The sequence below is a fragment of the Methanoculleus sp. genome (genome assembly GCF_030019085.1).
Lineage (GTDB): Archaea > Halobacteriota > Methanomicrobia > Methanomicrobiales > Methanoculleaceae > Methanoculleus.
Map to the genome: position 1 here is coordinate 108342 of NZ_JASEFJ010000001.1, position 55994 is coordinate 164335.

At 57.3% G+C, this 55994-nt stretch carries 60 protein-coding genes and 4 tRNA genes (2 of these 64 cut by a window edge); 41 read left to right on the top strand and 23 right to left on the bottom strand.

What is annotated here, in order from left to right; all coding sequences use genetic code 11:
• A protein-coding gene (locus tag QMC91_RS00640; protein ID WP_300233876.1) for a phosphoadenosine phosphosulfate reductase family protein crosses the window boundary here: on the bottom strand, nt 1-754 show its 5' portion. The gene continues 656 nt to the left of window position 1, outside the view; 754 of the gene's 1410 nt are visible here — the first part of the coding sequence; the start codon lies at nt 752-754; its stop codon lies off the left edge, out of view.
• Nucleotides 755-1073: 319 nt separating this feature from the next.
• Between QMC91_RS00640 and QMC91_RS00645 the strand changes: the two genes are divergently transcribed.
• Nucleotides 1074-1385 (top strand): hypothetical protein, encoded by a 312-nt coding sequence (locus tag QMC91_RS00645; protein WP_300233878.1) that lies wholly within the window; start codon nt 1074-1076, stop codon nt 1383-1385.
• 422 nt (nt 1386-1807) lie between these two features.
• Here QMC91_RS00645 and QMC91_RS00650 read toward each other — a convergent pair whose 3' ends face one another.
• From QMC91_RS00650 to QMC91_RS00665, 4 genes are all read right to left on the bottom strand, one after another.
• Entirely contained in the window at nt 1808-2692 is an 885-nt protein-coding gene (locus QMC91_RS00650; protein ID WP_300233881.1) for an HAD-IC family P-type ATPase, read from the bottom strand.
• On the bottom strand, nt 2658-3173 hold the full coding sequence (locus QMC91_RS00655) for a hypothetical protein (RefSeq protein WP_300233885.1): 516 nt from the start codon (nt 3171-3173) through the stop codon (nt 2658-2660). Before QMC91_RS00655 ends, QMC91_RS00650 begins: the two co-directional genes overlap by 35 nt.
• A 177-nt stretch (nt 3174-3350) precedes the next feature.
• Nucleotides 3351-3497 (bottom strand): hypothetical protein, encoded by a 147-nt coding sequence (locus tag QMC91_RS00660; protein WP_300233888.1) that lies wholly within the window; start codon nt 3495-3497, stop codon nt 3351-3353.
• 281 nt (nt 3498-3778) lie between these two features.
• Nucleotides 3779-3863: transfer RNA gene (locus QMC91_RS00665), tRNA-Leu, on the bottom strand.
• Between the two features lie 347 nt (nt 3864-4210).
• On the opposite strand from QMC91_RS00665, the gene QMC91_RS00670 reads away from it, so the two are divergent.
• Genes QMC91_RS00670 through QMC91_RS00760 form a run of 19 tightly spaced genes read left to right on the top strand, consistent with a single transcriptional unit; the run spans nt 4211 to nt 15201 of the window.
• Nucleotides 4211-4696: a hypothetical protein gene (locus tag QMC91_RS00670; protein ID WP_300233891.1), complete on the top strand. Its 486-nt coding sequence runs from the start codon at nt 4211-4213 to the stop codon at nt 4694-4696.
• Nucleotides 4693-4932: a DUF2109 family protein gene (locus QMC91_RS00675; protein WP_300233894.1), complete on the top strand. Its 240-nt coding sequence runs from the start codon at nt 4693-4695 to the stop codon at nt 4930-4932. Before QMC91_RS00670 ends, QMC91_RS00675 begins: the two co-directional genes overlap by 4 nt.
• Entirely contained in the window at nt 4929-5159 is a 231-nt protein-coding gene (locus QMC91_RS00680; RefSeq protein WP_300233897.1) for a DUF2108 domain-containing protein, read from the top strand. The genes QMC91_RS00675 and QMC91_RS00680 overlap by 4 nt, the downstream gene beginning before the upstream one ends.
• Entirely contained in the window at nt 5159-5398 is a 240-nt protein-coding gene (locus QMC91_RS00685) for a DUF2107 family protein (protein WP_300234119.1), read from the top strand. Before QMC91_RS00680 ends, QMC91_RS00685 begins: the two co-directional genes overlap by 1 nt.
• A gap of 11 nt (nt 5399-5409) precedes the next feature.
• Entirely contained in the window at nt 5410-5847 is a 438-nt protein-coding gene (locus QMC91_RS00690; protein ID WP_366944346.1) for a DUF2106 family protein, read from the top strand.
• Nucleotides 5844-6443 (top strand): EhaG family protein, encoded by a 600-nt coding sequence (locus QMC91_RS00695; protein ID WP_300233900.1) that lies wholly within the window; start codon nt 5844-5846, stop codon nt 6441-6443. Before QMC91_RS00690 ends, QMC91_RS00695 begins: the two co-directional genes overlap by 4 nt.
• Nucleotides 6436-7089 (top strand): hypothetical protein, encoded by a 654-nt coding sequence (locus tag QMC91_RS00700; RefSeq protein ID WP_300233902.1) that lies wholly within the window; start codon nt 6436-6438, stop codon nt 7087-7089. Before QMC91_RS00695 ends, QMC91_RS00700 begins: the two co-directional genes overlap by 8 nt.
• 5 nt (nt 7090-7094) lie before the next feature.
• Nucleotides 7095-7298, top strand: coding sequence for a hypothetical protein (locus QMC91_RS00705; protein WP_300233905.1), 204 nt, complete (start codon nt 7095-7097; stop codon nt 7296-7298).
• A gap of 1 nt (nt 7299) precedes the next feature.
• Nucleotides 7300-8145, top strand: a complete 846-nt coding sequence (locus tag QMC91_RS00710) for an NADH-quinone oxidoreductase subunit H (RefSeq protein ID WP_300233908.1) — start codon at nt 7300-7302, stop codon at nt 8143-8145.
• A complete protein-coding gene (locus tag QMC91_RS00715; protein WP_300233911.1) occupies nt 8142-8384 on the top strand; it encodes a hypothetical protein in 243 nt (80 codons plus the stop codon). The genes QMC91_RS00710 and QMC91_RS00715 overlap by 4 nt, the downstream gene beginning before the upstream one ends.
• The gene (locus QMC91_RS00720; RefSeq protein ID WP_300233914.1) at nt 8381-8770 is read left to right on the top strand and encodes a DUF1959 family protein; all 390 of its coding nucleotides are present in this window, start codon (nt 8381-8383) and stop codon (nt 8768-8770) included. The genes QMC91_RS00715 and QMC91_RS00720 overlap by 4 nt, the downstream gene beginning before the upstream one ends.
• Nucleotides 8767-9222 (top strand): hypothetical protein, encoded by a 456-nt coding sequence (locus QMC91_RS00725; RefSeq protein ID WP_300233917.1) that lies wholly within the window; start codon nt 8767-8769, stop codon nt 9220-9222. Before QMC91_RS00720 ends, QMC91_RS00725 begins: the two co-directional genes overlap by 4 nt.
• Entirely contained in the window at nt 9219-10307 is a 1089-nt protein-coding gene (locus QMC91_RS00730) for a nickel-dependent hydrogenase large subunit (protein ID WP_300233920.1), read from the top strand. Before QMC91_RS00725 ends, QMC91_RS00730 begins: the two co-directional genes overlap by 4 nt.
• A 4-nt stretch (nt 10308-10311) precedes the next feature.
• Nucleotides 10312-10923 (top strand): 4Fe-4S dicluster domain-containing protein, encoded by a 612-nt coding sequence (locus QMC91_RS00735; protein ID WP_300233923.1) that lies wholly within the window; start codon nt 10312-10314, stop codon nt 10921-10923.
• The gene (locus tag QMC91_RS00740; RefSeq protein ID WP_300233926.1) at nt 10920-11309 is read left to right on the top strand and encodes a molybdopterin dinucleotide binding domain-containing protein; all 390 of its coding nucleotides are present in this window, start codon (nt 10920-10922) and stop codon (nt 11307-11309) included. Before QMC91_RS00735 ends, QMC91_RS00740 begins: the two co-directional genes overlap by 4 nt.
• On the top strand, nt 11299-12588 hold the full coding sequence (locus tag QMC91_RS00745) for a formylmethanofuran dehydrogenase subunit B (RefSeq protein WP_300233929.1): 1290 nt from the start codon (nt 11299-11301) through the stop codon (nt 12586-12588). Before QMC91_RS00740 ends, QMC91_RS00745 begins: the two co-directional genes overlap by 11 nt.
• A complete protein-coding gene (locus QMC91_RS00750; RefSeq protein WP_300233932.1) occupies nt 12585-14285 on the top strand; it encodes a formylmethanofuran dehydrogenase subunit A in 1701 nt (566 codons plus the stop codon). The genes QMC91_RS00745 and QMC91_RS00750 overlap by 4 nt, the downstream gene beginning before the upstream one ends.
• Complete coding sequence (locus tag QMC91_RS00755) at nt 14282-15052, top strand: formylmethanofuran dehydrogenase subunit C (RefSeq protein WP_366944343.1); 771 nt, start codon at nt 14282-14284, stop codon at nt 15050-15052. The genes QMC91_RS00750 and QMC91_RS00755 overlap by 4 nt, the downstream gene beginning before the upstream one ends.
• Entirely contained in the window at nt 15052-15201 is a 150-nt protein-coding gene (locus QMC91_RS00760) for a DNA helicase PriA (protein WP_300233935.1), read from the top strand. Before QMC91_RS00755 ends, QMC91_RS00760 begins: the two co-directional genes overlap by 1 nt.
• A gap of 8 nt (nt 15202-15209) precedes the next feature.
• On the opposite strand, the gene QMC91_RS00765 is transcribed toward QMC91_RS00760, so the two are convergent.
• Nucleotides 15210-15476 carry a DUF1922 domain-containing protein gene (locus tag QMC91_RS00765; protein ID WP_300233938.1) on the bottom strand — a complete coding sequence of 89 codons (267 nt, stop codon included), beginning with the start codon at nt 15474-15476 and terminating at the stop codon, nt 15210-15212.
• Nucleotides 15477-15908: 432 nt separating this feature from the next.
• On the opposite strand from QMC91_RS00765, the gene QMC91_RS00770 reads away from it, so the two are divergent.
• Nucleotides 15909-16661, top strand: coding sequence for a coenzyme F420-0:L-glutamate ligase (locus QMC91_RS00770; RefSeq protein ID WP_300234126.1), 753 nt, complete (start codon nt 15909-15911; stop codon nt 16659-16661).
• Here QMC91_RS00770 and QMC91_RS00775 read toward each other — a convergent pair.
• Entirely contained in the window at nt 16658-16816 is a 159-nt protein-coding gene (locus QMC91_RS00775) for a preprotein translocase subunit Sec61beta (RefSeq protein WP_300233941.1), read from the bottom strand. The genes QMC91_RS00770 and QMC91_RS00775 overlap by 4 nt on opposite strands.
• Before the next feature lie 46 nt (nt 16817-16862).
• On the opposite strand from QMC91_RS00775, the gene QMC91_RS00780 reads away from it, so the two are divergent.
• The 9 genes from QMC91_RS00780 to QMC91_RS00820 all read left to right on the top strand — a co-directional run bounded on the left by QMC91_RS00780 (nt 16863) and on the right by QMC91_RS00820 (nt 25187).
• Nucleotides 16863-17909: an amidohydrolase family protein gene (locus tag QMC91_RS00780; RefSeq protein WP_300233943.1), complete on the top strand. Its 1047-nt coding sequence runs from the start codon at nt 16863-16865 to the stop codon at nt 17907-17909.
• Nucleotides 17910-17945: 36 nt separating this feature from the next.
• Complete coding sequence (locus tag QMC91_RS00785) at nt 17946-18374, top strand: universal stress protein (protein ID WP_300233946.1); 429 nt, start codon at nt 17946-17948, stop codon at nt 18372-18374.
• A gap of 14 nt (nt 18375-18388) precedes the next feature.
• The gene (locus QMC91_RS00790; RefSeq protein WP_300233949.1) at nt 18389-19249 is read left to right on the top strand and encodes a CBS domain-containing protein; all 861 of its coding nucleotides are present in this window, start codon (nt 18389-18391) and stop codon (nt 19247-19249) included.
• Nucleotides 19250-19396: 147 nt separating this feature from the next.
• Nucleotides 19397-20041 (top strand): archaeal proteasome endopeptidase complex subunit beta, encoded by a 645-nt coding sequence (gene psmB, locus QMC91_RS00795; protein WP_300233952.1) that lies wholly within the window; start codon nt 19397-19399, stop codon nt 20039-20041.
• A gap of 20 nt (nt 20042-20061) precedes the next feature.
• Nucleotides 20062-21954 (top strand): beta-CASP ribonuclease aCPSF1, encoded by a 1893-nt coding sequence (locus QMC91_RS00800; protein ID WP_300233955.1) that lies wholly within the window; start codon nt 20062-20064, stop codon nt 21952-21954.
• A gap of 1 nt (nt 21955) precedes the next feature.
• Nucleotides 21956-23023, top strand: a complete 1068-nt coding sequence (locus QMC91_RS00805; protein ID WP_300233958.1) for an MFS transporter — start codon at nt 21956-21958, stop codon at nt 23021-23023.
• Between the two features lie 40 nt (nt 23024-23063).
• A complete protein-coding gene (locus QMC91_RS00810) occupies nt 23064-24491 on the top strand; it encodes an aldehyde dehydrogenase family protein (RefSeq protein WP_300233961.1) in 1428 nt (475 codons plus the stop codon).
• Nucleotides 24492-24603: 112 nt separating this feature from the next.
• On the top strand, nt 24604-24840 hold the full coding sequence (locus tag QMC91_RS00815; RefSeq protein WP_300233964.1) for an LSM domain-containing protein: 237 nt from the start codon (nt 24604-24606) through the stop codon (nt 24838-24840).
• A 5-nt stretch (nt 24841-24845) separates the two neighbouring features.
• The gene (locus tag QMC91_RS00820) at nt 24846-25187 is read left to right on the top strand and encodes an Lrp/AsnC family transcriptional regulator (RefSeq protein ID WP_300233967.1); all 342 of its coding nucleotides are present in this window, start codon (nt 24846-24848) and stop codon (nt 25185-25187) included.
• Nucleotides 25188-25252: 65 nt separating this feature from the next.
• Here QMC91_RS00820 and QMC91_RS00825 read toward each other — a convergent pair whose 3' ends face one another.
• From QMC91_RS00825 to QMC91_RS00840, 4 genes are read right to left on the bottom strand one after another with little or no spacing between them, the layout of a single operon-like run.
• Entirely contained in the window at nt 25253-25648 is a 396-nt protein-coding gene (locus QMC91_RS00825; RefSeq protein ID WP_300233972.1) for a hypothetical protein, read from the bottom strand.
• 13 nt (nt 25649-25661) lie between these two features.
• Complete coding sequence (locus QMC91_RS00830; RefSeq protein WP_300233974.1) at nt 25662-26279, bottom strand: ArsR family transcriptional regulator; 618 nt, start codon at nt 26277-26279, stop codon at nt 25662-25664.
• A 37-nt stretch (nt 26280-26316) separates the two neighbouring features.
• Nucleotides 26317-27783: an IMP dehydrogenase gene (gene guaB / locus QMC91_RS00835; protein WP_300233975.1), complete on the bottom strand. Its 1467-nt coding sequence runs from the start codon at nt 27781-27783 to the stop codon at nt 26317-26319.
• Nucleotides 27784-27786: 3 nt separating this feature from the next.
• Nucleotides 27787-28476, bottom strand: a complete 690-nt coding sequence (locus QMC91_RS00840) for a (5-formylfuran-3-yl)methyl phosphate synthase (RefSeq protein ID WP_300233978.1) — start codon at nt 28474-28476, stop codon at nt 27787-27789.
• Nucleotides 28477-28520: 44 nt separating this feature from the next.
• Here QMC91_RS00840 and QMC91_RS00845 point away from each other — a divergent pair, with 44 nt between their 5' ends.
• Both QMC91_RS00845 and tmk read left to right on the top strand, forming a co-directional pair.
• Entirely contained in the window at nt 28521-29201 is a 681-nt protein-coding gene (locus tag QMC91_RS00845) for a HisA/HisF-related TIM barrel protein (protein ID WP_300233981.1), read from the top strand.
• Complete coding sequence (tmk, locus tag QMC91_RS00850; RefSeq protein ID WP_300234128.1) at nt 29195-29812, top strand: dTMP kinase; 618 nt, start codon at nt 29195-29197, stop codon at nt 29810-29812. Before QMC91_RS00845 ends, tmk begins: the two co-directional genes overlap by 7 nt.
• Here tmk and QMC91_RS00855 read toward each other — a convergent pair.
• Nucleotides 29769-32366: a valine--tRNA ligase gene (locus QMC91_RS00855; protein WP_300233983.1), complete on the bottom strand. Its 2598-nt coding sequence runs from the start codon at nt 32364-32366 to the stop codon at nt 29769-29771. The genes tmk and QMC91_RS00855 overlap by 44 nt on opposite strands.
• Before the next feature lie 163 nt (nt 32367-32529).
• Between QMC91_RS00855 and QMC91_RS00860 the strand changes: the two genes are divergently transcribed.
• Together QMC91_RS00860 and QMC91_RS00865 are read left to right on the top strand one after the other, a co-directional pair.
• A complete protein-coding gene (locus QMC91_RS00860; RefSeq protein ID WP_300233985.1) occupies nt 32530-33726 on the top strand; it encodes a DUF92 domain-containing protein in 1197 nt (398 codons plus the stop codon).
• A 1343-nt stretch (nt 33727-35069) separates the two neighbouring features.
• Entirely contained in the window at nt 35070-36050 is a 981-nt protein-coding gene (locus QMC91_RS00865) for a DNA adenine methylase (protein WP_300233987.1), read from the top strand.
• 109 nt (nt 36051-36159) lie between these two features.
• Here the strand turns inward: QMC91_RS00865 and QMC91_RS00870 are convergent, their stop codons facing one another.
• The 6 genes from QMC91_RS00870 to QMC91_RS00895 form a co-directional block, all read right to left on the bottom strand.
• On the bottom strand, nt 36160-37929 hold the full coding sequence (locus tag QMC91_RS00870) for a ribosome biogenesis/translation initiation ATPase RLI (RefSeq protein WP_300233989.1): 1770 nt from the start codon (nt 37927-37929) through the stop codon (nt 36160-36162).
• 6 nt (nt 37930-37935) lie between these two features.
• On the bottom strand, nt 37936-38301 hold the full coding sequence (locus QMC91_RS00875; RefSeq protein WP_300233992.1) for a hypothetical protein: 366 nt from the start codon (nt 38299-38301) through the stop codon (nt 37936-37938).
• Nucleotides 38302-38494: 193 nt separating this feature from the next.
• Complete coding sequence (locus QMC91_RS00880) at nt 38495-39523, bottom strand: mRNA surveillance protein pelota (RefSeq protein ID WP_300233995.1); 1029 nt, start codon at nt 39521-39523, stop codon at nt 38495-38497.
• Nucleotides 39520-41418: a ribosome rescue protein RqcH gene (rqcH, locus tag QMC91_RS00885; RefSeq protein ID WP_300233997.1), complete on the bottom strand. Its 1899-nt coding sequence runs from the start codon at nt 41416-41418 to the stop codon at nt 39520-39522. The genes QMC91_RS00880 and rqcH overlap by 4 nt, the downstream gene beginning before the upstream one ends.
• Before the next feature lie 756 nt (nt 41419-42174).
• Nucleotides 42175-42246: transfer RNA gene (locus QMC91_RS00890), tRNA-Ala, on the bottom strand.
• Between the two features lie 58 nt (nt 42247-42304).
• Nucleotides 42305-43432: a nicotinate phosphoribosyltransferase gene (locus QMC91_RS00895; protein WP_300234000.1), complete on the bottom strand. Its 1128-nt coding sequence runs from the start codon at nt 43430-43432 to the stop codon at nt 42305-42307.
• Between the two features lie 158 nt (nt 43433-43590).
• Between QMC91_RS00895 and QMC91_RS00900 the strand changes: the two genes are divergently transcribed.
• Nucleotides 43591-44262 (top strand): MTAP family purine nucleoside phosphorylase, encoded by a 672-nt coding sequence (locus QMC91_RS00900; RefSeq protein WP_300234002.1) that lies wholly within the window; start codon nt 43591-43593, stop codon nt 44260-44262.
• Nucleotides 44259-45569 carry an amidohydrolase gene (locus tag QMC91_RS00905; RefSeq protein ID WP_300234004.1) on the top strand — a complete coding sequence of 437 codons (1311 nt, stop codon included), beginning with the start codon at nt 44259-44261 and terminating at the stop codon, nt 45567-45569. Before QMC91_RS00900 ends, QMC91_RS00905 begins: the two co-directional genes overlap by 4 nt.
• Nucleotides 45570-45745: 176 nt before the next feature.
• Here the strand turns inward: QMC91_RS00905 and QMC91_RS00910 are convergent, their stop codons facing one another.
• The gene (locus tag QMC91_RS00910; protein ID WP_300234006.1) at nt 45746-46594 is read right to left on the bottom strand and encodes a 4Fe-4S ferredoxin; all 849 of its coding nucleotides are present in this window, start codon (nt 46592-46594) and stop codon (nt 45746-45748) included.
• 23 nt (nt 46595-46617) lie between these two features.
• A complete protein-coding gene (locus QMC91_RS00915) occupies nt 46618-48318 on the bottom strand; it encodes an AMP-binding protein (RefSeq protein ID WP_300234008.1) in 1701 nt (566 codons plus the stop codon).
• A 95-nt stretch (nt 48319-48413) separates the two neighbouring features.
• On the opposite strand from QMC91_RS00915, the gene QMC91_RS00920 reads away from it, so the two are divergent.
• The 4 genes from QMC91_RS00920 to nth all read left to right on the top strand — a co-directional run bounded on the left by QMC91_RS00920 (nt 48414) and on the right by nth (nt 51026).
• Nucleotides 48414-48567 (top strand) — tRNA-Trp (locus QMC91_RS00920).
• Nucleotides 48568-48889: 322 nt separating this feature from the next.
• Complete coding sequence (locus QMC91_RS00925; RefSeq protein WP_300234010.1) at nt 48890-50071, top strand: bifunctional 5,6,7,8-tetrahydromethanopterin hydro-lyase/3-hexulose-6-phosphate synthase; 1182 nt, start codon at nt 48890-48892, stop codon at nt 50069-50071.
• A 173-nt stretch (nt 50072-50244) separates the two neighbouring features.
• Nucleotides 50245-50319 (top strand) — tRNA-Pro (locus QMC91_RS00930).
• 8 nt (nt 50320-50327) lie between these two features.
• Entirely contained in the window at nt 50328-51026 is a 699-nt protein-coding gene (gene nth, locus QMC91_RS00935) for an endonuclease III (protein ID WP_300234013.1), read from the top strand.
• Nucleotides 51027-51028: 2 nt separating this feature from the next.
• Here the strand turns inward: nth and QMC91_RS00940 are convergent, their stop codons facing one another.
• From QMC91_RS00940 to QMC91_RS00950, 3 genes are all read right to left on the bottom strand, one after another.
• On the bottom strand, nt 51029-52213 hold the full coding sequence (locus QMC91_RS00940; protein ID WP_300234016.1) for an inorganic phosphate transporter: 1185 nt from the start codon (nt 52211-52213) through the stop codon (nt 51029-51031).
• A 5-nt stretch (nt 52214-52218) separates the two neighbouring features.
• On the bottom strand, nt 52219-52857 hold the full coding sequence (locus QMC91_RS00945; protein WP_300234131.1) for a DUF47 family protein: 639 nt from the start codon (nt 52855-52857) through the stop codon (nt 52219-52221).
• Between the two features lie 337 nt (nt 52858-53194).
• Nucleotides 53195-53566 carry a DUF1894 domain-containing protein gene (locus QMC91_RS00950; protein WP_300234019.1) on the bottom strand — a complete coding sequence of 124 codons (372 nt, stop codon included), beginning with the start codon at nt 53564-53566 and terminating at the stop codon, nt 53195-53197.
• A gap of 117 nt (nt 53567-53683) precedes the next feature.
• Here QMC91_RS00950 and QMC91_RS00955 point away from each other — a divergent pair, with 117 nt between their 5' ends.
• Nucleotides 53684-55994: the 5' portion of an aminotransferase class V-fold PLP-dependent enzyme gene (locus QMC91_RS00955; RefSeq protein WP_300234022.1), read on the top strand. 347 nt of this gene lie beyond the right edge of the window; the window shows 2311 of its 2658 coding nt (coding positions 1-2311); it begins with the start codon at nt 53684-53686; the stop codon falls past the right edge of the window.

Consider the following 55994-nt stretch of genomic DNA (forward strand, 5'->3'; position numbering starts at 1 on the left):
GACTGTCTTTCCCGCCTGAGTATGAGACCGTGGGGGTGCGATGGTCTTCTTCTGTAACCTCCCTAACGAACCGGATACTTGCGGCCTCGTAATTGGCGAGAACGAGTTCGTTTGCTCTGACGGCCTCCTCCCAGGTCGCCTCACCCGGGATTGGGGTCGCCTCCAGGTTCCTGCGTGTCCGGACTACGACACCCCGCTCCATCGCGTCGGCGGTGGTCGCATCAACCTTTGCCCGCCCAACACCGACGCACTCGCCGCTCGCAGTCAGTATGAAGACCTCGTCGCCCGCGGCAACGGCAGGGTCTATCGAGATAAGGCCGGGTGCAAGGACACTTGCTCCTTCATCACGGATGGACGGGACTGCGCCGTCGTCGACGATGACATAGCGACGGCTCGGTCGCATGTATGCCGCAGCGGCCCGGCGTGGGAGGGGTTCCCAGTGTCTCTCTCCTGGCAGGTAGCGGATCGCACCCACGACGGCGCCGCCAAGGACTATCTCGTCCATCCTGTCGTCCGCGGGGACCTTGTTCAGGAGCGCGATATGCCCTTCCGGTATCAGCCGCGCCCCGAAGTGATCGCTGAATATCCTGTTGATCCGATCGATGTCATCGGGGAATGCGGGGCGTGCGTCGCCGGGTGGGGTGACGGCTACCGGGCGGGTCGGACCACCGCAGTTGCAGACCCCGGATAGCACGGGAACGTGGCAGGAGTCGCACCAGTGAAGCGGGATATCGCCGAGGTAGATGCGTGGCATTCTCATACCCGTTGGAGTGAAATGGATAAAAATATTGGTGATAATCCTACATCCTTTCGCGGACAATCTTCTTGAAGGCCTCTTTTCCAGATCTTCTCGGTTGGTTGCGGTTCAGGTGGACAGGATTAAATACATCCTGGTTGCCATAGTATTATAATGTTTAATCATGTTGAATTGTATCTACAGGAACTTCGCCGGAATATCAACAACTCTAAATTGCTAAATGGGCAGTTCGGGATCTGTCCGTACCTCATATTCTTGGCAGGCGATGGTTGCACCACCTCCTGGATGGAGGGGGCGGGGTGAGATTATGTATGACATGGGGAGTGCAGAAATGGCATCGATGCGGCTTACGCGAAAACCCCTGCGAAGGATCGAGATTCTTGGGCTGATAATATTCATCCTGATGGTTGTGGTCATGCTCGCGGTAGGTGCTCTGCTCTTCTGCGACTGGCTTGATGCACCGGGTTCGGCGCCTGCAGGTAGCCCGGTCGATCCAGGTCCTGTATCGACAGGGTTAAGCATAGCCGGTGCAATCCCCCTCATTCCATTTGTGGTGGGCGTTGAGGTAGCGGGAGCCCTCTCCCTCGCCCTGCTATATCTGGTCTCCGCTCTCGGGCGGAGGAGGTAGCGCTCCCCCACCCCCCGTGCTCAGGGGGTTGGAAAAAAACGACCAATTTTTTCCGGAATTTAACGTTACGCTGTCGAGGGGTGGTAAATTTTATATCCCACCCGGTATACATCACGTATATCCCTCCTTGGGGAAGGGGGTGTATCATGTCAAAGGATAAGCGGCCACAGGATAAGAAGATGGAAGAAAAGAAGGCAGAGAAGGGGCAGGACAAGGCCAAGAAGAACTAAAGACTCTCCATCTATCTCACCACCTCTTTTTTTCGTATGAAGGGGGCAACCCCGGGCCTTCAACACCTGTGAGGAACCATCCTCCGCTCCGTTATGGTGCTGCCGGACTTTGAGCATCAGCGTTGCAGACAGGCAGAGGAGAGGGGGCGGATGTGAGGTCAGAGGTGCCTCCGAGACCAGGTACCTTCGGGCTCAGTTCAGTCTCAGTAACCGCGCATTGATCGCCACGATGATGGTGCTGAGGCTCATCAAAACCGCCCCGACCGCAGGTGTCAGCACGATACCGTAAGAGACTGCCACCCCTGCCGCGAGCGGGATTGCAAACGTGTTGTAGCCTGTGGCCCAGAGCAGGTTCTGTAACATCTTGGTGTATGTCTTCCTGGAGAGAAGGACGATATCGACCACGTCCCGTGGGTTGCTCCGGACGAGAACGTTATCTGCGCTCTCCACGGCGACGTCCGTCCCGGCACCGATCGCGATCTCCACGTCCGCCTGAACAAGCGCAGGAGCGTCGTTTATACCGTCGCCGACCATCGCCACACGGTACTGCTGCTGGATCTCCTCGATCTTCTTTGACTTTTCGTGGGAAAGGACCTCCGCGAAATAATCATCAAGCCCGAATTCGCCGGCTACCCATCCAGCCACATAGCGGTTGTCCCCTGTGAGCATCATGCATCGGAGCCCCATCTCCTTCAGTCGGGCGATTGCGTCACGGGACTCGTCCCGGATAATATCCGCAAGAGCCAGTGCCCCGAGAAGTTTCTGGTCTTCCAGGAGAAAGACCCCTGTCTTTCCCTGTGATTCCGCCGTCGCCACCCGTTCATCGCCCACCGGTATGCCCGCCTCGCTGAGATACCCGGGGCTTACCACCAGGCTCGGTGTGCCGGCTATCCTTGCTTCCACACCTTTTCCTGGAATGGCCCTGAAATCTTCCAGCGGCAGGAGTTCAATCCCTCTCTCCTCCGCGCTCTGCACTATTCCCCGTGCAATCGGGTGCTCGGAGTTCGCCTCAACAGAAGCGGCACGCCGGATGATCTCCTCCTCACTCACCGTGCCCCGGGCGAATACGTCGGTCACGCCGAATACCCCATTGTGAGCGTCCCGGTCTTATCAAAGACGATCGCCTGCAGGTCGCGTGCCCTCTCAAACGCCTTTCGTTCACGAGTTCTTCCAGCGCCCGCGAAGCGCCCATACCCGAGCGCATCTCCACCCAGTGGCCGAGAAGCATGATATCGATATGGGTGGCCAGTTCCCAGAAGAACAGTGCACCGCTGGCCACACCCAGCACCACAATGGCGCTGAAGATGTAGGCGACGGTGATCGCAACAGCGATCAAGGTCATCATCCCGGACAACCGTGCCCGAATCTCCTGCACGATTCCTTTCAGGAATGGATACCCGCCGTAGGCGTAAACCGCCGTGGAAAGGGTGAGGAGAATGAGGGCCGACCCCGGAAAAGAGTATTCAACGCCGAAGAATGCCTGGAAACCCGGGGACAGGATCAGGATTGGCACCGTTAGTATCAGGGAGACGATGAACCGTTGCCGGAAGTCCGTCATCGCATGGGCGTGATCACCCCCAGGTGCTCTGCATGCGCTCCGTCTGCGCCTGTCCAGTGGTCAGTGTGGCTCTCCTGCTTCCGCTCCATCCGATCTATGCCTCCCGGGTACCAGAGTGGTGGCAGCACGTATGCCTCATAACGTTCACCAGCTATATCGTAGGAGCCGGGTGATGGGCTAGATCTCGGGTCTCGTCTCGACCATCGTCCCGCCGTAATACGGCAACTGTTGTCGGACACCGGATCCAATCACAGCCCGCAGAGAGGGGGGCTCACCGTCGAGGTACCTGTCCAGCCTCTCCACTTCAGTGGCGGTTGCGTTCATTGAGTGATCTCGGGGCTCTGCATCGGTCCATACCCTGCTCTCCACTGATGCGCAATCGGGGTGATCCCCGGCCCCGGGGAGGACCCCGGAGTTCGTCTCCTGGCATTACCCCAGGAGGGGGTGTTACGGGAGAGGCATTAATCTTGGGTAGCCTCCCTCAACTGAAGTTTGAACCCTATTGGCAGGCGCCAGGAGTGGCCTGATCAGGATCCGTGATATGGTTCTCGACAGCAGTGTCGCGATCGTCCATCCGGGGGAAGGGATCCTGGAGAATGAGTGTATGCGAGGGAAGGGATTCGAACCCTTGAACTCCTTCGAGACTGGACCCTAAATCCAGCGCCTTTGACCTGGCTTGGCAACCCTCGCGGTCTGGTGCGTGACACGGGTCAGGGGAACGTTATCCTGTTTGAAACCACAAATCCTGGCGGACTTTTACCCGCTAAGGCGACCCCTATCCTCATATGTATCGCTGCCCTAAACCTTATAATTGTTCCCGGGCATTTGTTATGCCCGAGCGGGTCCGCTCCTCACCTCAGTCGAGCGATCAGGGTATTTGCCCTGGAAACTTACCATTATACAGTATAAGCCCCCATTCGGTCCGGTCATGCAAAAAGTACTCCGGAAGTGTGTTTCTGGCAAATCACGCTTGAAATGTTAACAACAAAACCTTTATTGAATTGACTGACTGTATTTTTCCTGTAGTTGAAGGAACAATGCTGGGCGAACTCCTCTACATCCTGGCGGCGGCGATCATCACCTGGCTTCTCTTTGTGAGCGTCGATATCTTCTTCCGGTTGCCGGAAAAGGGGGGCGTCAGTGGAGCGTCAGCTGTTGCGCGGGATATCCAGGCCGCCGGTGGCGATATTGCCGGGGGCAACATGATGGGAAACATCGTCTGCTCACCTGACGCCTCGGCAGGAACGCTCCTTGCCGCCTGCGGTGTCTACGTCGCCGGTATCCCCGGTGGACTTATCGCGGCTGCGCTCGTCTTCATCGGTAACCGCATCTGCCATGACCCCGGCTACGCAGGGACCACCGGCGCGTTACTGGCGACGTTCGTCGTATACGGGTTCACTCAGGTAGGGTTCACCGCAACGAACTTCATTGCAGGCACGGTGATCGCCATCCTCTCCATCCAGGGCATCTCCCACGTCCACGCGAGCAGGCTACTTGCACGGCTCTGGAGGGTCAGGCAGTGATCGCGCTCCCCCTGGTTGCTGTGGTTGCGGTAGTTGCCGCGCTCCGGGCTACATTCGAGAGGAATACCGCCAGGAAACTCCCTTACGTGAACGTCCTGAACTTCGCCATCGCCGCCTCTATCGTCCTGCTGCTCGACCACCCGCTTTCACTGGTGGCGGCCGCCGCCTACTTTGTCGGGTCGACGCTTGAGGCCAATGCGATCGCGAGCACCTATGCAGGAGCGAGGAACCAATGATCCCGGCGCTCGAGATAATGTTCGGGTTTATCGCGCTCGTGGGCGGGGTCTCTGCCGCCCTCATCCTGGACTACTATGGCAAACTGATCTCGCTCGGGATCCTTGTAGCCGGAGTCATACCGTTCATCGTGGACCGCGGTTATCTGGACGTCGCCATCACGGTCTCTCTGATAGCCCCGATAGCCACAATATTTGTTCTCAGGGTCGTGAGGAGGGCTGATGCGTGATGGAGGCTACCTTCATCCTCGGGCTCGCGATCCTTCTGATCGGTGTTCTTGCGGTTGCTTTCGTGCGGCCGAAGACCTACGTTGCCCGGTTGATCAACCTCGAGATACCGGGCTGGGGCCTCCTGCTCGTTATGCTTGCATATGACGAAACCCTCGCCCTCCTGACGTTCATCGCGGTAACCGCCATCAGCACGTTTGTTATCGTGCGGCTGATGGAGTGGAGGGATGAATCCTGCTGATCATCTCCAGGATATCTCGATTCCTCTCTGATTTCCGGAATCTGGTAGCGATATTTGCCGGTGCATGCATCATCGTCGCCGTTGCCGGCATAATCTCCCTGCCGCTCGAGTTCGAGGAGAACCAGCTCTACCCAAAGACCCTCAACTCGGAATCCCCGCTCTACCCTTACGACCGGGGCGGGGTGCCCTTCGGCCCAACGGAAGTCGTCGCACAGTACCCGGAGAATTCTCCTTACTTGGGATATGTCACCACCTACCTGACACCCTTCTCACGTTACCTCGCAGACCATACGCACTACCTGGGCACGACGATCGTCGCCCACCCGGGTGGGATCATCGATGAGATCCTCTACAACACCCGTGGACTCGATACGGTCGTCGAGACAAGCATCCTCTTTGTAGCGTTTGCGATCGCCTCACACCTCTACCGGAGGACAAAAGAAGAATGATCCTGACATACTCGATAGGTCTCTTCGTGGCGTTCGCGGTGACAGGGATAGCCTTTTTTGCCCTGATGCGCGAGACCGATGGTCTCCACCGTCTCCTCCTCACCGATCTTGTCGAGGTAGTCACCCTCGCGTTCATTGCGCTGGTCGGCACCGACCTCGCCGAGGCGCTCATCCTCCCGGGGCTTGTGGTGGGCACCTCGGAGTTGATCGCGCTCTCCGAGATCTACCGGGTCAAAGAAGGTTTCAACCGACCACCGTCCGATGGTCTGCAGATCGAGGTGATGGAGACCGCTCCTCCCATACTTGCCGCACTCCTGGTCGGCTACGGTATCATCCTCTCCGGGTTCTCGGGTGGGGCTGTTGCCGGGCTCGGCGTGATCTTCTACTTCCTCAGCCGCGACCACCACGAGCGGTTTGAGGTGATCGAGACCGCGAGCGGCTACTCGTGGGTCATCTGGATCTTCGCGTTCTTCACCTTCATGATCTTCCCGGAGCGGTGGTTCTTTGCGGTCATGCTCGCGGGGTCGGCGATCCTTGTCAAGGTTATGGCCAAGATGTCGATCATCGGCACCATGCGGGGTGGTCCAAATGTCTGATATCGGCGGGGTCGACCTCTTTGTGCTGGAGTTCGGGGATATCCTCCACTACTTCACTCCTTACTCCCTCACGCTATTCATCTTCGCGCTGATCTTCACAGTGCTTGTCATAGTTGCGAGGCCTGAGAGGCAGCTCGATATCGTGTTTGGGGGAGACGCCTACTACGCGAAGAAGACGCCCATCTCGGAGAGGCAGTTCCGGCGTTTCATGGCGATAGCCTGCGGTCTTGCGTCCATGGGGGCGATGGCGAGCGGTGACATCTTCAACTACACGCTCTTCGTCTCAATGGTCGGTATCACCAACGTCGGCATCGTTGCGGCGGTGAAAAGCCGCCACGTTCTCAACGCCGCATACGAGTATGGGATCGTCGCCATGGTCGGCACCCTGCCGCTTTTCGGGGGTGCCGCGCTGATCCTCGGGACCACCGGTACGCTCTCCATCCCGGCCCTTGCGACCGGGGGCTATGCGGTCCCGCTGGTGGCGAAGATCCTCCTCGCTCTCGGCGTTACCGGGGAGGGGATGGCGCCGTTCTACGCGGCAAAAGCCGAGATGTTCAGGGCGCCGGGCGCCCCCTACGTCATCATGTGCTCCCTCTCATCGCTGTTGATCTTCCTGCGCGTCGTGGAGATTGTCATAACCATCTGATAACCATGAAGAAAAAGACGTTTCCCTACGGATTTGCGGTATCGGCCATCGCCATCATCGTCGCATGGGCGGCGCTGGCAGCAGCCCTTATACCGCTCTGGGCGGCAGTTACAATATTCGTCATCGCCTTTCCGTTACTGGTGCTCTTCCTGACACTCTGGTGGCGGGCTCCTGGGGGAGAAGAGGATATACCGTTTATAGGATACTGATATGATCGAGTACCTGGTATTTGCAGCAGTCTTCGGGCTTCTTCTGCTGGGGCTTCACCGGAAAGTCATCGCACGTATACAGACAAGGCCGGGACCCCCCATCTGGCAGGAGATCCTCCACGCGCTGAAGTTCTCGTTCAAGAGTACCTGGGTGCCGAGAACTGCAAGCGCTACACTCTATGTAGGGATAGTTCTCATCGGCATTGGGATCTGGAGCGCAGCGTTTTTTGTCGTCTTTGCCGGTGAGAGCATCCTGATCCTCTTTGCGATCTACATGCTCCACAAGGTGGTGGAGCATGGGTTTGGGCTCTCATCAGGGTCGCCCTACGGAAAGTTCGGTGGTGTTCGGTCAGTCATATCGGCGGCCTCCGAGATCCCGCTCTTCGTCACGATCGCCGCGATCTACCTCCTCACGGGATCGCTCATCCTGCGCGACATCACCGCCTACCAGGGAGTCCACGGCCCGCTCCTCTTTATCGCGCCTCCCTTTGCCATTGCTATGTTCCTCGTGATCCTCTCAAAGATGCCCTACGGCCCCTTCTCGATCGTGGAGAGCAAAGAACTCGTGAGTGGCTACAAGACGGAGCACTTTGGGGTCTGGCGGGCTGGTCTGGCCGTGACCGAGGGGCTCAAGACGTTCGTGCTCCTCTACGCCTTTGTGGCGATCTTCATCGGGGCTGTTCCGTTCTGGGCGGCTCTTGTCATCATGACCGTGGTGCTCATATCTCTCTCGTTTGTCTGTGCGATAACCCCGATGCTATCGCCGTATGACAGTGTCACCATCCAGGGCCTTATCACCGGGCTGATGCTGGTCTACACAGGATATCTCTGGTGGGTGATCCCATGATTCGTGAACTGGTGCTCCTTGGAGGGGTGTTCTACATTGTTATAGCGCTGGTGCAGTGGGTACAGAATCAGACAGTTCAGGTCGAGGCGGCGCTGGTTGCCGGGATCCTGGTAGTGCTCCCGCTCATCCATTACGCCCGGGACGAGGAGCGACTCAAGAAGATCGAGATGGCCGGACTCTGGCTGGCGATCGCCCTCTTTGTTGGTTACGCCCTTGCAAAGGCTGGGGGATACCTATGACCGGGCGCTGCCTCTACGAGAAAGACCTCCGGCCGCTGAAGTACAACATCCTGACCAGCACAAAACACGATGCGACCGTCAGGGCGATTGCGAACCGACTCGGCGTGAGCGACGCAAAACTGCGTAGACTTCTAATTCAGCGACTCGATATGTCGCTGCTGGAGAACATCGAGACCAGGTGGGAGATGGGGCTTCGGTATGCCGATGATGGCGATCCGCTGGCAAAGGAACTCGGGTGTGAACTCTTCAGCCGGTTCATACCTCTTCTGGATCAGGAGAGAATGAAAGAGATTTACGAAGAGACCAGAGCGCTGGCTCAGGAGATACCTTTTGAAGGGGCAATCGTGAGAGGGAAGGCACTGATCAGAGAGGCGATCCTCTCATGAGCATACTCCAGAGCATCAAGAACGCCGTTCGGTCGAGATCGATCCATGTCAGTTACATCGACGTTGGGTCGTGCAACGGCTGCGATATCGAGGTGCTGGCCTGCCTTGCTCCGCGCTACGATATCGAGCAGTACGGGATCTACGTTCACAACAACCCCCGTGAGGCTGACGTCCTCCTGGTGATAGGGTCGGTCACCCCGCAGTGGGAGGACAAACTCCGTAACATCTGGGAGAAGATCCCCGCCCCAAAGGCGGCCATAGCCATCGGGAACTGCCCGATATCGGGGTGTGTATATGCACGTAAGGGTTCTTTGACAACCCCTCCAGTCAAGAACTATATACCCATAGCCGCAGAGGTTCCGGGCTGCCCGCCAAGACCGACGGAGATACTCTCCGCCATACTCTCGGTTGCACCACTGATATTCAAAGATTACGAGGAAAAACAGTCATGAAGAAGACCGTCGACGTCTCCATTCCGCTCGGGCCGATGCACCCCTGCTGGAAAGAACCCGTTCGCCTCAAATGTGAGACGGCAGGCGAGCGGGTGCTCCATACTGAGGTCGAGCTCGGCTACATGAAGAAGGGGATCGAGCGGATCATGCGCGGCCGTCCCTGGCAGGAGGTTATGTTCCTTGCCGAACGGGTCTGCGGGATCTGCTCGGTCGTTCACAACATGGTCTTCATCGAGGCGATGGAACTGATAAGCGATATAGCGGTTCCGCCGCGAGCGGCCTACCTCCGGGTGGTTGCAAACGAACTTGATCGGGTTGCAAGTCACATCCTGGCAAACTTCTCCTACTGCTACACTATCGAGCACGAGACGCTTGCTATGTACCTCTTAAACACCCGGGAGAGGGTGCTTGACAACCTGGAACGGCTCACAGGGTCACGGATCAACACCGCCTACATGATACCTGGCGGCGTCCGGTTCGACCTCCTGCCGGAGGACGCTGCGACGATGCTTGCCGATCTCGCGAAGGTCGAGGAGGAGTTGAAACGCTACGTCCAGATCTTTGAGAGCGGCCCCCTGATCGGGCTACGGAGCCGGGGGATCGGCTACATGAGCCGCGAGGATGCAATCCGTGCTCACACAGTAGGCCCGACTGCACGGGCAAGCGGCGTCGAGGACTGCGACCTGCGCCTCCGTCACCCGACCTACCGGGCGCTGGGGTTCGAGCAGGTTACCCGAACCGAAGGCGACAACTTCGCCAGGGTAATGCTCCGGTTCCAGGAGGTCTTCCAGAGCATCGACCTGATCCGAAAATGCGTGGACACCCTCCCTGCAGGCCACATCCGGGGCGGCGGACTATGCAGGGCAGGAGAGGTCTCCTACAGCGGCGAGGCGCCCCGGGGCGAGCTGACCTACACCATAAAGACCGACGATTTCGGCAGGGTGCTCGATATCGCGATACGAACGCCATCGATCATGAATATCGAGGCCTGCGCCCACTACATGGTCGTGAACGCCACCTCCATCGCCGACGTGACCTCGACGTTTATCAGCAGTGACCCCTGTATCGCCTGCAACGAAAGGTGAAGTGATGCGATCGATCGTCTACTACGTGCGGGAGTTCCTCAGGCCCGAATGGCTCAAAAAGTTCTTCTTCGTAAAGACCGCGCCGCTCGTGACCCCACCGTACTTCAAGGGCTACCCTACCCTGACGGGGAAGGATTGTACGGGGTGTTTCACCTGCATGATGATCTGTCCGGCACCCGACGCGATCGCCGTCCTCCGCAGAAAGGAACAGTGGGAGCCAGAGGTCTACCCTGGCCATTGCATTCGATGCGGTCTCTGTGTTGAGGCGTGCCCGGAAGGTGTTCTCGCAAGCGGTCGGGTCACGGATCTCGCCAGGCGCGATGCCACGGCGTTCTGGCATTCGTTTCACCTGGAGGTCGACGAGAGTCTCTGTATGCGCTGCGGGAACTGCTGCGTCTCCTGCCCGATCAACCGGCAGATCGATCCTCAACTCGCCGGGACAGGGACATCCACAAGCGACGAGGTTATCATGCGGGTCAGCAGCGGGCGTGTGCGGATCCTCCACGAGGAGAAGTGCACGGGTTGTAAGACCTGCGAGACTCAGTGCCCGAGCGGCGCGATCCGGGTCGCCCGTATGGTGGAAGGGGTTCAGTTTCTGGACGGGGTGGAGTCATGAAGTTCCTGATGAACACCGGACGGACGGTCAACCAGGGCGTAACCGTTGAGAACAAGGGCTCTGTCGAGTACGCGAGGGAGGCCTCGACCTGTTTCATGCACGAGTTCGATATGCTCGAGCTCGGGGTCGATGACGGCGATCCAGTACTCGTGCGTGGCCCGGTTGGCGAGGTTGTGATGCGTGTGAAGGCGTCTGTTGAGGTTGAGATCGGGACTGTCTTTGTCCCCTACGGGCCTTACGCGAACCATATCGTGGCTGCAGATACCCATTCCACGGGAATGCCGGACTTCAAGTCGCACGAGGTGGAGATCGAGCCTACCGACGAAGAGCCGAAACTGGTTTACGAACTGATGGAAGACCTTGGAGGGCTGGCCTATGAACGTTAAAGACGCGGTCTGCCCGTTCTGTGGCTGTCTCTGCGACGATATCGAGGTTGAGATTGAGGGTGACCGGCTGGTCGGCGTCACAAACGCCTGTGAACTTGGGGCGACGAAGTTCCTGGGCGGCGAGAGGCTCAAGTCACCCATCCGGCGTGAAGGAAAGGCCTGGAAGGAGATCTCCTACGACGAGGCCATCCGTTACGCTGCTGACATGCTTCTTGACGCCGAACGCCCACTCCTCTACGGCTGGAGCGGCACACACGGCGAGGCACAGTGCGTCGGCGTTCATATGGCTGAACTCGTGCGCGGTGTGATCGACAACACCTCGTCGGTCTGTCACGGTCCATCTGTCCTGGCCATCCAGGAGGTGGGGCATCCAGGGTGCACGCTCGGGGTCGTGAAGAACCGGGCGGACCTCTTGATCTACTGGGGGTCAAACCCGATCGACGCCCACCCACGGCACCTCTCGCGCTACACCTGCTACGCTGAGGGATTCTTCCTTGAAAACGCCTTCCGCGACCGGAAGGTGGTGGTTGTAGATGTCAGGAAGACCCAGACCGCAAACATCGCCGACGAGTTCGTCAGGGTCAGGCCCGGCGGGGATTACGCAATCCTCTCGGCGCTACGGACGATCGTCAGGGGTAAGACCGATACCATCCCGCGGATGGTCGCCGGCGTCACACGAGATCAGCTGATCCGGGTGGCAGACCTCTGTCTGAACGCGAAGTTCGGGGCGGTCTACTTCGGTCTCGGTCTCACCATGATCCCGGGGAAGTACAAGAACATACGTAACGCCATCGAACTCGTCACGGAACTGAACCGGCACACGAAGTTTACCATATCGGCGATGCGTGGTCACTACAATGTCTACGGTTCAAACGAGGTCAACACCTGGATGACAGGCTATCCATTCGCGATCGACTTCTCCCGGGGTATCGCCTTCTACAACCCGGGGGAGACAACGGCAGTGGACGTCCTGGCCCGCAAAGAGTGTGATGCCGCACTGATCGTTGGGAGCGACCCGGCCGCTCACTTCCCGCGGAGGTGTATCGAGCACCTGGCCGAGATTCCGGTCGTCCAGCTCGACCCCTACCCTAATGCCACCACCGCGTTCTGCAAAGTCCAGATCCCGGTGGCGGTGACGGGGGTCGACGCCGAGGGAACAGCCTACCGGATGGACGGCGTACCGATCCGGACCAGAAAGGTTCTATCGAGCGATTACCTCTCCGATGAGGAGGTCCTATCCCGGATGTATGCGTTGATGCAGGAGGCACTGAAGCGATGACCGAACTCCTGGTGAAGAACGCCCATGTGATCGACCCTCTCAGCGGGATCAACGGCGAGACGATGGATATCGCCATCCGCGACGGAAAGATAGTTGAGGAGGTGAGCGCTGCGGCGGAGGTGATCGATGCCCGCGGAATGCTCACGATGCCAGGTGGGATCGACTCGCACACCCATATCTGCGGGACGAAGGTGAACTTCGGGCGCTACATGAGCCCGGAGGATATGCGGGCGGGGAGGACGCCCCGACGTGGGCCGATGCACGCCACCTCAGGCTACAGCGTCCCGACCACCTATGGTAACAGTTACCGCTACAGCGTGATGGGCTACACCACCCTGCTTGAGGGGGCGATGGCGCCGCTTGAGGCCCGGCACACCCACGAGGAGTTCACCTACACCCCCCTCCAGGACACGATGGCAAACACCCTCTTTGACGGGAACTGGTCGATCATGGAGGCGATCCGGGATGGAGACGTGAAGAGGGTTGCCGCAATAATCGCCTGGACGCTCTCGGCGGTGAAGGGGTTCGGAGTAAAGCTCACAAACCCCGGCGGTACCGAGGCCTGGCAGTGGGGGAAGAACGTATCCTGTATCCGCGACCCGGTGCCGTACTTTGGGGTGACACCGGCAGAGATCATCCGATCGGTCATCGAGGCAAACGAACTCCTTCACCTCCCGCACTCTGTTCACCTCCATTGTAACAACCTTGGCACTCCAGGGAACTACACCTGCACACTGGGGTCGCTTGGCCTTGCCCCGGACCTGAACCCGAGACGCCAGACACTTTACGCCACCCACGTTCAGTTCCACGCCTACGGTGGGTCTGGGTGGAAGGACTTCTCTTCGAAGAGTGAGCCTATAGCAAACCTCGTCAACATGCGTCCTCAGGTGGTCATAGATATGGGCCAGATCCTCTTTGGCCGGACCACAACGATGACCGCGGATGGCCCAATGGAGTTCAACCTCTACCGCCTCCATCACGAGAAGTGGAGCAACCACGACGTGGAGTTAGAGACTGGTTCAGGGATCATCCCGGTCATCTACCGGCGTAAGAACCTGGTTAACTCGGTCATGTGGGCGATCGGACTTGAACTTGCGCTACTCACGAAGAGTCCCTGGCAGTGCCTGCTCACGACGGATAACCCGAACGGTGCGCCGTTTGTTCGATACCCCGAGATCATAGGTCTCCTGATGAGCAGGAGGTACCGTGATGCTGAGTTTGCCACAATTCATCCCGATACCGGTTCGCGGGTGCCCCTGCCGGCGATCGATCGTGAGATGGACTGGTATGAGATCGCGGTGATGACCCGCGCAGGGCAGGCGCGGGCGCTCGGGATCCAGGATCTCGGGAAAGGCCATCTTGCTCCTGGTGCGGATGCGGACGTCGCGATCTACCCTATCCGGATCGATGAGGTCGACCCCTCGGCCGATTACCAGAAGGTGATCGATGGTTTTTCCCGGACAGAGTACACGATCAAGCGGGGCAGGGTCGTCGCCCGCCGGGGCGAGTGTGTGGTTCACGGGAGCAATTCCACCCTCTGGGTCAGGCCGAAGGTATCTGAGAACTATGATATGGGAAAGGACCCGGAGTTTGTCGAGAAGTTCGATCGGTACTATACCGTCAGGATGAGTAACTATCCGGTTCAGGAACAGTATCTGAACAGGAGTCGATGCATCGAGACGGAAACAGAACTATGATGAGAGTCAACCTTACGCTTAAACCGATGGGGAGCTGGTCAATCCCGATCGAGGCGGAGTCGATCATCCCTGCGAACTTTCTTTCAGGCACCGATCTCACGGTCTGGCGGGGGAACCGCGAGCTCGGTCTTGAGGAGGCTTTCTCGGTCTCGGTGGTGGGGGGTGCTGATCGGGCGGAGGATGTGGAGATCGTTCTCGCGGGGAAGACCGCCCGGTTGAAGAGGGTCGGCGAGTACATGGACGCAGGGAAGATCACCGTCCTCGGGGATATCGGGATGCACTGCGGCAACTTCATGACCGGCGGGACGATCGAGATCCAGGGTAACGCCGATGGCTGGCTCGGTCGGGAGATGGGGGGTGGATCAATCATCTGCCGGGGTAACGCCGCTGATTACTGCGCTTCGGGCTACCGCGGCGGCCGGAAGGGCATGACCGGGGGTCGCGTGGAGGTCTATGGTCGTGTCGGCGATTTCCTGGCAGAGAACCTTGCTGGTGGGACGGTCATTGTGCACGGCGATGCAGGAGATATGCCCGGCGCCGAGATGCGTGGCGGGACGCTCATCATCCACGGGGACTGCACGCGGCCGGCGGCTAACATGAAGGATGGCGCCTGCTACGTCTACGGGACGGCGCGGTGGATGCTCCCGACATTCAGGAACCTCGGCACGGTCAGGCACGAAGGGCGGACGCTAATCCAGTTTACTGGCGATGTGGCGAACCGCGGGAAAGGAAATCTTTTTGTCGGGAACTACGAATATCTGGACTGATGGTCAGGCACGAGTGTGGGTTTGATGCTCCGATCCACTGCAAGCGCTGCGGGAGACCGCTGGTCAGTAACGAGCGCCTTGGGCTATACTGCCCGCACTGTGGAAGAAGAGTGAGCATGATCTGTCCTGGTTGCGGTCGCCTCTGGTGAAGCAGCGGTCAGAGACGGTTCTTCACCCATCGGGCGTAATCCGCCCTCAACTTGCAGATCTCCTGATCGTTCAGATCCGCCTTCCCCGTCCGGTGGAGGTAAGACTCAAGCTGATCCACAACCTGTTCTGCATCCTGAAAGTCATCCACATCCAGATAGATCGGCACCCGCTCCACGTTGATAACCTCACCGCAGATGGGGCAGAGCCTCCAGCGCTGGTAGCGGTCCACGTAGTTGAAGGTCTTGCAGCCCGGACAGCGGATGACAAGGTACATGATCAATGGGTGTGTGCAGGTGGCTGGATTTATAATTATCCATCGTGATTTCGCCGGTGAGACAGGGGTTATGCTATCAAACCAGTACTGATGAACCTCCCCGGTGTCCGGTGCCAGGGATGGGATCACTTGTTATTTGGGAGACGGGGAGAAACCAACCCCGAAAGAGCCATTTTATTCGCACAGACTTCTCACACCGTTTTTGTGGTGCCAATCCTCATGCGCTGCACCCTCGATGAAGATCCCCGGTCGTGATGGCCCAGCGCTCGGGGGTAAACTCACCTGAGGGAGGGACAGTGTGTTCTCTCCCTGCAGGTGGCGTGCCCGCTCCCTCAAAACCCGGCGTGGAACAAACCCTGGAAACACGTCATTCAGTCGCACGAGACCGAGCCTTTTTCTGGAAGCAGCGACGATCACTGATCCGTGAATTCGATGGAGATCCAGGTATCCGCTGTTCGGGGTCTTCCCCTGATCCGGCAGGGCGACGATCTGCCAGGCATGATCTGTGAACGTGTCGCGTTCGAGGACGGTGACATCCTGACGGTTGCCTCGTCAGTCTATTCTAAAGCAAAAGGGTTCACACGTGATCTTGAATCCATCGTCCCCGGCGCGGATGCCGTGCGGATAGCCAGAAAGACAGGAGAGGACCCGCGCTTTGTGCAGGCGGTGCTGGACTCCTCCGCGTCAATACTGCTGGAAGAGCCGTTCATACTCTCCGAACTGCCATTCGGCCACATTGGTGTGAGGGCGGGTGTTGATCATAGCAACATAGAGGATGGTCGGCTGATCCTCCTCCCTCCCGATCCGATGGCCGCCGCCGCCGAGATGAGGGACGAGATCCATCGAATCAGCGGAAAAGATGTCCGCGTGATAATTACCGATACCTGTGGTCGGGCGTTCCGCCGCGGGCAGACCGGTATCGCCATCGGTTGGGCGGGGATGACGGCTATCGACGACTACCGGGGCGACACCGATCTCTTTGGCCATGTTCTCAAGATCACAGAAGAAGCGGTGGTTGACGAGATCGCCGCCTTCGCGAACTTTGTCATGGGAGAGAGCCACCAGGGCGTACCTGCAGTGGTCTTCAAAAACTGCCGCACCTGGAAGGGGCACGATCTCATATACTTCACCGCGGAGGAGGACATAATCAGGGCTGCGCTGCTGAAGGAGAAGAAAAAAGATTAGAAGAGGAGATTTAATATATAAACTGCCACACCGGTCGCAACGGCTATCGCGAGAACGACAGTCGGGCTGATATGGATGGCCCGGTGATCGTCGCTGTCGTAATAATTTACCAGGCCGGCAGAGGATACGAGTCTCCCGCCAGATTTCTTTGCCATACCAGATGGTTATCATTTGCAATATATAAAATCGAGGTTGGACACCATGCAACAGTCTTCAGAACGCGTCATCACCGGCCGGGCGCTTCTCGGTGAAGATCTCCAGGAAGAGGACGTCAGTATAACCGTCTCAGGTGGTATCATCACCTCGATAGAGCCCGTCTCACGGCCCTCTGGACTCTGGATTGTGCCGGCTTTCTTCAACGCCCATACACATCTTGGGGACACTGTTGCGATGGACATTCCTGCCCGTGGAAGCCTGGCCGACCTGGTCAAACCCCCCAACGGTTTGAAGCACCGGATCCTTGCAGAAACCCCGCGCGCCGACCTGGTCAGGGGGATGCGCGCAAGCATTAACGCCATGATAGCAACCGGGACGGCCGGGTTTGCCGACTTCAGGGAGGGCGGGGTTGATGGCGTTGCAGCGCTCCGTGAGGCGGCAGCGGGGCTTGACTGCCATCCGGTCATTCTGGGTCGCGATGGCGGCGAGATGGTGAGCGATGGGGCGGGAATCAGCAGTGTCCATGACATGAAAAATGCAGAAGAGGTCGTGAGAGGTGCGCGTGCCGCGGGAAAACTGGTCGCATTCCATGCCGGGGAGAAGAACCTGGATGATATTGACGATGCGCTCACTTTTGAGCCAGACCTGCTCGTCCACTGCACCCACGCAACGGAGGGGCAACTTCGGTGCATAGTAGATATGGGTATACCTATCGCCGTATGCCCCAGGTCAAACTGGGTGCTCGGTGTCACGGCATCGCCGGCATATCCGCCGATCGCGCGCATCCTCAAACTCGGCGGCACGCTTTACCTGGGGACTGACAACGTGATGTTTGTCCAGCCAGATCTGCTCCAGGAGATGGCGTTTACCTCGACAGTCTACCGTGTAACCCCCGAAGAGATCCTCCGCGCCGCGATCGCAGGCGCGAGGCTTGCCGGAATCTCCGGTTACCTGGAAGAGAGGCAAAGTGCACATTTCCTGGTAATAGATCCGTCGAGGGTCAACCTCTCCTTCAGCAGGGACATCCGTGCGACCATTGTAAAACGGCTGGATTCTTCATCGATCGGCCAAAATATTTTAACCCTGCAATAGAAATCAAATACGCAGTATCTGTTCTGTGTGGTGTGTATGTTCCGTAAGATACTTGTTGCTATAGATGGCTCAGAACAAGCGGACCGGGCTTTCGAGGCTGCTCTCGCTGAGGCTGGTGTCTGGAAAGCCGAGGCTCATGTCGTGTATGTGGTTGAATCGGGGCTTTTTTCATCTCTTCCGATGGACAGCACACTTGAGATAATATACAGTGTCCTGCAGAAAGAAGGCGAAGAGATCCTCGAAGCGGCCAGAAAGAAAGCAGATGCGGCAGGCATTCCGCTGACCACCCATATTCGCCAGGGGCACGTGGGGTCACAGATCGTCTCCATGGCAGAGGAACTTGGTGCCGATCTCATCATCCTTGGTTCATACGGGAAGAGCGGCGTCGATCGTCTCCTGCTCGGAAGCGCAACCGACTACGTGGTGCGAAACAGTCCCGTCACGACTATGGTGGTGAGATCATAACCTCGCCCGAGCAGATGCTTGTCCGGGACTTCATGGTGACCGACGTTGTCTGCGTCGAAATCCCCGGTAACCGGGATGATGTCCTGCGCATATTAAAACGCACAGGCATCAGTGGTGTCCCGGTCCTGAAAGAGGGTGAACTCGTCGGTATTATTACTCGCAAAGATCTCCTCCGTAAAGCGGAAGAGACCCAACTTGGCCTCCTGATGACGCCGGATCCGGTTGTTATCCGACCGGATGCTCCCATCTCAGAGGCGGCACAGTTGCTTGTACGGCACAACATAAGGAGGCTCCCGGTCATGGAGGATGGGGCGCTTGTCGGGATCCTCAGCGTCGCTGACCTTATCAATGCCATAGCACAGATGCGTATAACCATCCCCATCAAGGACAACTTCGTCAGCAGGACGTATGCACTCTGGGAAGAGACCCCCCTCACGCTTGTCGGGAGGATCATGGAGATCTCGGGCTACGACGCCATACCCATCTTGAAGGAGGACGGCACACTCAGCGGAATCATATCAGAGCGCGACCTGATTCGGCATTCACGCATCGAGGACGGTATAGAGGTAAGCGACTTCTCAAACGGCACAGACGACGACGAATGGACATGGGAGAGCATCCGGGACCTGCACACCATCAGTTACGGGATCTCCAGGATCCAGTTACTCCCGATTCCAGTGAAGAAGGCGATGGTCAGTAACGTTCTTGCCGTCCCCCTCAACGCCGAGGTCAGCGAATGCGCCCTCAAGATGAGGCGGGCAAGGGTTGACCAGCTCCCGGTGATCAACGGGAACAGGCGGCTTGTCGGGATGCTATTTGACCGTGAGTTGATCAGGGTCCTGCTGCCGGAGCGGCAGGACCTGCGAAAGAGTTAAAATATAACGTCCATATACCTTATGGATGCCTATCTCTGTCGCATCGGGTTTACGGTGCGACGATAAGTTTATGGTACAATCTATCTCTATACGCTTAACCGCTTTTAAGCGAGATAAAGCGTTTTAATGGTTTTAAGGGGTGTTTAAATGCCTGATATTTCCCACGAGATTATGAAAGGTACAACAACCGTAGGATTGATCTTCGACCGTGGCGTGGTACTTGCAACCGAGATGCGGGCGACGATGGGGAACATGATCGCAAGCAAGCGAGCCAAAAAGATCTATCAGATCACGCCAAGAATAGGTTTGACCACCGCAGGAGGTGTCGGCGATGCGCAGCAACTCGTCCGGATAATGCAGGTTGAGTGCAACCTCTTTGAGATGCGCCGCGGAAAGACCATGTCTGTTGGTGCGGCCTCGACGCTGCTCTCAAACTACTTAAACCAGAATCGCTACTACCCATACTACGTCCAGCTCCTGATGGGTGGGTTCGATGACGAGGGGCCGAGCATCTACTCTGTCGACGCGCTTGGCGGCGCAACCAGGGAGGAAGAGATCGTTGCCACCGGTTCGGGGTCTCCCTTCGCCTACGGTGTGCTCGAAGACCAGTATCGTTCGGACATGAAAGAGGATGAGGCAAAAGACCTGGCCGTTCGCGCCATTCGTTCGGCGATGCGCCGTGACTCTGCATCTGGCGAGGGTATCATGGTGGTTGTGATCACAAAGGAAAAATACGAAGAACACATCCTGAGCGGGCTGCATGAACCCTCTGTGGCCCGCACAGCAGCCTGACATTTTTCAGGACGGTCTTAATGGTTATTGAAGACAAACTCCAGGAGCTCAAGGAGCAGATTAACAAGATTGTTCCTGGTGGTATTACGGTCTCTGACGTCGAGTTCGAGGGTCCAGAGCTCGTCATATATACCGATGATCCGAAGCAGTTCGCCGATCAGGCGGACCTGATAAAGATACTGGCACGTGATCTCAGGAAACGTATCGTTGTGCGCCCGAATATCCTTGAAGACCCTGAGCGGGCCGCGCAGGAGATCCGGGCGGTTGTCCCGGAGAACGCAGGGATCACCGATCTCTTCTTTGACCCGGAGACCGGTGAGGTGCTGATCGAGGCTGAGAAGCCGGGTGTTGTCATCGGGAAGAACGGGGCAACCCTCCGGGAGATCACAAAACAGATCGGCTGGACACCCAAAGTTGTCCGGACACCGCCCATTGAGAGTTCGACGGTCAAGCAGATCCGTGCCTATCTCCGCTCGGTTAAAGATGAGCGGAAAGTGTTCCTCCGTAAGATCGGGCGCCGCATTCACCGGGAGGTCACGAGCAAGGATCAGTGGCTGCGGGTTACCACCCTCGGGTGCTGCCGTGAGGTCGGTCGCGCCGCGTTCGTGATCTCGACGCCGGAGAGCAAGGTCCTGATTGACTGCGGGGAGAAGCCTGGCAGCACTTCAAACGGGACACCCTACCTTTACGTGCCCGAGATATATCCACTTGATACGCTCGATGCTGTGGTGGTCACGCATGCCCACCTTGACCACTGTGCGCTTGTGCCCCTCCTCTACAAGTATGGCTACGATGGACCGGTCTACTCGACCCCGCCGACAAGGGACCTGGCGGCGATGCTTCAACTCGATTACATTGACGTTGTAAGGAAGGAGACGGACAGGGCCCCTTACTCTTCAAACGAGGTGAAGGCCTACATAAAACACTCCATAACCCTCAACTACGGCAGTGTTACCGATATTGCCCCCGACATAAAACTCACCTTCCACAACGCCGGGCATATCCTTGGTTCGGCGATCGCGCACTTCCATGTCGGTGACGGACTCTACAACATCGCGTTCACCGGTGACTTCAACTACCAGAAGACCAGGCTCTTCTCTCCAGCCGTCTCTTCATTCCCGCGTCTTGAGACGTTATTCATGGAGAGCACCTATGGTGGGTCGAACGATATCCAGCCCCAGAGGAAGGAGGCAGAAGAGAAACTCTATGAGACGGTCTCCGAGACTATAGGGCGCGGCGGTAAGGTGATCGTCCCTGCGTTCGCCGTCGGGCGGTCTCAGGAGGTCATGCTTGCCCTGGAGGAGGGGATCAGGCGGCAGAAACTCCCGCCGATGAAGATCTATCTTGACGGTATGATCAAGGAGGCGACGGCTATCCACACGACGTACCCGGAGTATCTCAACAGCGATCTTCGGAACCAGATCTTCCGGGAGGGGCTGAACCCCTTCCTTTCTGAGGCCTTTGTCCAGGTGGACTCCCCCGATCTACGAGAGCGGGTGATCACCGGCGATCCATGTGTCATCATCACAACGAGCGGCATGTTGAACGGCGGGCCGGTGATGGAGTACCTCAAGGCGCTTGGCCCTGATGAGCGCAACTCGCTAATATTTGTGGGTTATCAGGCGGAAGGAACGCTCGGGCGGAGAATCCAGAAGGGATGGCGCGAGATCCCGCTCGGCTGGCGCGATACGATACTGATAAACCTTGAGATAGTCACAGTCGACGGGTTCTCTGGCCACTCTGATCGCAAACAGCTGATGAACTACATCGCCCACCTCCAACCGCGGCCGGAGAAGATCTTCACCATCCACGGTGATGAGAACAAGACCCTCGATCTTGCAAGTTCTATCTACAAACGTTACCACATTGAGACTCATTCTCCATTGAACCTCGAGACTTACCGCATGATCTAGGATGTTGCAGCGACCCACCCTTCTGCTCGGGATATTTGTGGTGATGGCGCTTTCAAACGCCGTCGTCCCGGTTCTTCCCGATTTTGCTGTGGGGGCGGCACTTCAGGGTGCGGTCTACTCTGCCTACTTTCTTGGCGCTTTTATCTCTGTGCTCCCGGCTGGTTATGCAAGTGACCGTATAGGGAGCGTGCCGCTCATCCGTGCCGGACTCTTTCTGACGCTTGCGAGCGGCATCCTGATCCTGCTCTCTCCCTCCGGCCTGCCGCTCATCATCTTCCGGGTTATCGAGGGGATCGGCGGCGGAATCTTCATATCGGCGACACTTGCATGGACAAACTCGCGGCCCTCAGCCGCCCGCGAGAGCGGTTACGTTATGGCGGCCCTGAACCTGGGCCTGGTAGTCGGGCTACTTGCAGCTGGTTGGCTTGATTCGGCATTTGGGAACCATCTTGCCGGGATTGCGGTCTTTACAGCGCTTGCCGTCCCAGTAACCGCGATGAGCGTCACGGTCAGGGAGGGTGAACGTGCGGGTTTCGTGAGGGCGGATGTCACAGGGATCGTGCGGAACTACTTCTGGCTTTTTATCGCGGTGCTTGTTCTGGTGGGGTTGACCGGGGCGGTGGCTGCTATATATCCTGGCTACACCGGGAACGACTCAACCGTGCTTGCCCTGCAGCTTGCGACCATCAACATTGCAACCGTCGTTGCCGTTCTGGTTACACCACGCTTCAAATTCCGGCCGGTCACGGCCATCCGGGCATCCGCGCTATTGATGGCACCGGCGGTCGCTGCGGCATACGTCACGCCCTATGTCTTTCCGATCATCGGTGCTCTCTCCGGCGTGACCATTGTCGCGGTTCTTGCGTTCCTGGCGGAGACCGGAATCCAGCAGGGAGTGATGACCGGGCTCTTCAACACCGCCTCCTACGCAGGGTTCACCCTCCTCTCTGCCCTTGCAGGGGGATTCGCTGTATGGTTCGGGTTTTTAACGACGTTCCTCCTTCTGGCAGTAATAGTGGCGGCAGTGGCTATCCCCATCGGCAGGTGTCGTTGTGAATACCGTGGCTGACGCGGAGCGCATATTACAGTCACCGTCGATAGGATCAGGTATGAAGATGTTGATCAACGGCGAGTGGTGCGACTCGGCCTCCGGGAAGGTCTTTCCGGTGCATAACCCTGCCACGGGAGAGGTCGTTGACCAGGCACCGCTTGGCGTGGAGGACGATGTCAGGGCCGCGGTGGAGGCGGCCGGAGAGGTGTTTTCAGACTGGGCCGCAAAGGAACCCAGGGTCAGGGCAAAGATCCTATTCCTGGCAGCGGAGGAGGTTCGTAGAAAGAATACCGAACTCGGGGCTCTCCTGACCGCCGAACAGGGAAAACCCATCCGTGAGGCGGTTGACGAGATCAACGGGTTTGCCAACATCCTGGAATACTACAACGCACTCTCGGCAGATCTCCAGGGAGAGTTCATGGACCTCAGGGGATACGGTCGCACAACCGTCATCAGAAGGCCGCTCGGCATCTGCGGCGCGATCATCCCCTGGAACATGCCGGCGATCATCATGGGCTGGAAGATCGGTGCTGCGCTGACGGCAGGAAACACAATGGTCGTAAAACCCGCCAGCACTGCGCCGCTGACCTGCATGCGACTCGCGAAGATCCTGGAGGAGGCCGGTCTCCCGCCCGGGGTTTTGAACGTCGTCACGGGTTCCGGGGAGACGGTCGGCCGGGAGATCGCAAGAAATCCGGCAATCCGGAAGGTCTCGTTCACCGGCGCTGTTGAGACCGGGCGGCAGGTCGCGATGGATGCCGCCCCTGCAATGAAATATCTCACGCTGGAACTCGGGGGGAGCGACCCGATGATCGTCTGCGATGATGCCGATATCCCTGCAACCGTCGAGGGCGTCATCAGGGGACGGTTCTACAACTGTGGCCAGGTCTGCACCGCGGTAAAGAGGCTCTACATCTTTGAGTCAATCGCGGATGAGTTTATCCGCCGACTGAAGGCCCGGGTCGAGAAGATCGCTCTCGGAAACGGCATCGATCGGGGTGTCGATATGGGCCCGCTGAACAACCGCCAGGGTCTTGAGAGGATCACCGGTCTGGTGAATGCCGCCAGGGAAGGCGGGGGCGAAATTATCACAGGCGGTCGGTCGCCTGAGGCTGAGGCATTGAGGCACGGCAACTTCTACCTGCCGACACTTGTCACCGGTCTTCCACGCGACTCCGTCCTCTTCACCGAAGAGGTCTTCGGCCCGGTGCTGCCTATCGCCACCGTTCATGACCTGGATGAGGCGATTGAAGACGCAAACAGCAGCCGTTACGGTCTCGGTGCGTCGATATGGACGCGGAACCCTGAGGCGATCGTCAGGGCAACGGAGGAACTCGATGCTGGAATAGTCTGGGTCAACCAGCACCTCAGGATTCCACCAGAGGTTCCGTTTGGCGGGACGAAGGCAAGTGGCATCGGACGGGAGAACGGCAGCAGGGCACTCGAGGACTACACCGAGGGAAAGGCCGTGCTGGTGCGACTGTAGCACCTTTCAAACCCTGGCATCCCCACGTGCGACAAAGACGGACAGTTTTGAGGTCTCAGATTGGCGGGACTGAAGGAAAACTTAATGTTAGCAGATAACCATATAAGAGCAGATGGTTAATGGCATTGTACTCCCCGTAAAGAAGGTTTTTTCGCTTGTGGACTCTAAAATCGTCGTCGAGATAAAGGATGACGGCAGGAAACTCAAGGGAAGGCTTGTGGCGGTCGACGAGCACCTGAACCTGCACATGGATGAGACGACAGAGTACACCGGAGATCAGCGGGGTCGCGCCCTGGGTACGGTTGTCATACGCGGCAACAATATACTGACCATTGCGCCCCTGCTCTGATTACCATGTCCGACCTGGAGGAAGAAGCACTCGGCGTCATCCAGTCCCACCGCGAAGGGGTTCTCCAGAGCGATCTCTGGAAACTCCTTGATATTGACAGCAGAAAGTGCTCCCGGATTGTAAAGCGGTTGCTGGATGCTGGTTTGATCGAACGGATCGAGTTTCGTAGTGACGGGATCAAGACATATCTTCTGAGGGCGAAGAAACGTGCCGTCGATCCCGGTCTCATCCTTGCCGGTGGGGAGGTTCTCCCGTGCATCGGTTGTGACCGGGAGTGCGACCCGGCAGGGTGCACCCTTCTTTTAGACTGGATATACCAGCTCGCCCTTGAAGAGTATAAGGAGTGATCGCTCTTCGAAAAGCGTCATAGTGAAAAGTGGTCCTGGGGGATTTGCCCCCCCGTAAAATCGGTTCAGGACAGGGAGGTCTCTCCTGGTATGTTCTTCTTCCGGCAGACAACATCGATCACACCGTGCTGCACGTTATAGGAACTGTGCACCAGATCTATCTCCCAATTGAGGTCTACTATCATCTCCTTCGCACCCCCGGTGCAGAGGGTCACAGATTTTTTATGGAACGTGACGTAGGGTGCACCGTCCGCCAGGGCGTTTGCAACCGTTGTTATGTAGATGCAGTCATCTCCCTCGATAACCTCAACCTCGGGGTCATCATAGTTGTCGTCGGAAAAATAGGGATAAATACCCTCTCCGGTCGGCCCACTGATGATGGTGAACCCGATAATCTTCGGGTCGTAATCGGGTAGATCGCTCAGGATCCGCTCCATCAGTCGCTCTATCTTTCGAAACATCTCGTCGTAAGGGTTATCCGCCATGTGTAACACTTATCCGGTATCGGTCGTTAGTCTTCTCGACAATCCCCATCTGCAAGAGGTTGCCCAGTCTTTGTTTCAGCTCATCCGTGGGCAGGCCACAAGCTTCCCTGAGTTCCCCGAGATTCAGATCGGCATGCGCGAGGGCGAGGATGATCCTCGCCTCCCCCTCGTTTGTGAAGATCCCCTCGCGCATGAACTCGGTGAACCGTGACTCGATGTCACGCTCCAGTTGTTCGAGGTTTTCCAGGAGTTCGTCATGGGCCCTGACCATCCTCCTGAACAACATGAGATCTCTTGCGATCCGTGCCTGCTGGTTCTCCTCAACGGTGGAGAGGATAACCTCATCCTGCTTCTGCAGGTTTATGATGAGATTGATGTCATGCGAGAGGTAGTAATACTTTCGCCTCCGTTCATCCTGGTATGATCCAAGGATCTGCTCTCGCTCCATCAATTGCAGATGCTCAATTACCGCTTTCGGGCTAAGCAGCAGGCGCTCGGAGATCTCTGTCACGAAACACGGCTTTTGTCTTAACAACTCAATTATTCGTCGTCTATTCCGGTTTCCCAGGATATCCAGGAGTCTGGAAACCTCGCCCCTCTCAAGCATACTAACTTAATGTTAGTAATCACAATATAAAAATTTATCATTCAAAGAGACGGTAGTTAGGCGCCTCATCTGTGATCATGATGTTATGGGGATGGCTTTCGCCATATCCCGCAGGGGTTATCCTGATGAATTTACCGTTCCTCTTCAGATCTGCTATCGTCTTCGAACCCGTGTAGCCCATCCCCGACTTCAGACCGCCAACAAGCTGGTAGATGACATCAGAGACCCGGCCGACGTAAGGGGTGACGCCCTCTACGCCCTCCGGAACAAATTTGGTCCTTCCAAACTCCTTTTTCTGGAAGTAACGGTCGCTGGACTCGCCGCTGCTCATGACACCGAGGGATCCCATCCCGCGGTACTGTTTGTAGCGTCGGCCCTTGATCGTTGTAACCCTTCCAGGCGCCTCGTCCGTTCCGGCAAAGAGGCTGCCAGCCATGATACAGTCAGCACCCGCCGCGATTGCCTTTGCTATATCTCCAGAGTATCGGATGCCACCATCGGCGATGACCGGCACATCGGCCTCGCCCGCCACCTCTGCAACGTTTGCTATCGCCGAGATCTGCGGGACTCCCACACCAGCGACGATCCTGGTCGTGCAGATTGAGCCAGGTCCGATGCCTACCTTCAGTCCATCGACACTATCCAGAAGGGCCAGGGCCGCCTGTTTTGTTGCGATGTTCCCGGCAACCACATCCACGGTGACACTCCCCTTGATCTCGCCGACCGCCCTGACGACGTTCATGTTGTGGCCATGGGCACAGTCCACCACCAGTGTGTCGGCACCCGCATCGGCCAGCATCACAGCTCGATTGAAATCAAATGGCCCTACGGCGGCGGCGACACAGAGTTTACCGCTCGAATCGCGGGTTGCACGGGGGTACTGCCTCTTCTCCAGGATGTCTCGCATAGTTATGATCCCGACCAGACACCCATCCCCATCAACGACCGGGAGACGCTCGACCTTGTTTGCGTACATCGTCTCAAGGGCGTTATCCGCCGTGATGTCCTCTGTTGCGGTGATCAACTTCCTTGTCATGTAGTCGCGGATCTTCGCATCGCCGTATTTAGGGAGGATCGCCCTTATGTCCCTTCGACTGACGATACCGATCACTTTATCGTTCTCGATGACGGGGACGCCGCCGACACCGTACTGGCGCATGATCCGCTCCACCTCGGTGACTGTGGCTTCGGGACTGACCGCCACCACCTCGCGCTCGATAAGGTCCTCTGCCTGTTTGACTATTCTGACCTCAGCAACCTCGCTCTCGGGGGTCATGTTCCGGTGAATGACTCCGATACCTCCTTCCCGGGCGATGGCGATAGCCATCGCAGACTCGGTAACCGTATCCATGGCAGCGCTCACGAGAGGTATATTGAGGGGAATATTCCGCGAGAACCGCGACCTGACATCGGCCTCGTCGGGCTCGACCCACGACTCTGCGGGTTCGAGCAACACGTCATCGAATGTAAAGGTTGTTTCCATCTTCAGTTTCTCGATGTACATAAATCACCCAATCATCATCTTTGCTCTCTCAACCAGTTCCGCCCTGATTGTGCTCGACCGGTCCCCACCACAGACCATTCCCCGGACACCTATGATATCCGGGTTGATCCGTTTCAGGGCATCCAGGTCTTCAAATCTCAACGAACCGGCAAGGGCGGTCTGCAACCCGAGTTCACGGTTATGTTCTACAAAGAGGGTAAGTGTCTCCTCATCCATGAACGTAAATAGGCCCTTACCATCTTTAACTCCTGTGTCGATCATTGCCACGTCAGCCCCGGCATCCGCAACCAGCGGACTGATGGCGAGTGGCGAGATCGTGCCAAGCCTATTAAAATCAGCGTAAGCCGCGATTACAACGTATCTCTCGGGAAACTCTCGTTTCACCGCGGTGGTTACCGCCTTGATGACCTCACGGGCACGTTCAACGCCGTCGAACATCAGGCCGACCTTGACATAATCGGCGCCGGCGTGGGCGGCACCGAATGCAGAAAGGGCTGCGGTTCCAGGTTTATACTCATTGTCCCCGATTGCAGCACTGACAGGTTTACCGCCGGCGATCTCCTTGATCTCATGGATGATCCATGGAAAATTAGCGCCCAGAGAGCCTTCAGCAGGTCTTTTCACGTCAATGATGTCAGCGGAAAGCGAGGCTTTTGCCTCTTCGATACTGCTTGGGCTGACGAGTAATTGCATAGAAATTAATGATCCTTCACCCTAATAGTGATTACGTTGAGGACATGGAACTGATTCTTGCAGTAGATCTTGCCGGCGGAGTTGTGGTGCATGGTAAAGCAGGGAACCGTTCGACCTACCGGCCGCTGACATGGGGGCTGGCGCCATCGGCCGAACCTGAGGCCTACATATCCACCCTTTTGCCCCGGTACCTCTACATCGCAGACCTGGACAGTATCCAGGGCGGGAGACCACAGGACGACCTTGTCAGGCGCTGTGCTGCAATGGTTGAGCGGTGTTATCTGGACAGGGGTTGCCGGTCGCCTGCGGACTCCTCAGCGGTCGAGGGTGTGACGCCGGTCGTCGGTACCGAGACGGCGGCAGCGAGTATCGATGACCTTGCGGCCTACCCGGGTGGCTATCTCAGCATCGATATCAGGGGTGGTCGGGTGCTCCCCTGGGGGATAACTCCGGTGGAGATGTTACGTTTTGCATCGGAGTTCGCTTTCGAGGGCTGCATCATCCTGAATATCGGTGCTGTGGGGACGGAGAAGGGCCTCAACCGACCAGACCTGGAAGAGATGAGGGCATGCTACCCCGACCGCCTCCTGTATGGCGGGGGAGTAGCAGGGGTCGATGACATCCAACTCCTCACCGATATCGGGTTTGACGGTGCGATCGTCGCGACCGCCGTCCATCGCGGCACCTTGCCGCTTGAGTGGCTTCGGAGGGGGCAGCCCTGCTGATCACCATCGAGGGGATCGATGGCAGCGGGAAGACCACACTTCTTGCACGTCTCCACGATCTCCTTGTTGACCTTGACCCCCTCTTCACCCGCGAGCCCGGTGCAACCTGGGTCGGCGATGCGGTGCGACGGGCGGTCGCCGAGCGGCTCGACCCGATCACCGAGGCGCTGCTCTTCTGCGCTGACCATGCCGCGCACATCGACACCGTGATCCGGCCCGCGCTCCGTGCGGGGCGGACTGTCATCTCCGATCGTTACGCCGACTCAAGGTTTGCATACCAGCCTGTCGTCCTGGAAGGCGTGCTGCCCGATCCGCGGGAGTGGCTGCTCCGGATCCACGATGGATGGTCGATCCGGCCAGACCGGACGTTCCTGCTGGTTCTCCCGGTTGAAGATGCTATATCGAGGCTCGATCCAGAAAAGAAGAGAGAATACTTTGAGAACGCCGGGATCCTTGCACGTGTGCAGGAGAACTACCTGGAGATCGCCGCATCCGATCCTGCGCGGTTTGTCATCGTCGACGCGCTGCTCGAGGAAGAGGCGGTTGCCAGGTTCGTCGCAGACGAGATCAGGGCTTTTGCCCGATCGTCACGACGAGATCCCCGAGCGTGAGGACGTCCACATCCTCTCCCGCCACCCGGTAGGTGACCTTCGGAGTGAAGGCATCGGGGGGCACTGCAACCTCCTCGCCATCGACCATAATGGCTGCAGGCGGGTTTTTAAGAACCTCCGGTGGAAGAGTTTTAACGGCCTCCATGAACCCCCGGGCGCGACCACGGAGGGTCGGCCCGATGACTGCCATGTTGAACTCGACTCCTGTCACGACCTCCTCTAGTTGCGGCGTGCCGGTCACCCACTCCAGATTGGCGACGAGCGCCCGGCCGGCATCACCGGCATCTTCGAGCGGTTCTGGCGCGTAAGCGATCACGTGTCCGAGCGGGGCGTTCAGGGCCATGCCGCGGTCATGCTTGTACCGCCTGAGTTCTGCAACGGTCTTCACCAGAAGGTCGCCCTTACGCTGCGCATCCTCATCGGTGTACTCAAACTCCGGCCAGGTCTCTTTATGCACGCTCCTACCGGTGAGTGTATGGTAGCACTCTTCGGAGAAGTGCGGTATGATCGGGGCGAGGAGGCGGAGGAGAACATCCATGGTCGTCCTGAGCGCGTTGCAGGCGCTTGCTCTCCCCTTTTCATCATCCCCATACAGACGGCCTTTAACGATCTCGATGTAGTCGTCGGCAAGGGTGTTCCAGGTGAACTCCCGTATAGCCCGGAGCGCCCGATCGAACTGGTAGCCCTCCATTGCAGCGGTTACATCCGCTACCGTCCCGGAGAGACGGACGAGCAACCAGCGGTCGGAGAGTTCGCTCACCGGTGCAGCAGGGTCGGCGCCCTTTTCGAGGTGCCCCATGACAAACCGGAAGATGTTCCATAGTTTAGTCTGGAACCTGGATGCGGCGATGACGTCGTTCCAGTTGAACATGATGTCCGAACCTGTCGCTGCGCCCGCTGCTCCCCACTGCCTGAAGGCGTCTGCACCGTATTGCTCGATGACGATCTCAGGGGAGATGATGTTGTTGCGGCTCTTGCTCATCTTGAACCCGTCTTCGCCGAGCACCATTCCGTTTATCAGGATCTGCTCCCAGGGGTGGCTCCCTACCAGAGCCTTTGCCCGGAGGATGGTGTAAAATGCCCATGTCCTTATTATGTCGTGACCCTGGGGACGGATCTGGGCGGGGAAGAAGGGAGGTTTTTCTGCGGATCCGTCCCAGCCGGTGACGTGGAGCACAGATATCGATGAGTCCATCCAGGTATCGAGCACGTCCTTCTCGCCGACGAACTCGTTTCCGCCGCAGTTCGGACAGGGGTGTCGAGGTTTATCGATAGTTGGGTCGATCGGGAGCTCCTCTTCGGCTGGGAGAACAATCTCGCCGCAGGTGGTACAGAACCAGACGGGAATGGGAGTCGCGAATATCCGCTGTCTGGATATACACCAGTCCCACTCCATGGATCTGACCCAGTTCTCCATCCGCGTGAACATGTGCTCCGGGATCCAGGAGATCTTCCGTGCCGCTTCCAGGATCTCGTCATGGTGGACCCGGACAAACCACTGCCGTTCCGAGAGGATCTCGATCGGGGTCTTGCAGCGCCAGCATGTTCCGACGCGCTGTTCGATCTCTTCCTGCCGTTTCAGTATCCCGGTTCTCTCCATATCGGCAAGGATCGCCTCCCTGCAGGCCTCCGAGCTCATGCCTGCGTACGGCCCCGCGATCCCTGTCATGACCCCATTCCGGTCGATTGCTTTACGTAGTTCAAGGTTATGCTCTTTCCACCAGTAGACATCGGTCTTATCGCCGAATGTGCATACCATCACTGCCCCGCTGCCAAACGAGGGGTCGACGGCGGGATCTTCGATCACCGGGACCTCGTGGCCGAAGATCGGGACGCTGAGTTTCTTCCCCCGAAGCCCGGTGTAGCGTTCGTCTTCGGGGTGGACTGCCACCGCAACGCAGGCTGCGAGCAGTTCAGGTCGGGTGGTGGCTATCTCGATGCCATCGAAGTCAAAGTAGTTGAGTCTGGTGTTGCGGGGAACGTAGTTTACCTCGGCAAACGCGATGGCCGTTTCACAGCGGGTACAGAAGTTAACCGGATGCTCGCTCTGATAGATGTCGCCGGCTTTGAGCATCCGCAGGAACGACACCTGGGTCTTCCTGTAGTACTCGGGGAGCATGGTGATGTACTCGTGGCTCCAGTCGATAGAGAACCCGAGACGTCGCATTGTCGCCCGCATCTTCTCGATGTTCCCGATGGTGAGGTCGTGGCACATCTCCCGGAACTTCTCCCGTGATACGTCGTTTTTTGTTATCCCGTGTGTCTCTTCGACTTTCACCTCTGTGGGTAGGCCGTGACAGTCCCACCCCTGCGGGAACATTACATTGTAGCCGCGCATGCGTTTGTATCGGGCGATAAAGTCGATATAACACCAGTTTAACGCATTACCGATATGGAAGTTGCCGGTTGGGTATGGTGGGGGGGTGTCGATGATAAACCGGGGTGCGGGCGATGAAGTGTCGAAATAATTGTCTTCATCCCGCCAGATTGACTGCCAGCGCCTCTCCACTTCTTCGATATCGTAGTTTTTGGGTAGTTGATGTGACGGCGACATTTTCAGCTTATAGTCTCTCTCTTCTCTCGGAAATATAATGTTCGACGTTACTTTCATCCCGCCGCGCCCTGTGCTGTCACCATACGGATTGGTGGTAAAAGCGCGGGAGACTTTGAGTGTCAACCCTAAAGGCTTTGTTCCTGTAGTTTCAACCATGTTATGAATGACAAAGTGGCAGGGGCTGGTTCTTGCATCGGTGCTCACTCTGGTCTTTATAGGCCTTGCCCCTCTGCTCCAGCCACCCTGGTTGCTCACGTTGTTTCTCGTTTTATTCTCGCTACTTCTCCTGCTCATCAGGGATACTCGCTATATATCGCTGTCTATAATAGCACTTGCCGTGCTCTACTGTTTGGGCTGGCTCTCGACGTTTGTCTTCACCTGCACGCTTGGTATCGTCGTCTTTGGTGAGGTGGCGTTCCGCCTCACAGGCGGTGGGCATGCCTCTTATATTTACCACATGCTTGCTGCAATCGTTCTGTCGATCGCGGTGATGTTCTACCTCAATTACACCGTGGCCCTTGTTGCCCTGATGGGTGTGGTTGCTGCGGTCCTCCTCCGGGCAGTTCTCGGCGGGCGGGACGACGCGTTGATGGTCGAGGCGCTCGGCGTCGCGATGACCATGTTCCTCTTTGAGGAACTCAAGTATGAAGTCGATCTGAGCATTCTCATCGCGGCGGTAGTTATTGCATTTGGATTCGGATACACCTCCTACCACCTCAGAGTGGCCGATATCAGCGGCCTCTTCTCCGGAGCTATGATCGGGATCATACTGATAGTATTTGCGGACGTCCGCTGGTTCCTCATCATGCTCACCTTCTTCATAATCGGCGCAGGTGCAACCCGTTACCGCTACGCTGATAAGGAACGGTTCGGCGTCGCGCAGGAGCACGGGGGGGTGCGCGGATACTTTAACGTATTTGCAAACGGTCTTGTGGCAACAGGCGGCGCCATACTCTATGGTATATTCGGGAACCCGGCGTTTGTGGCACTATTCATGAGTAGCGTCGCCTCGGCCTCTGCCGATACCGCGGCAAGCGAGATAGGGGTGACTGGAAAGACGCCATACCTGATCACTACGTTCAAACCCGTGCCCAGGGGAACAAACGGTGGGGTGACCCTGCGCGGCGAGGTTGCGGCCATCCTGGCATCGGTCATCGTTGCTGCTGTTGCCTGGGCGATGGGCGTTGCCGACCCGAAACTTGCCCTGGTAACGCTCATTGCGGGGTTCATCGGCACCAATGTCGACAGTCTGGTAGGGGCAACGCTTGAAAACAGCGGCAGGATCGGCAACTCTGGCACAAACCTGACCGCCACGTTCTTCGGCGGGGTGGCGGGGATGCTGCTATATATGCTCTGGTAAGCCCGATCCCGGGAATCTCCCCCGCTAGATCCCGATTCTGGAGAGAGGATGAAAAATAGCCCCCTCCAGAACTAACTGGATCTTCAGCCTTCTTTTGCCGTAGATCTGCACTTCAAGGCTCAAAGATCGCTCCCCTTGCAAAAGTACACTTGTTCCATGACCAGATATTAGATCCTGGTAACTTAAAACCGGAAACACGTGGGAGACTCTGGAGAAGACCCCCTGCACAGCCTTCCAGGGCGGTGTGGATGGTCAGCGAAGGCGGTTCGACCTGAGATGCATGAGACAGAGGCGATTATCCATGGATACCGTGCCGGGAAGGGCGTCTCTCCAGATCGTCTCGCTCACGCTCCCTGTCCACGGCCATCCAGGTCTATCGCCGATCACTGCCCGCCCCTTGAGGGGGCGGGAGGAGGCCGCGATAGCGGCCTGGAGGTGGGGGGATGGTCAGCGAATACTGTTCGTCGACACACTGCCATGGAGGTATCTACTGGTCTCAACACAACCCCATCATAGAGATCCTGTTTCTGCCCCCATGGTATGGCCCTCCCTGGCAATCACCCTGCACTGCTCCCACCCCCATGGGGTGGAGAAAGATAACCTTCGCTTTATGTGGAGTTACTGAACCGTGGTGCTCCGGGAGCAGAATATCTGCCGCAATGCCCGGGTTGGTGAGGATAAGGTCTCGCAAAATAAGTTTGAACGGCATGTTTACGAGGATTGTGCTGGTGTTTCTGAATAATTGTAAAGATACCGCTGTTGTGAGTGTACTTCTGGTATGGGTGACAATTACAGCTTCCGTTAACCAGAAGACAATGACCCGGAAGGTGGCTGAATGGTGAAATCTGCAGCAGGAGAGCAGACCACGGAGACATCTTCATTGGGAACCATCTACTGAGCATCAGGGTCACAGGTTGTGGGGATGTTCTACTCCCGGTCCGGAAAGGCGTTCCCGGTGAGATGCCAGGACAGTAGGGGACGTGCCCGGGTGAGATCTCTTCTCACTCAGGTTCACAGTGAAAGCATCCTGAAACCCTGTCTCCGTCGCCGTGCACCACCGGGCCGCGAGGCTGTTCAGCGAGAAAAAAACCATCCTGTGACCATGCGTGAGAGAGGGGGGAACGTTTCCGCCACCCCGTCAACCACCACGTGACGATTCCATCAAGATACTGCGCCAGGAAGGTTACACACCTCCTCGGGGTCACTGTAAACCCCCTCAAAAGCCGTTTGCACCTGTTGTTCCTCCAACTTTCGTATCCTTTTTTACTCCTTGGCGCCGAAGATTATAGAGAAATGGGTCAGGCAGTGTCAATATTCGGCGTTGCCATGGGAGGTTGAACATTATGGGAGTCTGCGATCCAAGGCCTTTTTTGAAGTGGGCTGGTGGAAAAGGTCAGCTTTTGAGCGAGTTTGAGACCCGGTTTCCACAGGCTGTGAGAGAGGGTCGCGTTTCTACATACGTTGAACCTTTTGTGGGTGGAGGGGCCGTTTACTTCCACGTCACCAGTAAGTATGCCTTTGAAGATTGTCATATCTTTGATATCAACGAAGATCTCATCCTGGCCTACATGGTTGTCAGGAATGACGTTGACGATCTGATTGAGATGCTGGGGGATTTGGAGACCACGTACCTTAATCTGGACGCCAAAAAGCGACATGAATTCTATTACACAGTTCGCCGCGACTACAATGAGCAGAGACCATCAATTCAGCTGAACAACTACAGCAAAGCATGGATTCAGAGGGCAGCGGCCCTTATATTCCTCAACAGAACATGTTTTAACGGACTGTTCAGGGTCAACTCAGAAGGTTCTTTCAACGTCCCGTTTGGTCGGTACAGGAACCCAAAGATTCTGCGTGAGGAACTGCTGCGAAGCGATTCGGAACTCCTTGAAAACACAGTGATACATCATGGCGACTTCTCATCGTCTGCTCCCTATATCGATGATGACACCTTCGTCTACTTCGACCCGCCATACCGCCCGCTGAACCGGTCGTCGAGTTTCAACTCGTACTCAAGGGAGGGGTTTGGTGACGATGAACAGCGACGTCTTGCCGCGTTTTTCAGTGACATGGACGCCAGAGGAGCGAGGCTGATGCTCAGCAACTCCGACCCGAAAAACCAGGATCCCTCGGATAACTTCTTTGACGAACTTTACGCCGGTTATTGCATTGAGCGTGTTCCTGCCCGTCGTATGATCAACTCTAACGGTGACCGGCGGGGAGTGATTAACGAGATCATAATCACAAACTACAGGCCCGTTTCCACCGATCGTCTGGCCTCCACCTTCAATTTTGAACCTGCACCATCCCTTGAGCCCTAATCTCGTGGTTGCAACGCGCGATAGATCCGTTTGAGGATTGGTTATGCCTCAGAGTGGCCCTATCAGAGATGGGTCTCGCGGTACACTCCTGACCGCTCGCTCCCTCTCGCTACTTTGAGATCTCGGCGTAGTAATAATCACCGGCAGCGATCTGCTCGCGGTCAAGGAACGATCCTGGCTTGTTGATCCGCGGTCTCCCGCTCTTATCCCGGCGGAACGTGATCCCGAGCGCCTTGAGGAACCGGTTCATGCCCGCCGCCATATCAAACGGTCCGGCGGCCCTACCCTGCACCCCGGGTTCGCCCTCAAAGACCAGGATCCTGTCGCTGATCATATCGATGACGTAGATGTCGTGGTCGATCACGAGCGTGCTTGCCTCCCGGCTCTCAGCGTGTTTTCGGATCATTCTGGAGATCCTCACCCGCTGCTCCACATCCAGGTGGGCGCTCGGCTCGTCCAGGATGTAGAGGTCAGCGTCGCGCGAGAGGCAGATTGCTATCGCCACCCGCTGGAGTTCGCCACCGGAGAGAGTATTCACAGGCGCCTGGAGCATCTGGGAGAGGGAGAGAGGTTCCAGGATCTCGTGCTGGTAGTAGGAGGTATCAAACTTCGTCGTAGTCTGCCGGAGGATCTCCTCGACGGTTGCTTCAATATCTCCCTTGAGGTACTGCGGCTTGTAAGATATCCGCACCCTCCTGTCCATCGTTCCGGTATCGGGCTCGATCACACCAGCCAGGAGTCCTGCGAACGTGCTCTTTCCTATACCGTTTGCCCCGAGAACACCCAGAACCTCCCCCTTACGGATCTCTCCTCCTTCTACAGAGAGCATGAACCGGTCGAACCGTTTGGTCATCGCGGGGAACTCAAACAGAACCTCCCGGTTGGTCGCGGCGGTGTGCGCCCGGGTATCGAAAGCAACCGCATATGAGCGGAACCTGACGTTCTCCTCCGGCAGGAACCCTTCAAGGTACTGATTGATCCCCACCCGGACACCCTTTGGGTGTGTGATGACACCGAATACCGCCGGTTCACCGTAGGCAATATGCACCGTGTCGGCGAGCATGTCGAGTATGGCAAGATCGTGCTCGACTATCACAACCGGGCGCTCCATCGCGAGTTCCCTTACAAGGTTTGCGGCAGCCATCCGCTGGTAGACGTCGAGATAAGGTGTGATCTCGTCCAGGAAATAGAAATCGGCGTCCCGTGCGAAACTGGCGGCAAGCGCTACCCGCTGGAGTTCGCCACCGGAGAGTGTCCTGATCGGCCGGTCGAGGAGATTCGTGAGCGATAGCCGCTCGATATAGTATCCCAATCTGCCGCGTTCGTCGGTGGTTGCCAGGAGTTCACGAACCGACCCTGAGAAGACTTTCGGGATCTGGTCAATGTACTGCGGCTTCACGGCAACCTTCACACTCTTCTGTGAGAGTAGTTTGAGGTAATCGAAGAGTTCAGTCCCCTGATAGAGGTCAAGGACTTCGTCCCAGGTGACTTCTTCATCGCTCCTGCCGAGGTTTGGAACCAGCATCCCCGAGAGTATCTTGACCGATGTGCTCTTCCCGATACCGTTTGGTCCAAGGATGCCCGTGACCTTCCCCTCGACCGGGATCGGGAGACCGTAGAGGACGAACCCGTTCCTGCCGTAGCGGTGTATTGGCTGGTCGAGGTGCTCGGGGAGGTTGACTATATCGATGGCATCAAACGGGCATTTCTTCACGCAGATACCGCAACCGACACAGAGTTCCTCGGATATGACGGCTTTCTGGTCATCACCTATGATGACTGTCTCATCCCCCGTTCGGACGCGCGGACAGTAGAGTACACACTCTGTTCCGCACTTAACGGGATGACATCTATCCCGGTGTACAACGGCAATGCGCATGGGTGATCAGATAAGGACGGTGGTCGTAAGGAGGATCGTCCAGGTCATGAACCAGAGTGCAAACGTCATAAAACTCTGGTAGAACCAGTCCTTAGTGGATAGTTCCATGTAATCGACCCCGATGAACATGAAGACGTATTTCTGGAATACAACGCCCGCTGCGAGGAGGAGTATACCGATAATGGCGTTCTCCTGAAGACCTGTTGCTAGGTCGGGTGTGCCGGAGAGGTAGAATGATAGTCCCCCGACCAGGATACCCATGAAGCAGGCTACAAGCGTCCGTTTTATCCGATTCCTGTGTTCGACCTGTTTCTCGGCACGAGTCCGCGGCCGTGTCTTATCGGTATCTTCTTCTATCGGTTTCTCGCTCATCGTGACACCCGTCTTACGCCATTCCTGGAGATGAGACTCCCCCCGGGACGGCGACCCGGCGAGGGAAGAATTTCTTTCCCGGCCACTCTCCTGGATTGACAAATTACTACAGTACTGGGAGTTCTCCGGTTATAAAAGTAGGTAACACCATGACATAAGGGGCCCCCTCCTGACCGGGACTGTTCTCCAGGCATCACTCGATCTTGTAGCGCAGGAGCGCCGCCACACCACCGATCGCCTCCAGGCGCTCTCCAGGCTCGAACTCGGTGCTCATAACCACTACAGTGGTGTTGATCTGCTCGGCCTGCTCGATAAGTGTTGAGATATCCTCATCACGGAGCAGGATGTCGGTGACCAATACCGTATCTGCGGCGCCGTAGGTGACCGCTTTACGAACCTCATCTATACCGTAGGCTACGGCACCACCAGTGGCTATCCGGAGCAGGACCTCCTCCATAAGCGTGACCTCACGCCCAAGGTGGAGATCGCCGAGCAACCTCTCGATGACCCCCTGTCCGATGACCTCCTGCACAGCGCCCCGACCGACCCGGCGTGTCTCGACGGTGACCATACGCCCGGCCAGGTCGGGAGCGCGTGTCTTTACATAATCGACGAACTCGTCCTTCACGAACCCTGGCCCCGCGACGACGAGAGGCCCGGTGACCGCCGAGACCGCCTCGAGAGTCTTCTCAAAGAGCGCCGATCGGGTACTGCCTGTCTCGGCACCCTTGCTGCTGCCGAGTGTTATGGTGGTAACCCATTCAGGGCCGAACTGACGGAGACGGTAGACCTGGGCCTCACCCTCCTCGATGCTCACGACGTGGACAACACCGTATTCAGAGGCGGCGACGGCCCGTCGGATCCGCTCACAGTCGACGGCGCGCCAGTGTTTTATGACAGAGATCTCAAATCCGGTTTCGATATTCAGGGTATGGTGCGCGGATACGTCCACTCCGCTCTCGATGATGCCGGAGACCCTGAGGCGGTTTGTGTGCTGGTGGAACTCCACTCTCTCAACACGGATCCCGAGCCTGACCGGCCGTTTCTCAACCTTCTCTGGGCGGATCTTATCGGTTGCCGTCTCCACACCGCGGAAGGTCGTCGCAAAGACGAGATCCCCTGGCCGGATCAGGTGGGAGAGGTGCCAGAGGTCGTCGAGCGTCTCAGGGAATAGACGAATCTCGCCAAACTGTTTCTTCATCTCGCGGACTTCGGCCTTCATGACTCTACGAGATCTGATCCTCCAGGCGGGACAAACGCAGCAACCGCCTCGGTGTTCAGGGCGTTCTTGAGCCCTTTCCACTCGTCCTCCGGGAGTCTCTCCCTGAGCGCCCGTACAACCTTTTTTGCTGTGTCGTTTGGCTCAAACTGCCCCGGCCGGAGTTCAACCCACGCCCTTGCACGCCCGGAGACGGCAGTGGGCGGACCGCCGATAACGGCTACTTCCGGTGAGACCTGAAGACCGATTGCCACGGCCAGGGGGACGTTCCTGAAGTACTGACGTTCACCCCGGACGACGAAAGCGCCTCTTGCCACGTACTCCCCGGACTCGGCAGTCTTGCTCACCTGTTCGGGCCTGGCGGCATAGACGTCGGTGGTAAAGTGTCCGGCTTTCCATGCGTTGGAATAGGATGCGGCGAACTGTGCCACCTCGTCCATGCGTTCGGTCATGCCCTTCACGATGACCACGCTCCCACCATGGACATCGGCGTGGACAAAAAGGTCGCCGCCCTCCAAGTATTTCTTGACGAGTTCCTCGTTCTGAGAGGCGTCACGACCGCCGATGACAAGGACACCGTCGCTGGTGACGAACCAGCGGAACCGGTGGTACCACCGCTTCTTCTGGAGAGGGATATCCCGTTTTTGCCGGGTTTTCTCCGGGACAGCCCGTGCCATCGCCGCGACAGCACCTGCCTTCTTCTTCTTGAACTTCTTGATCTGGTCGTAGTAACGGCCGAGGTTCTGTTCGATAGTCTCGTGTACGTAGACCTTAACCCGCTCCCCCTCGAGGTCGAGTTCAACCGCTGCCTCGGCGGGATGCACCGCTCGGACCATCTTTGCTGCCGGGTTTTCGCGGTTTGACCTGAGTATTTGCTCGATCTCCTGCCAGGAGCGGGTTCTGCTGGCCTCACCGAGCGTTGCAAGGATCCCGGCAACTGTCTGGTAGTTCTCGTAGATCGCTTCAACGACCCGTTCGTAGCGCTCAATCTTCTTCTCAAATCCCCTGATCGCCTCGGCCTGGCGCTGCCGGATCACCTCTTCACGGGAGAGACGGGGTTTTTCGGGTGCAGCCTCTTTCCCCTCCCCCGTTACCGGCGGATAGAACTTATCCAGCGCCTCGCTGAAGGTCGAGAATCGCTTGAGAACCTCTTCGCCGGGGAGCACTATGGGCCAGCATCCCGTGGTTGTGATCACCGGTTGGCGGTGGCGTTCGGCATCGACCATGAGCCTTCCGAGTGCCTCCCTGACAGTGTCGGCATCAACCTCTGCGGCAGGGGCACTCTTATCCACCCCCGCCATCCGGCAGACCGCTTCGGCGTATGCGCCTCCGAGGAGACAGTCTACAGCGAGCGTCCGGACGATATCGCGCTCAGACGCCGCAACCATCGCCCGGAACTCGTCAGGGGAGAGGGTTGAGCAGTCAGGCCCCCCTGTGACATAGACCGCGCCCGGAACCACCTCCCGGTTCCTGAACCTGTGGTGCCAGAGGGGTTTGATGATGGTATATGTTTCATCGCAGAGGACCACGTTCCCCTCATCAAATAACTCAAAGATGAGGTGATAGGTCGTGTCCCTCTTCCCGATATCCAGGCATATCGCGCGTTCAAGCCCGAACTGATGTATGCAAAGCACCTTCCCGCCGTCCAGGTGCTTTCGAAGCAGCATCGCAAAGGCGGGAGGGTGTTTTGGGGGTGTCGGGAACTCTGCGGTGAAGTGAGCTCGTCTTCCGGCCTCCACGATCAGCAGGTATTTCGCCCGATCCTCCCCGTTCAACCTGATACCCAGGGTCTTTGTGTCAAACTGGTAGATCTTGCCGACCCAGAGTGGGAGGCGTTCGGAGGCCTCTGCAACGAGAGCCCGGAGGTCGATCCCGCTCATGCCCTGTTGTGTCGCCATTGATTCAGAATAGGTACGGCCCGCTACCTAAATAAGGACACGGCCGGGATGCACGGGTCAGGGTGGAGACCGTCAATCCAATGCCTTATGTCAGGCCCCCGTCAGATGAACCTTTCCAGGGGCGTCTGGGGATATGCAATCACCGTAGAAATAGAATTTCTGTTTCATGCAGGAGAGCCTGGTGAAGCTGCCTGGTGGTGCTGGTTTTCTGCAGGGTGTATAACTTTTAGGAGCATGTTGAGACATGGGATGGGGCGTTCCGCCCCCCACCGCCGGGGGGGGTGATACTCCGTCTATACGTCACCAGGGAGTTATCTCCTCTTACCCAGGTTCACGGTGAAATCCTCCTGGAAAATCCCGTTTCCGTTCCGTGCACGTATCCCCTTCGGGGCAATCGGCACGCGCTGCCCCCGTCCCTCACAGGGAGTGGTCGACGAAAGGCGTTCAACGCGAGCGGTTCGATGTAGGGGTGAACGCTAGGGGGTGTGGTTTGACGATCCCCTGACCCCCTTTCGCTGAGGCTTCGGATCTCCCGACAGACCTGATGCGGTGGCGCTGGCACATCTTGTAGGCCAGATAAGCGTAGGTAGCCCTGACTTAAGCGGTGAGGGCTTTTCCAAAAAGGCAACGGATTTAGCGACAGCCCTGAAGACGATAGTATGCCCACCGTATCGCATTCAAGGAACTCCTCGAATGGTAGTTGTCCCGTGCAAGAACCGCTGAGTATGACCCCCTGGTTAATTGGGGTTACGTAGATGGACCGAGCGGGATTTGAACCCGCGGCCTCTACCATGCCAAGGTAGCGATCTCCCCCTGATCTATCGGCCCGTCTTACTCTATAGCGTTGATCCCGATCACATAATAAGGGTTAGGGCAGATCGCCCCGCTATCTCCTCAAGGCAGGAGCCTGGAGGCGGGATAGCACCCGTTCCCGCGCATCTTCCATCTTCGGACGCACAACGGGCACACCATTCCTGACACACGGTATAAGGAGTGGCACCGCATCCTTCGGTGCAGGGGTCTGGGCAGGGAGTGTAAGGCGCTGGCCGTCGGTAAGTTCATAGACCTGTTTCACGCCGCTACGTTTTCCCCGCTTTGCAAACGGTCGGCCCTTGAGTTCCACAATATCCAGGGCAAAGTCGATTACAGGAGCGTTTGCAATCGCGCCGCCGATACCGAAGGCATCGACGATGTCGTGGTAGGCGGCGACATCCGCACGGGTTAGACCACCGGAGAGGAAGATCTTCACCCCCGGGTATCCGTGAATATCCAGCTCCCAGCGCACCTCCGCAACTATCACCCTCAGATCACCCCGTCGAGACCGCGGCGTGTCAAGCCGGACGGCCTCCGCCCCGCAGGCCGCCGCCCTGACGGCCTCATCTTTTTCATCGGAGAAGGTGTCTGCAAGCATCACCCGCGGCACATCGGGGCCCGCACCATGCGCAAACGCAAGCCAGGCATCCTCCGGCGTCGGGTAACACATCACAAATGCGTGTGGCATCGTCCCGGCAAGCGGGATTCCCTCCGGCGCAGCGGTGTTACTCACGCCGTCCACCCCGCCGATCCAGGCCGCCCGCTCGATCATCGCCGCGATCGCCGGGTGTTGCCGGCGCGAGCCAAACGAATATACCGGTCGCCCCGCTGCGGCCACCTTCATGTGGGCGGCAGCCGTCGCCACCCCTGACGCATGGCAGAGAAAACCCAGGATTGCGGTCTCGTAGACCGCAAAGTCCCTGTAGCGCCCGGAGATCCGGATGACCGGCTCGTTCGGATAGAAGATCGAACCCTCCGGCATCGCGTCCACATCCACCGGGAGACCTTCGAGAAGATTGATCGCATCGTCAAGACCGCAGAAGACCGCCCATGGATCCGGGAGCGACGCCGCAGTCACCTCCATCGTGACCTGCGGGTTGACACCGTCCTGCTCCATAACCTTCACAACACGCTGGAAGTAGACGTCTGTGCACTCACCGTTCCTTATCGCATCCTCTCCGACCACCTCAAACCGGCCCATGATCATTCCGGTTGGCGCAGGGGAAAGTAAATATTTACTAAACCTGACGCTCCGGTATCGTATGGTGAGCCTTTTTCAGCCAGGAGGTCCACCATTGTAGAGAGTATGTCTGATGAAGAAACGAGTGCTGCAACGCCATCCGATCTGGAGCAGGTCTGATGCTCGGGATTATCGGGGGCACCAGCCTGCTATTTGCTGATCTACCTGCGCTTGAGAAGAGAGACGTAGCCACCCCATACGGCAAGGCGGAGGTGCATACCGGAGAGTTTGCGCTGCTGATGCGCCACCAGCACAACCTTCCGCCGCATAGGATCAACTACCGCGCCTGCCTTGCTGCGCTTGCGGTTCTGGGGGTGGATGAGATCGTCGCGTTCGGTTCGTCAGGGTCTCTGAAACACGAGATCGAGCCCGGCTCGATCGTCATCCCGACAGACTATCTCAGCTTCGCCGAGATCCCCTCCGTCTACGAGTCCACCATCGAACACGTCCGACCTGAACTCGACGCAGACCTTGTCCAAACCCTCGGCGGCCTGGTGCCGGAGGCGAGGGTCGGCGGGGTCTACGCCCAGACGCGTGGGCCAAGGATAGAGACCGTCTCCGAGGTACGGGCTCTTGCAAGTGTGGCGGATCTCGTAGGGATGACCGTTGCAAGTGAGGCGACGCTCGCCCTTGAACTCGGGATGCGGTTTGCCGCCATCTGCACCGTGGATAATTACGCAAACGGTCTTGGGGGAGAGACCCTGACCTATGAACATATCCTCGCCACCTCCAGGGCGAACGCCCGAAGGACAGAGAGAATCCTTGAGAGGATTGTGGAGCAACTTGGATGAATGATACCTTTTCCACCACAGGATCGACCCTGATCGCCGGGGTCACCACCATCGATGGTTCGGCCGCTGATATAGGGATCGACGAGAGCGGCACCATCGTCGCGATCGGGAAGGACGCAAAAGGGGCGATCGACGCCGATATAATCATCGATGGTTCTGACAGGCTCGCAGTCCCGGGACTGGTAAACACCCATACTCACGCCGCGATGAGTCTTTTGCGGGGGTATGCGGACGATATGCTACTCCAGGACTGGCTCTCAGAGAAGATCTGGCCGCTTGAGGCCCACCTATCCGGCGACGACGTCTACGCGGGGACGCGACTTGCCTGCCTGGAGATGATCAGGAGCGGCACCGTCGCGTTCAACGATATGTACTTCTTCATGGACAGGGCCACAGCGGCGGTCGATGAGATGGGAATGAAGGCAACGCTCGCCTACGGGTTCATCGACCTTGGCATGGAGGAGAAACGCGAGGCCGAGATCAGGGCGACGGAGGCACTGGTCCGCCACATCGCCTCGCTCAACAACCCCCGAATTCAGGCGGCCGTCGGGCCGCACTCTGTGTACACCGTCTCCCCCGAGGGTCTAACCTGGTGTGCCGATTTTGCAAAAGAACAGAATATCGGCATCCATGTCCATCTCTCCGAGACCGAGAAGGAGGTCACCGACTGCCTGGCGCAGTATGGAAAACGCCCCGCGTATCTCCTCGACGAATGTGGTTGTCTCACCCCGCGGACGGTCGCCGCGCACTGCTGCTGGCTCGATGAGTCTGAGTGCCGTCTCCTCGGACAGCGCGGAGTCCACGTCTCCCACAACCCGGCGAGCAACATGAAACTTGCCGTCAACCGGGCGATGCCCTGCCACTGGCTGGAACAGTATGGGGCCGGTCTAACCCTCGGGACAGATGGCTGCTCCTCAAACAACAACCTGGATCTCTTTGAGGAGATGAAGTTTGCAGCACTGTTGCAGAAGTTCGCCTGGAACTCCCCGACCCTCCTCCCCGCTGGCAAGGTGCTCGCGATGGCGACGGCGGGGGGTGCCCGTGCTCTCGGCACAGGCCCCGGGTCGCTGACAGTCGGCACTCCGGCAGATATCGTCCTCATCGATACACGGGCGGTCTGCAACACGCCGCTATTCCACGCTGACTCAAACCTTGTTTACGCCTGTAACGGTGGAGCGGTCATGACCGTCCTCTGCCAGGGTAGGATCCTGATGCACGAGCGGGAAGTTCCGGGAGAGGAGGAGATCGTCAGGGAGGCCGCTGCTGCCGCCAGAGCGCTTGTTGAACGAGCAAGAGATGGGGAGTGAATCCCGGGGTTCCGGGGACTATCCACTATTATTTTTTCAGATCACCGACTCTGGAGGGCCTGTGGCTGAAAGATAAGTCGCAAAATCCTTCCCGGGGGGTGTATCGATGGAGAGTTGCCACCCGGGGAGGGCGGGAGGGGAAGATATCTCTGGAACGGCCAAAACCTGCTCTCCAATCAGGGTCGTCTTGACTCACAGGGGACACCCGTCTGGCAGAGACCGCAACTAGGGACCGGAAACCCAAGTTCGCCCTCTACGTGGGGTATTGCCGTCTTCCGGATATAGGCAAAGCATCGCTCTTTATCGTGCCCCGCCTCCGAGATCGCGCCTGCCGGACAGCGTCGGATACAGGCATCGCACTCTCCCCCGGCGAGACGTAGACAGTACTCTGTTCTGTTGTGATAGGGTCTCGGTGTTGCCGGAAGGTCTACGTCGGCCACAACCGAACCCAGGCGCACTGCTTTGCCCCGCTCCGTGATCAGCCCATCACAGAGACCGAACGTCCCGAGACCTGATGCGTAAGCAGCGTGCCGTTCTGACCAGCGTGAAGCGATCCCAAACCGCTCCGAGACCTCGCGCCTGAACTCCGGCAGCCTGACCGGAGCGACGGCAGGGTGTCCGGCCTCGATAAGAACGCGGGTAAGGTGGTCGCGGATGCGGTCGTTTACAGCCTCCCCGTAGAGCCTGGCAAGGCTCCAGCGGCGTGAGGGAAACAAGGTGCATGTCCTATGCTCGCGCCGGGTCGCTTCGGTCTGCGGCAGCACCCAGACTATAACAGCAAGATCGGAGGCTGCAGTATCGATCCCGGGAAATCTGAGCTGGAACACCTCAAGGGGCGTCCAGTAAAACGGTCCGATCGTCTCCTTAAACTCAGCGTACAGCGGATCGTCCCCGCGCGAGACACCGATGAGCGGACTGTCCCAGACAGGTTCCGCAAGATCCGGGCCCAGCCTGTTCAGATCAGGATCGGCCAGGAGTGACTCGATCTCGTGTATGATCTCCTCGACACCAGATCCCCCGTGCATAACATAACCCGCTGAACTCGGTTTCACGCCGTCTCGATCTTTGACTCGTCCTCAAGACCGAGTTCCTTTATCGCGCTTTCTCGCATCTTGAACTTCATGATCTTGCCTGAGACCGTCATGGGGAAGTCGTCGACAAACTTGATATAGCGCGGGATCTTGAAGTGCGCAATCCGGCCGCGGCAGAACTCACGCACCTCCTCCTCCGTCAGTCTCTCGCCGTTATCGACCTTGATCCATGCCATAAGTTCCTCGCCGTACTTCCTGTCCGGCACCCCGATCACATAGGCGTCAGCGATCTTCGGGTGAGTGTGGAGGAACTCCTCGATCTCGCGGGGATAGATGTTCTCCCCGCCGCGGATCACCATATCCTTCAGGCGGCCAACGATCTTGAGATAGTTTTCTTCGTCCATCACCCCGAGATCTCCCGTATGGTTCCAGCCATTCTCGTCGATTGTTGCCCGGGTAGCGTTCGGATTGTTGTAGTAACACCGCATCACGCAATATCCGCGGGCACAGATCTCACCGGTCTCGCCCCGCGGTACAATCCTCTTCGTATTCGGGTCAACGATCTTGACCTCGGTGTAGGGGAAGGGTCTTCCCACTGTCGATACACGCCGGTCCAGGGGGTCATCGGTCGTAGTCATCGTGATCCCCGGTGAGGTCTCGGTCTGGCCGTAGACGATCACGATCTCGGACATGTGCATCCTCCGGTTGACCTCCCGCATCACCTCGGTCGGGCATGGCGAACCTGCCATGATCCCAGTCCTTAGCGAGTCCAGCCGATAGTTCTCGAAATTAGGGTGCGCAAGTTCAGCGATAAACATCGTCGGCACCCCGTGGAGGGCTGTGCAGCGCTCGTCCTGCACGGTTTTAAGGACGGCCTCCGCATCAAAGACTGGCGATGGCAGCACCATTGTGGTGCCATGTGTAACGCAGGCCATGTTGGAGAGGACCATGCCAAAACAGTGGTAGAATGGCACAGGGATACAGAGACGATCCGCCGGGGAGAACTTCATTCCCTCCCCGATGAAGAAACCGTTGTTCAGGATGTTGTGGTGTGTCAGGACAACACCCTTCGGGAATCCGGTTGTTCCGCTGGTATACTGGATGTTGACCGGGTCGTCGAAGTCAAGCGACTCCTCCCTCTCCAGGAGTTCTTCTGGAGCGATGAGATCGGCCATCTCCATGAGATCGTCCCAGGTGTACATGCCGTTGTAGGGGATATCTCCCAGGAATATGACGTTCCTCAAGAACGGGAACCTGTCACTATCTATCCGACCGGGCTTCGCCTCAAACGCTTCAGGACACGACTCATAGAACATCCCGACGTAGTCGGAGGTCTTGAACCGGCCCTGGATGAAGAGCGTCTGCACCTCGGACTGTTTCATCGCATACTCAAACTCGTATGTCCGGTATGCAGGGTTGATGTTCACCATTATAGCGCCGATCTTTGCTGTGGCAAACTGGACAAGCACCCACTCAGCGTAGTTCAGCGCCCATATGGCAACCCTGTCTCCACGCTCCACGTCAAGCGCCATCAGGGCGCGTGCCAGGGTATTGACACGATCGAGAAACTCCGCATACGTCCACCTGATACCCTGTTGGACGGAAACGAGTGCCTCGTTATCGGGGTGCGCCGCGGCTATACGGTTCAACATTTCACCAATGGTGACGCCGAGCAGAGGTATCTGCGAGGTTCCACATGTGTAACTGCCCTCAACCATTCCATATAAATGGGTGTCGGTGGCGTTATATGATTACTGGTTTTTTCCAGACGCAATCATTATACTGCATTGCCTTCAATGTAGTAGAGGACAATGGGGTCGTGGCCTAGTCCGGAATGGCGACGGGCTCCAGCGGTCTTTGCACATGATGAACAATGGGTCTCCTGATTGATGGATGATGACCCGTTGGAGCACTGATGCATGTTCGGAGAGACCCGTCGATCGTGAGTTCAAATCTCACCGACCCCACATTTTACAACTTTTGATGGGTAGGCCTGTCCACACTCTTCTTCTGCTGGCTAAATCTTCTTCTGCTGGCTAAAATCCCCAGAGCGATGAGAGTTACGCCGGGCGCGATCAACCCGCAGGTGTGTTCTCTCCTGGCCAACATGGTGCATCCCGCGCGCTCATCTGGACCCATCACGGAGATACTGGCGCGCATAAATATGACTGTGGGCAGCAATCAGTCCTTACTCACCGGGGGTTTTTCCGTCCAGGATAGATACGGTCTAACCGGGAGGTCTTTAAACCAGTTCAACCAACATTTCAGCACCTATCTGAGGGCACCTATATGTATCTCATCGGAGAAGCACTGGTTGGTGACGGCGCAGAACTTGCGCACGTAGACCTTATCATGGGAAACAAAGAAGGACCTGTAGGACAGGCGTTTGCAAACGCCCTCTCGCAACTCTCCAGGGGTCACACCCCGCTCCTTGCGGTCATAAGGCCAAACCTGCCTGCAAAACCCTCGACCATCATCATCCCGAAGGTCACCCTGAAAAAAGAGTATCAGGTGAACCAGATCTTCGGGCCTGTGCAGTCAGCGGTGGCAAAGGCCGTCGCCGACTCGGTTGAGGAGGGCGTCTTTGAAGGGGTCGATATCGAGGATACCGTCATCATGGTAAGCGTCTTTGTCCACCCGACTGCCGAGGACTACAACAGGTTATACCGGTTCAACTACGGCGCGACGAAACTCGCGATCCGCCGGGCACTCGATCGGTTCCCTGATCTCGATACGCTCCTTCACGAGAAAGATCGGGCAGCCCATGCTGTAATGGGATTCAAGGTTCAGCGTCTCTGGAACCCGCCCTACCTGCAGGTTGCGATGGACCTTGTTGACAGAAACCATATGCAAAAGGTCCTTGAAGAACTGCCGGAGAGCGACCACCTGATCATCGAGGCCGGAACACCTCTTATCAAGAAGTTTGGACTCTCGATCATCTCCGAGATCCGCAAGATCCGGCAGAGCGCGTTCATCGTCGCCGACCTCAAAACCCTGGATACCGGGAACCTGGAGGCCCGCATGGCCGCTGACGCCGGTGCTGACGCCGTTGTGATCTCCGGTCTTGCCCCGCCATCGACGATCGAGAAGGCCATCCAGGAAGCCCGGAAGACCGGTATCTACACTGTGTTAGACACGCTCAACGTCAGTGATCCGGTTGCTGTCATCGGGCAATTGAAGTTGAAGCCTGATGTTGTTGAACTACACAGGGCTATCGACATCGAGGATACCGATCACGCCTGGGGCGATATCCCGGCAATCAGGAAGGCAGGCGGTGAGAGGATGCTGATCGCGACTGCGGGCGGCATCAGGCAGCATGTTGTGAAGGATGCTCTCAGGGCTGGTGCTGACATCGTGGTGGTTGGCCGGGCAATAACCGCAAGCAAGGACATCAAACATGCGGCTGAAGAGTTTCTGGAAGAACTGAACACCGAAGAGGTTGACCAGTTCAGGATAATGACCGATTTCTAAGGTTATATTATAACCCTTTTTCCTGTCCGGCAACGGTTCCTGGAGGAGTTCCCATTAAAGAGAGGGTATGTCTTCAAGTATCAATGGCAAAACAGTCGATACGTGTGCAGGCACCGACAGGGACGGAGCGGCAACTATTTTTGTCTGGATCTCCTATTTATGCTGATAAGTCCGGGGCAGTAGGGTAGCCTGGTCCATCCTAGAGCGTTTGGGACGCTTTGACGGCAGTTCAAATCTGCCCTGCCCCATTTCTGTCATGAACCGAAATACTGCCTGCGAGATCTACCGCCGCCTCCTTGCGCGCTACCCGATCATCGATGACAGGCGTCATTTCATAGAGTTTCATAACCCCTTTGAGGCTTTGATCCTGACGATCCTATCCGCGCAGACGACAGACCGCGCAGTCAACGCCGTTCGCGACGAACTCTTTTCCCGTTATCCGACTCCAGAGACCCTCGCCAGCGCCGAACCAGAAGAGGTCGAACAAATCATAAGGAGCATAGGTTTCCATCACATGAAAGCCCGCTATATCGTCGGCGCGGCAAAAAAGATTGTTTCTGAGTTCGGTGGCGAGGTTCCTCAGACCATGGAAGGGCTGCTGTCCCTACCGGGCGTCGGCAGGAAGACCGCAAACATCGTCCTCTCACATGCGTTCGGGATCAACGCCGGTATACCTGTCGATACACACGTTCGCCGGGTTTCAAGACGGTTGGGTCTCACCCTGAGGATAGACCCCGACGTCATTGAGAGAGATCTCATGACGCTCTTTCCGCAGGAGGTCTGGGGAGACATCAACTACCTGCTGATCCGTCATGGGCGCGCTGTCTGCATGGCGCGGAATCCGAAGCACGACGAGTGTGTGGTAGCAGACCTCTGCCAGTATTACCAGGAGATGCGGACCGTAGAGGAAGAAGGCGGTATGAAGCGAGGATGTCTGCACAAAATGTTACGTTGAACTCAAAAAGTCCCACCGATCAAGGCCCGTGCAATCAGGTAACAGCCTCCTGAAACCGCTGCCGCCGCCGGGATGGTCAGGATCCACGCGATCAGGATCTCGCGAACCACTCCCCACTTGACTGCCGAGTAGCCCCGGGTAGCGCCGACACCCATAATCGCACCTGTTGCCGCATGAGTCGTCGAGACCGGGATGCCGAATGCAGTCATCAGAGAGAGGACACCACCCGCCGCGGTTGATGCGGAGAAACCCTGGTATGGCCGGATCCGCGTGATCTTGTTGGCCATCCTGTCGATGACCCGCCACCCACCAAGGAGGGTTCCAAGTGATATGGCAAGTGAAGATGCAAAAATGACCCAGAGTGGGACAGAAAACTCGGCGATCAGTCCCCCTGCGAGGAGCATGGCGGTTATGATACCCATTGCATTCTGAGCATCGTTGCTGCCGTGGCCGATGGCCTGAAAGGATCCGGAAAAGATCTGGAGGATCTTAAAAAGCCTGGAGAGACGCCTTGGCGGGTAGTTACGAAAGATGCAGGTTATAATGATGGCGATGACAAACGCTGAGAGAAAACCAAGCATTGGAGAGATAACAATGAAGATGATAACCGCAAGGAGGCCCCCGATTTTCAAAAAACCTGTTGCAATGGCGAGCGGGATTATCACCGTCACCCCGATGAGCCCGCCAACAATAACGTTCCAGGGTTTAAAGTCTTCCCTCCTGTGCGCAATTGCAACAGTGGCTACCACCCCGATAACGGCACCTGCAATGGCGTAAAGGGCAGTCTGCTTCATCAGCGCAAAAGGCGGCCAGAGGATCGCTCCTTGCCCGGCAGCAACCATCCCTGCCCCAAGCAACCCACCGATAAGAGCATGGCTGCTCGATACCGGAATCCCGAAGAATGATGTTATCAAAACCCAGAGCACAGCGCCGATCATCGCCATCAAGATCATCAGCGGCGTGATAAAGACCGGATCGACTATCCCTTTACCGATAGTCGCTGCAATCGCAGTTGTAAAGAGCAGTGGCCCCAGAAGGTTGAATACACCGGCCAGGAGGACCGCCTGCAGAGGTGTCAGGGCTTTTGTCGCGACGATGGTGGCGATCGAGTTTGCAGCATCGTTCAGGCCGTTTGCAAAATTAAAGAGCAGTGCAAGAAGGATACCGAGAACGATGATCGGGTCCATAGTGCTCAGGAGTGTCTGATGGCTATGTCGCTCAAAACGTTGGCGGCGTCCTCACACTTATCGGTCGCTATCTCAAGGTTTTCGTAGACATCTTTGAGCTTGATGATGGTGATGGCATCCCCCGTTCGGAAGAGGTCCATGATAGCGTGACCTAGAACCGTATCCGCAACGTTTTCCAGGCGGTTCACCTCTATGCACCGTTCCTCGATCTGGCTGGGGTTCTTTATGTTACGGATGCTGTTTACAGCTCTCTCGATCTCAATGACACTGAGCTGGATCAGTTTTGCGAGCTCGATCATTGAGTTGTCGGTCGCGGTGATGCCATAACTGTACATCTGCTGCATTGTACCGTCGATGTAGTCCAGGATATCATCGAGCGCTGATGCAAGTCGGGAGATCTCTTCGGGTTCAAGCGGGGTGATAAAAGTCAGGTTCAGTTGCTCGTAGATCTGATGTGCGATCTCATCCCCCTCGTGCTCGATCTCTTTCATCGTGCGACACTGCTCTTTTATGTTCTCGATCTTCTCGAAATTTTCGATGAACTCGACAAGCATATCAGCTGCAGAGACAACCGTCCGGGCCATCCTGTCGAAAAGATCAAAAAACACCTTATCCTGCGGAACCACCCACTCCTTGATCCCCACAATGATCAATATAGCGTTTTTTCTTCAAGGCCTATATAGCGTTCGATCGGATCAGTTTAATCGGCGGAGGAGACGCTGAACAGTGCCAAACATCCTGGATTTCATAAATCAGTTTTACAACATATCTTGATACACCGTGACAACGCGGCGGGATTATGTACTTATGAGTTTTGCTATGTTTGCAATTATATCAGGGCAAATGGGAGTATCACCCCCTCTGGACCACGGTTACGAGATCGCTACAGGGACTCCCATCAAAGATCTGGTGGTGGACTCTCCTCTCCAGGACGCAGGAGGGGGTGTTGAACGTAAAAACTGGCAGGATGTATGGTCCTGCTCATGGAATCCTCTCCCCGACTTCAGTCGGAGTGGTTGATGCTGACCCCGGAACACCTTCTTCATCCGGGGCGCTCTTTAGCATGCTGCGGATGTAGTTAAGGTCGTCCTCATCTGCCACGATCTCATAAAGTATGGTTCCCAGATTTGGACAACGTTTTGTAAAGGGCAGTAATATCCGTCCTTTTTTAACCTGTAGTCCCACAAGCATCGGTTCTTTCAGGAGCATCCGGATACCTTTGAAGACAAAACCCGGAGGTATCTCGTAGTACTCTTTGCAGTGTCGCTTGACGTAACTGTTTACCTCCTCCGGTGTCGCGTCCATGAGGAGCACCTTCCCACCGAGGCTGTTTACGCAACAGGATGGCATCATATCCTGTTCGTCTTTATACGAATAAATACCTTGCCTTGTTCTGTTACCGTCACTGCGCGCACCAGGTGTTTTTAAGCCCATTCATAAGTTACCCGCCGGTCGACTTAATGCCTTAAGATGCCAACCTATCTTAGCGTGGAGCACGAACCGGCGGTCAAAAAGGTCCTCTACTGGTGCGACCGGTGCAATGTTCCTCTCATCGGGCGCACCTGTGGCTGCAAGGCAAGTTCAAGAGAGGTAGCGTTGCTGCCACCGCATGATCTCCGGCCAGCGCTTGCGGCGGATATGGCCCTCATCAAACGCCTTCTTGCCGACCGATTTGGGGAGATACCTCTGCCGAGCGTTGTGCTGCTTAACAAGACCGGGGGAGTCGACAGGGCCGATCTTGTGATCGTGAACGGTGAGCGATTCGGGTGGCTCACGTTTGACCCCATCACACGACAATACAGCCTTGATATCGCGCCAGAAGCGATCGCCTGGATCCTCCCGCACGCAACCCGGGGTGTCGTTGACCTGGAGTCCGAGCCTGCCGTGCGCGCCCACAGGGGCCGTATCGGTGGGAAACGGTTTCCTCTCTCGACCCCCGTGAGAGACGGGACGGTCATAGTCTCCTACAAAAACCGGTTCGGCACCGGGACGGTCAGGGACGGGCAGGTGCGGGTGAAGGAGCTCGTCTCTGTTGAGACGCGCGCCAGGCCTGACCCGGGATGGGATATAGTTATAGAGAGGAACCGATACCACTTGAAGAACCTGGAGCGTAACGCTGTTCGTACCATTAGAAAACACATGAACGACCGGCCTTGCGTGAATGTCTCATTCTCCGGCGGCAAGGACAGCACCGCCGTCCTTCACCTCGCCAGAAAGGCCGGCGTGGAGAGGGCGTTCTTCATCGATACCGGGCTCGAACTTCCGGAGACTGTTGAGTTTGCGGAGTCTCAGGGTGTCGAGATCATACGTAAGGGCGGCGATTTTTTCGAGGCCGTTGAGAAGGCCGGGCCACCAGCAAAAGATCGTCGCTGGTGCTGTAAACTCCTGAAGCTCCAGCCTTTGAAGATCTACCTGGCCGGGACGGGGCCATGTGTCACCATCCAGGGGAACCGCTGGTATGAGTCCTGGAACCGCGCCGATCTAGATGAAACCAGCCAGAACCCGGCTAACCCACTGCAGGTGAACGTCTCACCGATCCGGAACTGGCGCGCGCTTGAAGTCTTCCTCTACCTCTGGTGGCAGGGTGTTCCCCTAAACCCGCTATACGAAAAGGGACTTGAGCGGATTGGGTGTTACCTCTGTCCGGCGGTCCTGGAGAGCGAGTACGACACGCTAAGAGATTTGCATCCAGAACTTACGGGGCCGTGGGATGAATTCCTGGCCCGCTGGGCGGAGAGGAAAGGCCTGCCGGAGGCTTACTATCGCTGGGGGCTATGGCGGTGGCGGGCTCTGCCCCCGAAGATGCGGGAGGTCTGCAAGGAACACGGCATCTCCCTCAAAGATGACTTCACCCTGAAAGCGGCCCCGGTGAATGATGTGACAGATATGGCAGCAAAGAAGAGATCAGCAACCCTTGAACCGGCACCGCCGGCAGAGATTGAGTTTAATCCGGACGAGATCCGGCGAGATTTTCCGGTTCTGGGCGACATAATCTACCTGGACAATGCGGCGACTACGTTTTCGCCAAAACCGGTCGTGGATGCGCTCGTCGAATTTGAGTACAATTACAGGGCAAATGTCGGCCGGGGCGTCCACAGGCTGACGCAGATAGCGACACAGCGTTACTGGCATGCTCACGAGAAGGTGGCCCGTTTTATCGGCGGCGAGGCGGGGGTCACGGTATTTACGAAGAACACCACTGAGGCTATCAACATGGTGGCGCAGGGTCTCTCCTGGAGATCGGGCGACCGTGTGGTGACCACCATCCTTGAGCACCATTCAAACCTCCTTCCCTGGAGGGCGCTTGCAAACCGTGGAGTTGCGCTCGATCTGATCGAGATCGATGCTGACTACGCACCAGATCTTACCGCGCTTGAGGAGAGCCTCTCCGGCGGCAGTGTCAGGCTCGTTGCTGTGACACACGCCTCAAACGCCCTTGGGGTTGTGACGCCTGTACCGGAGATCGCGCGGCTTTGCCGGGAGTACGGTGCGCTACTCCTGGTGGATGGGGCGCAGTCGCTCCCGCACATTCCGGTCGACGTCTCAACATTGGATTGCGACTTCCTCTGTTTCTCGGGGCACAAGATCTTCGGGCCGACCGGTACCGGTGTCCTCTGGATGCGTTCAGCGCTTATCGAGCCACTGGTTCTCGGTGGCGGGATGGTCGCGAGCGTGACATCGGATGGTTACGTCCCGGCGGAGGGGTACCTCCGCTACGAGGCGGGGACGCCGAACATTGGCGGTGGTATTGCGCTCGGCGTCGCTGTGGACTACCTTTCGG

Bases quoted from the DNA above. Each gene is read 5' to 3' on its own strand.
- QMC91_RS00815 (WP_300233964.1), top strand. From the start codon at position 24,604: ATGGTTAATGGCATTGTACTCCCCGTAAAGAAGGTTTTTTCGCTTGTG.
- QMC91_RS00715 (WP_300233911.1), top strand. From the start codon at position 8,142: ATGATTCGTGAACTGGTGCTCCTTGGAGGGGTGTTCTACATTGTTATA.
- QMC91_RS00840 (WP_300233978.1), bottom strand. From the start codon at position 28,476: ATGCAATTACTCGTCAGCCCAAGCAGTATCGAAGAGGCAAAAGCCTCG.
- QMC91_RS00680 (WP_300233897.1), top strand. From the start codon at position 4,929: ATGATCCCGGCGCTCGAGATAATGTTCGGGTTTATCGCGCTCGTGGGC.
- QMC91_RS00670 (WP_300233891.1), top strand. From the start codon at position 4,211: ATGCTGGGCGAACTCCTCTACATCCTGGCGGCGGCGATCATCACCTGG.
- QMC91_RS00780 (WP_300233943.1), top strand. From the start codon at position 16,863: ATGCAACAGTCTTCAGAACGCGTCATCACCGGCCGGGCGCTTCTCGGT.
- QMC91_RS00760 (WP_300233935.1), top strand. From the start codon at position 15,052: ATGGTCAGGCACGAGTGTGGGTTTGATGCTCCGATCCACTGCAAGCGC.
- QMC91_RS00915 (WP_300234008.1), bottom strand. From the start codon at position 48,318: ATGGTTGAGGGCAGTTACACATGTGGAACCTCGCAGATACCTCTGCTC.
- QMC91_RS00800 (WP_300233955.1), top strand. From the start codon at position 20,062: ATGGTTATTGAAGACAAACTCCAGGAGCTCAAGGAGCAGATTAACAAG.
- QMC91_RS00750 (WP_300233932.1), top strand. From the start codon at position 12,585: ATGACCGAACTCCTGGTGAAGAACGCCCATGTGATCGACCCTCTCAGC.
- QMC91_RS00735 (WP_300233923.1), top strand. From the start codon at position 10,312: ATGCGATCGATCGTCTACTACGTGCGGGAGTTCCTCAGGCCCGAATGG.
- QMC91_RS00775 (WP_300233941.1), bottom strand. From the start codon at position 16,816: ATGGCAAAGAAATCTGGCGGGAGACTCGTATCCTCTGCCGGCCTGGTA.
- rqcH (WP_300233997.1), bottom strand. From the start codon at position 41,418: ATGGCGACACAACAGGGCATGAGCGGGATCGACCTCCGGGCTCTCGTT.
- QMC91_RS00855 (WP_300233983.1), bottom strand. From the start codon at position 32,366: ATGTCGCCGTCACATCAACTACCCAAAAACTACGATATCGAAGAAGTG.
- QMC91_RS00820 (WP_300233967.1), top strand. From the start codon at position 24,846: ATGTCCGACCTGGAGGAAGAAGCACTCGGCGTCATCCAGTCCCACCGC.
- QMC91_RS00660 (WP_300233888.1), bottom strand. From the start codon at position 3,497: ATGAACGCAACCGCCACTGAAGTGGAGAGGCTGGACAGGTACCTCGAC.
- QMC91_RS00845 (WP_300233981.1), top strand. From the start codon at position 28,521: ATGGAACTGATTCTTGCAGTAGATCTTGCCGGCGGAGTTGTGGTGCAT.
- QMC91_RS00940 (WP_300234016.1), bottom strand. From the start codon at position 52,213: ATGGACCCGATCATCGTTCTCGGTATCCTTCTTGCACTGCTCTTTAAT.
- QMC91_RS00700 (WP_300233902.1), top strand. From the start codon at position 6,436: ATGTCTGATATCGGCGGGGTCGACCTCTTTGTGCTGGAGTTCGGGGAT.
- guaB (WP_300233975.1), bottom strand. From the start codon at position 27,783: ATGTACATCGAGAAACTGAAGATGGAAACAACCTTTACATTCGATGAC.
- QMC91_RS00825 (WP_300233972.1), bottom strand. From the start codon at position 25,648: ATGTTTCGAAAGATAGAGCGACTGATGGAGCGGATCCTGAGCGATCTA.
- QMC91_RS00705 (WP_300233905.1), top strand. From the start codon at position 7,095: ATGAAGAAAAAGACGTTTCCCTACGGATTTGCGGTATCGGCCATCGCC.
- QMC91_RS00730 (WP_300233920.1), top strand. From the start codon at position 9,219: ATGAAGAAGACCGTCGACGTCTCCATTCCGCTCGGGCCGATGCACCCC.
- QMC91_RS00830 (WP_300233974.1), bottom strand. From the start codon at position 26,279: ATGCTTGAGAGGGGCGAGGTTTCCAGACTCCTGGATATCCTGGGAAAC.
- QMC91_RS00810 (WP_300233961.1), top strand. From the start codon at position 23,064: ATGAAGATGTTGATCAACGGCGAGTGGTGCGACTCGGCCTCCGGGAAG.
- QMC91_RS00740 (WP_300233926.1), top strand. From the start codon at position 10,920: ATGAAGTTCCTGATGAACACCGGACGGACGGTCAACCAGGGCGTAACC.
- QMC91_RS00695 (WP_300233900.1), top strand. From the start codon at position 5,844: ATGATCCTGACATACTCGATAGGTCTCTTCGTGGCGTTCGCGGTGACA.
- nth (WP_300234013.1), top strand. From the start codon at position 50,328: ATGAACCGAAATACTGCCTGCGAGATCTACCGCCGCCTCCTTGCGCGC.
- QMC91_RS00720 (WP_300233914.1), top strand. From the start codon at position 8,381: ATGACCGGGCGCTGCCTCTACGAGAAAGACCTCCGGCCGCTGAAGTAC.
- QMC91_RS00745 (WP_300233929.1), top strand. From the start codon at position 11,299: ATGAACGTTAAAGACGCGGTCTGCCCGTTCTGTGGCTGTCTCTGCGAC.
- QMC91_RS00895 (WP_300234000.1), bottom strand. From the start codon at position 43,432: ATGGGCCGGTTTGAGGTGGTCGGAGAGGATGCGATAAGGAACGGTGAG.
- QMC91_RS00785 (WP_300233946.1), top strand. From the start codon at position 17,946: ATGTTCCGTAAGATACTTGTTGCTATAGATGGCTCAGAACAAGCGGAC.
- QMC91_RS00790 (WP_300233949.1), top strand. From the start codon at position 18,389: ATGCTTGTCCGGGACTTCATGGTGACCGACGTTGTCTGCGTCGAAATC.
- QMC91_RS00655 (WP_300233885.1), bottom strand. From the start codon at position 3,173: ATGACGGACTTCCGGCAACGGTTCATCGTCTCCCTGATACTAACGGTG.
- QMC91_RS00870 (WP_300233989.1), bottom strand. From the start codon at position 37,929: ATGCGCATTGCCGTTGTACACCGGGATAGATGTCATCCCGTTAAGTGC.
- QMC91_RS00770 (WP_300234126.1), top strand. From the start codon at position 15,909: ATGGAGATCCAGGTATCCGCTGTTCGGGGTCTTCCCCTGATCCGGCAG.
- QMC91_RS00865 (WP_300233987.1), top strand. From the start codon at position 35,070: ATGGGAGTCTGCGATCCAAGGCCTTTTTTGAAGTGGGCTGGTGGAAAA.
- QMC91_RS00880 (WP_300233995.1), bottom strand. From the start codon at position 39,523: ATGAAGGCCGAAGTCCGCGAGATGAAGAAACAGTTTGGCGAGATTCGT.
- QMC91_RS00725 (WP_300233917.1), top strand. From the start codon at position 8,767: ATGAGCATACTCCAGAGCATCAAGAACGCCGTTCGGTCGAGATCGATC.
- QMC91_RS00685 (WP_300234119.1), top strand. From the start codon at position 5,159: ATGGAGGCTACCTTCATCCTCGGGCTCGCGATCCTTCTGATCGGTGTT.
- QMC91_RS00910 (WP_300234006.1), bottom strand. From the start codon at position 46,594: ATGCACGGGGGATCTGGTGTCGAGGAGATCATACACGAGATCGAGTCA.
- QMC91_RS00900 (WP_300234002.1), top strand. From the start codon at position 43,591: ATGCTCGGGATTATCGGGGGCACCAGCCTGCTATTTGCTGATCTACCT.
- QMC91_RS00710 (WP_300233908.1), top strand. From the start codon at position 7,300: ATGATCGAGTACCTGGTATTTGCAGCAGTCTTCGGGCTTCTTCTGCTG.
- QMC91_RS00860 (WP_300233985.1), top strand. From the start codon at position 32,530: ATGACAAAGTGGCAGGGGCTGGTTCTTGCATCGGTGCTCACTCTGGTC.
- QMC91_RS00805 (WP_300233958.1), top strand. From the start codon at position 21,956: ATGTTGCAGCGACCCACCCTTCTGCTCGGGATATTTGTGGTGATGGCG.
- QMC91_RS00765 (WP_300233938.1), bottom strand. From the start codon at position 15,476: ATGTACCTTGTCATCCGCTGTCCGGGCTGCAAGACCTTCAACTACGTG.
- psmB (WP_300233952.1), top strand. From the start codon at position 19,397: ATGCCTGATATTTCCCACGAGATTATGAAAGGTACAACAACCGTAGGA.
- QMC91_RS00875 (WP_300233992.1), bottom strand. From the start codon at position 38,301: ATGAGCGAGAAACCGATAGAAGAAGATACCGATAAGACACGGCCGCGG.
- QMC91_RS00925 (WP_300234010.1), top strand. From the start codon at position 48,890: ATGTATCTCATCGGAGAAGCACTGGTTGGTGACGGCGCAGAACTTGCG.
- QMC91_RS00755 (WP_366944343.1), top strand. From the start codon at position 14,282: ATGATGAGAGTCAACCTTACGCTTAAACCGATGGGGAGCTGGTCAATC.
- QMC91_RS00645 (WP_300233878.1), top strand. From the start codon at position 1,074: ATGGGGAGTGCAGAAATGGCATCGATGCGGCTTACGCGAAAACCCCTG.
- QMC91_RS00950 (WP_300234019.1), bottom strand. From the start codon at position 53,566: ATGATGCCATCCTGTTGCGTAAACAGCCTCGGTGGGAAGGTGCTCCTC.
- QMC91_RS00905 (WP_300234004.1), top strand. From the start codon at position 44,259: ATGAATGATACCTTTTCCACCACAGGATCGACCCTGATCGCCGGGGTC.